The organism is Flagellimonas sp. ABD4_174 (genome assembly GCF_056160185.1).
In genome coordinates this window covers 2821897-2879567 of record NZ_JBSWWP010000001.1, presented here as the reverse complement: position 1 = coordinate 2879567, position 57671 = coordinate 2821897, and the positions used below count along the sequence as shown (strand labels likewise).

Sequence of the window (57671 nt, the reverse complement as noted above, 5' to 3'; positions counted from 1 at the left end):
CTTTACAAAGTCATCGGGAATATTGGCGGATAGTGTCTTACTGGTTTCCAAGCTCACCTCGAAAGTTTTTAGATTTCGGTTGTTCACTCCCAGCATATCCAAACTGGGCATAATGGCTTTGTTAAGCTCCTGTTCGTTATGTATTTCCAACAATACCTCCAGGCCCAAAGTTTTTGCCAACTCGGAAAACAATTTGATTTCTTCCCTGGACAAAATGGCGGCAATTAATAATATTACATCGGCACCATAGGCTTTGGCTTCCACAATCTGATATTCATCTATGATGAATTCTTTTCGTAAAATGGGAATGTTCGTAGCTGCTCGTGCAAGGATCAAGTCATCCAAGGAGCCGCCAAAATATTTGCCATCGGTGAGCACAGACATACCGCAGGCACCAGCATCGGCATAGCCCTTGGCGACATCCTGTACACTTAGCCCTTGGTTAATGACCGATTTTGAAGGGGAACGACGTTTATGTTCCGCAATAATGCCAGAATTGCTTTGGCGTAATGCTTCAGCCAACGAAATAGAGGTTCGCTCCATCAATATCGAAGTTTCCAATTGGGATATGGTAATCAGTGATTTTTTTAAATCGACTTCTTTACGCTTGTCGGCTACTATTTTGTCTAGTATGTTCATCCTATATTTTTGTCAATCCGCAAATGGGACGGTATTTTTTTTAAAATTCGTTTTGTTTGGATTCTTGCTTTCGCAGGAATGACAAGTAATCTATATTTATTTTTTACTCAATTCTTGTAATTTTTTTAAGGCAACCAATCCTTGGCCGCTCAATAAGGATTCTTTGGCTTCTTCAAAACCTTCTTTTGGCGCAATGCCCTTTACGGTGGCTATGGCGACGCCGGCATTGGCACAAACAACATTGTTCTGAGCATCTGTGCCCTTGCCTTGTAAAATATCCATGAATATTCGGGCGGAATCCGCAACGTCTTCACCGCCAACTATTTCTTTTTGAGAAACTTTGTTAACCCCAAAATCTGCAGGACTCAGCATACCCTCGGAATGGTTGGAAATGGTTTTTGTGTCTCCGGTCAACGATATTTCATCATAACCGTCCAAGGCATTCAAGACCGTAAATTTTTTATCGGTGTTCTGATATAGATACCCATACATTCTGGCCAATTCCAAATTAAATACTCCTACCATCTGATTTTTTGGGAATGCAGGATTCACCATCGGCCCCAACATATTGAAAAAGGTCTTCACGGCAAGTTCCCTGCGGATTGGGGCTACATTTTTCATGGCTGGGTGAAACAAGGGGGCGTGCAGTACACAAATTCCTGCCTCTTCGATAGTTCTCTTTAGAAAATCGGCATCATTGCTAAATTTGATTCCCAAAAATTCCATTACGTTACTACTCCCACATTTAGAGGAAACGCCATAATTACCATGTTTGGTTACATGGATTCCCGCACCAGCGGTAACAAATGATGCCAAGGTGGAAATGTTAAAGGTGTCCTTGCCATCGCCACCCGTTCCACATAGGTCGATGGGGTTGTATTCCGATAGATCTACGGCCAAACATAGCTCTAAAAGTGCATCACGGAATCCTTCGAGTTCTTCTATGGTGATGCTCCTCATCATGTAAACGGTTAAGAAGGCCGCAATTTGGGAGGTGTTGTAATCGCCTTTGGCAATATTTACCAATATCTGTTTGGCTTCCTCTTTGGGCAGTATTTCGTGATTGATAAGTTTATTTAAGGTCTCTTTCATTTTCTTTATTTGTGATTCCGAACGGATGCTGAGCGGAGTCGAAGCATGATGCGGAAAATTTATTCAATTGGGTTTATTTGGATTCCTGCTTTCCCTTCGACTTCGCTCAGGGTACTTCAGGAATTGCATATTATTTGCTTTCCAGCCAATTTTTCAACATTTGTTTGCCTTGGGGTGTCAGCACCGATTCGGGATGAAACTGTACCGCGGTCACGTCATATTTTTTATGCCGTAGGGACATTATCTGCCCATTTTCGTCCACTGCGGTGATTTCCAGATCATCTGGTACATTTGGATCCACAACCCAAGAATGGTATCGACCTACCTGAAGCGTTTTCGGCATATTATGGTATATGGGGTCGTCCTTGGTCACAGTTATGGTAGTGTCCACTCCGTGATATACCTGGTCTAAATTGATCAAGTGGCCCCCGAACACTTCACCAATGGCCTGTAGCCCCAGACACACTCCAAAAATGTGCTTGGTGGGTGCATACGTTTTGATGATTTCTTTTAAGAGTCCCGCCTCATCCGGTATTCCTGGTCCAGGGGAGAGAACAATATGGTCAAATGGCTCCACTTCCTCCAAAGTGAGTTGATCGTTCCGTTTTACGGTGACCTCACAATCCAAATCTTCCAGATAGTGTACCAAGTTGTAGGTAAAGCTATCGTAGTTGTCTATCATTAAAATATTTCTTCCCATGCTTAGATTGTTTCGGCAATTTCCAGTGCTTTGGTCAATGCACCCAATTTATTATAGGTCTCTTGGAGTTCGTCATCAGGATTGGAGGCTGCTACCAGACCTGCTCCCGCTTGGTAATACAATTCGTGGTTTTTGCTCAAAAATGTGCGGATCATAATGGCGTGGTTAAAGTTGCCTTCAAAATCCATAAAACCTATGGCACCTCCATAATAGGAACGGCTTGTTTTTTCATATTTCTCGATAAGTTGCATGGCCATGTGCTTGGGGGCACCGCTCAACGTTCCTGCCGGGAAAGTATCGGCCACCACTTTCATGGTTGTACTGTCTTTTTTCTTAAGGCCGGTTACTTTGGATACCAAATGAATGACATGGGAGAAGTACTGTACTTCTCGATAGGTTTCCACGTTTACGGTATTTCCGTTACGGCTCAAATCGTTTCGGGCAAGATCTACCAGCATTACGTGTTCGCTGTTTTCTTTTTCGTCCCGGGCCAATTTTTTTGCCAGTTCGGCATCTTTTTCATCGTTTCCGGTCCGTTTATAGGTTCCGGCAATGGGATGAATCTCTGCCTTGCCATCTTTTACGATCAGTTGGGCCTCTGGCGAGCTTCCGAATATTTTAAAGTTGCCATAATCAAAATAAAAAAGGTAGGGGGAGGGGTTAATAGATCTTAGTGCTCTATATACATTGAACTCATCTCCCTTAAATTTTTGTTGGAACCTTCGAGAGAGCACCAGTTGGAACACATCGCCACGTTGACAATGTTTTTTTGCCAATTCGACCTGCTCTTTATAATCTTCATCCTTTAGATTGGATTTTGGGTCGCCTTCCTTGTTAAAATTATACGATGAAAAAGTACGCACGTTAAAGAGTTGTTCTATTTCTTCAACATTGCTTTCGGTCTGATAGCAGTGGGCAAAAAGGTAGGCTTCGTTTTTAAAATGATTGATAGCGATTATGTTCTGGTACACGGCATAATAGATATCGGGTATATTTACCGAGCCATCTTTTTTATTCAATTGGATATCCTCAAAGTAACGAACGGCATCGTAGGCCATATAACCGAAGAGGCCATTGTAGATAAATTTAAACCCGTTCTGCGTGGTATCAAACTGCTTGCTAAAGTTGTGGATTACTTTAGTGATGTCGGTGTCGGAGGCAATTTTGGTTACCTCCTTTTTGCCATCGGGAAAGCTTTGTACAATGGTTTCGTCCTCTACCTTGATATATGCTATCGGGTTACAGCAGATGTACGAAAAACTGTTGTCGTTGGCATGGTAGTCACTACTTTCCAAAAGTATGCTGTTGGGGAATTTGTCCCTGATCTTTAGGTAAACACTCACGGGGGTAATGGTGTCCGCGAGGATTTTTTTGTAATGGGTTTTAAGCGTGTAACTCATTGGGTACTTATATAAATTAAAAAAGGCTTGTCGTGATGACAAGCCTCTTGTATGGTTATAATGGGGACTTAGCTCACGACGTTCGACGTAAGTTTATCCACCACCAGTTATTTGCTATTCTGTTAATCATTGAGTCAAAGATAGGAAGGAATTTTTTATGGTACAACAAAGTTGTGTTTAAATTAAAAAATCCCGCTCAAGGAATTCTTGAACGGGATTTTCACACACTAAACTGTAGTTGCTTACATCTGTAGGTCAACTACCAAATCAAATTCGTCGTAGATCAATTTGTCCTTGGCAGTGCCAATAATGCCAGAACCGTATTTTACGTCGTATTTTGTCCTGTCAACTTTCAATGTAGCAGTAGCTTTATCGCCATACACAGAGACTACAAAAGATACAGGTTCTGTATTGCCTTTTATGGTAAGGTCTCCGGTTACATCATAAGAGTTTTTCCCAGTAGATTTTACTTTGGTGAAAACCAATTTGGCCGTTGGGTGATTGGCAGTTCCAAAAAAGTCGTCGGACTTTAAGTGACCGTCCAATTTGTTTTTATAATCACCTTCTAGATCAGTGGCGTTTATGGTGCCCATGTCCACTACAAATTCTCCACCTACCAATTTTTCTCCGTCAAATTCCAATACCCCGGATTTTAGGTCGATGGTTCCTGTGTGCGATCCACCTACTTTGTAGCCTTTCCAAACTACGCTACTTTCGGAAGTATTTACTTTTTTGGTTTCTTTTTTAATGGGGTTGGCGATGGCCGAAGCTCCAAAAAGGGTAATCAATGCTAAACTTAAAATTGTCTTTTTCATGATTGTTTAATTTCTGTTGTTAATTGTTAAGGTGTTATATATGTGTAAATAATTCTTTGTTCGATTTTCTAACTTTGGCCAAGTGTTGGGTTTCGTCTTTTTCTGAACGGTAGCCCACTGCTAGAACAACGGCTGCATTCAGGTTTTTTTCCGAAAGGCCAAGGATTTCATTGTACTTGTCGGATTCAAAACCTTCGATGGGGCAAGTGTCTATTTTTAATTCGGCCGCGGCCTGCATCAAATTGCCAAAAGCGATATAAGCTTGTCTGGCGGTCCAATGGTTTTTTATTTCTTTCGGTAAACCGATCAGTTTCGATTTCATAAAATCGGAATACCCCTTTAAGCCTTCGGCAGGAATATCCCTTGTTTTGCTAACGTTTTCCAAATAGTCGTCCACCAACTCATCGCCAAAATCCGTAGCATTCGCAAAGACGAATATGTGCGAGGCATCGGTAATCTGTGTTTGGCCCCAGGAAACAGGTTTTAGTTGTTCTTTTAGTTTGGAATCGGTGATCACAAAAATGTGATAGGGTTGCAAACCGTAGGAGGAAGCGCTCAAACGGGTCGCTTCCAAAAGGGTTTCCAAATCCTTGTCCGATACTTTTTTTGCAGCATCAAATTTTTTAGTGGCGTAGCGCCATGTTCTATGTTCAATAACGGTGTTCATTAATTCTAAAATTTATCCAATAGATCGTTTAAATGTTCCAGGTCTTTTTTGGTAAAGTTTTCAAAGATTGTTTTGTGTGCTTTTCCGAGGGAGATATCGATTTTTTCCAAAGTATCAAGTCCGGAATCCGTAATTAATATCTCTATTTTTCGCCGGTTGGACGGACATACGCTCCTATGTACAAACCCTTTGGCTAAAAGTTTGTCCACCAAACGTGTGGTATTGCTCATTTTGGTTACCATTCGTTCGTTCAAAGTAGATAGGTTGGCCGGCTTGCCTTTCTGACCTCTTAAAATGCGCAATACATTAAATTGTTGAAGGGAGACCTCAAATGGTTTTAAAGCTGCGTTCATGGATTCATTGATTTTGTTGTGTACCAATTGCAAATGAATCAACGTCCTTGGTTCCAAAGGAATTTTTTTTGATGTTTTTATGGTTTCCTCAACATTCATGTACAAACAATATTTGTATATACAAATGTATATTGATCATATAGGTTAATCCAAATATTGGATAGATAAATTTTTGTTAAAGCTTATGTTTTGGACTGTACCTTACGTATTTTTAATGGTGTAAAAATCAGATAATGAAGAGGTTATTGTTTTTAGGCTCCATGTTTGTTGTTTTATGGGGATGTGCGGAAAAGAAAGATCAAAATAATGAGGATGTTGAATCCACTGAGAACGAAATGGTTGAATTGGAAGCTGAAAAAAACAAGGAGGTCAAGTTTCCTGTATACGACTTTGCAGCTTTTGAACCTTTGCTCAATAAAGATGATGGTAAAACGTACGTTGTAAACTTTTGGGCAACCTGGTGTCAGCCCTGCATCGAAGAAATGCCTCATTTCGAAAAAGTAAACTTAGAACGGTCGGACAACAATGTGGAGGTGATTTTGGTAAATCTGGACATGCCAAATATGTGGAAGACCAGATTGGAGCCCTTCGTGGAAAAAAAGAAGATAAAATCCCGGGTTGTTATCTTGGACGACCCTAAACAGAACGACTGGATACCAAAAGTTTCCCAGGATTGGGGCGGGGGAATTCCGGCAACCTTAATATATAACAAGGATAAGCGAGCATTTTACGAACGCGGTTTTACTTACGAAGAACTGAACGAGGAATTGAACAAATTTATAAATTAAGCAATCATGAAAAATTTAAGGATTTTACGTTGGGCTCTGCCCTTGCTGTTGTTTGTCGCAGCTTTTGCAGTTGGGTTTAAAGCGGCATCGGAACATAATTTGGATAATGGGTATCAAATTGGCGACATGGCCACCGATTTTTCCCTTAAAAATGTAAACGGGCAAATGGTGTCCTTGTCCGACTATGAAAATGCCAAAGGCTTTTTGGTGATATTTACCTGTAATACCTGCCCTTATGCTCAAGCTTATGAAGATAGGATTATTGCGTTGGATGCCAAATACAAAACACAAGGCGTTCCGGTAGTGGCCATTATGCCCAATGATCCAAATGCCAAGCCAGGGGATAGCTTTGCAAAAATGAAAGAGCGTGCTGAGGAAAAAGGATTTACGTTTCCTTATTTATTGGATGAAGGGCAAAAAGTTTATCCAGCCTACGGAGCAACAAGAACACCTCATGTTTTTTTGCTGGAGAAAAAACCTTCGGGGAATGAGGTCGTGTATATCGGAGCCATAGACGATAATTATCAAGATGCGACCCAGGTAGAAGAACGATTTGTGGAAAATGCAATCGACGCCATGCTTTCCGGCAATGAAATAAATCCGAAAACAACCAAGGCCATTGGGTGCGGAATAAAGTAAGCTATTTGAAAATAAAACGATTGGAAATCCGGAGTAATGCTCCGGATTTTTATTTTTGCAGAACCTAAATTATTAAAAATGGCAGATTTATCACAAGAAGAATGGGCGGAGCAACTACAAAACGATGACAACGCCTTTGTTTTGGATGTACGAACCCCCGAAGAGTTCGAAGAGGGGTATATTCCGGGCGCGACCAATATCGATATATATCTAGGGCAGGAATTTTTGGACAAAGTGGAGGAATTGGACAAGTCCAAAAACTTTTACGTTTATTGCCGATCCGGTAACCGAAGTGCGCAAGCCTGTGCTATTATGAACAGTGTTGGAATTGAAAATGCATATAACCTGGAAGGTGGCTTTATGGAGTGGGATGGCGACGTAGCAGAGTAGACCTTCCCTAGTCCCAAATCTATGCGAGAAGACCTACTGTATTTTATTTGGAAGCACAACAAGCTTTCGGCAAAACCATTGTATACCGGCAACAACGAAACGGTTTCGATCAAGTCCACAGGGTTCCAGAATATGTTGGCAGGGCCCGATTTTTTCAATGCTCAAGTGGAAATTGACGGACAGTTGTGGGCCGGTAATGTGGAGATGCACTCCAAATCATCGGATTGGTACGTGCACCATCACGAAACAGATGAAAATTACAACAATGTCATCCTTCATGTAGTATGGGAGGATGACATTGTTGTTTTTAGAAAGGACGGTTCCAGAATCCCAACGTTAGAAGTAAAGCGGTATGTGCCCACCGAGCTATTGGGCCGATATCGGAACTTGATCGAGAATTCCCGTTCCACCTTTGTTAATTGTGAAAAGGACCTAAAGGATGTAGATGCCTTTATTCTGGAAAATTGGCTGCAACGATTGTTTATTGAACGACTGGAGAATAAGTCCAAATTGATCTTGCAGTTGTTGGAAACATCCAAAAACGATTGGGAGGCTGTTCTTTTTATGGTATTGGCGAAAAGTTTTGGCTCCAAGGTAAATGGAACATATTTCCTGGATCGGGCAAAGCAATTGGATTTTTCTGTCGTTCGAAAAACCACCAATGAACCATTGCAGTTGGAAGCTTTGCTTTTTGGCCATTTTGGACTTTTACATGCGGATGATTGCACGGATTCGTACTATAGAGAACTCAACAAAGAGTATGGGTATCTTAAGCAAAAATTTGATTTGGAAGATACGTTTACAAAGCCGGAGTTTTATGGATTACGACCATTAAATTTTCCCACAATACGTGTTTCGCAGTTGACCAGTTTGTATAGTGGAAACCACAACCTTTTTTCAAACCTGATAAATTTCACAACCCTGGAGGATATTTATCAAACTTTGGAGGTTTCTACAGGACGGTATTGGGAAGAGCACTACACCTTTGGAAAACCATCCAAAAAAAGAGATAAAAAGCTATCTAGGAATTTCATAGATTTGATCATCATAAATGCATTGGTGCCGCTTAAATTTTGCTATTCAAAATATGTGGGAAGACAATGGGACGAGGAGCTGATCGGATTGATGTCCCATGTAGCTGCCGAGAAAAATTCCGTTATTCAAAACTTTGGCAAAATTGGGTCAAAGGCGACCAATGCCATGGAAACGCAAGCACAATTGGAGCTGTACAATAATTATTGTACCAAAAATAAATGTATGCAATGCGCCATTGGCGCACAATTATTGAATAGAAATCTCTAATTTTAACCATGTCTTTGTTTTATAATACCCTTTACTACTTTCAAAAGCGAGGCTTCGAGGTCTGTAGGCGAATTGCGGAAAGACTTGGTATCCGTGCCCGAGTGGTGCGTACCAGTTTTATCTATCTAACATTTGTTACCTTGGGCTTTGGGTTCGCCCTTTATCTTTTTATTGCCTTTTGGTTAAGGATCAAAGACCTTATTTATACAAAAAGAACTTCTGTATTTGACCTTTAAGAATGATTAGACTGCTCCGCTCTAAAATACTTGTGGCCCTCACCTTAATGGTGGTGGTGCTTGTTTTTGGGGTGATAGGGTATAAAATGCTGTCCGATTTTACGTGGATAGAGGCCATTTATATGACGATTATTACCGTGACCACGGTAGGTTTTTCGGAAGTAAGGCCTTTGGATGCCAATGCTAAGATTTTTACCGTATTTTTAATTGTAACCAGTGTTTTTATATTTGGATTTGCCATTTCAGTGGTGTCCGAATATATTTTGGGCAGAAATTCGTTGGAACTACTAAAAAAGAAGAGAGTGAAAAAGCAAATAGATAGTCTTTCCGGTCATGTTGTGATCTGTGGATTTGGTAGGAATGGTATGCAGGCCGCAGAAAAATTGACCGCTTATAGAAAACCATTTGTGGTGATCGAAAGGGATAGGGAGATCATAGAACGGCATGAAGAAGATATTTTGTTTGTGGAAGGCGATGCCAATGAGGACGAAGTTTTGCTCGAAGCCGGAATAGATCGGGCCCAATATCTTATAACTGCCGTGCCGGATGACTCGGCAAACCTGTTCATTGTGCTTTCGGCCAGGCAATTAAACTCAGATTTATTCATAATAAGTAGGGCGTCACAGATAACTTCGGTTAAAAAATTGGAGTTTGGTGGAGCAAATAAAGTAATAATGCCCGACAAAATCGGAGGGGATCACATGGCCTCTTTGGTGGTAATGCCCAACTTGATCACTTTTTTAGATCAACTATCCATTGAGGGTGAGCATACCACAAATTTAGAAGAAGTCAGTATAGAGGATTTTACCGACCAAATGGAATGTAACTCCTTGCGCGATCTTGATCTTCGCAGAAAAACAGGATGTACCATAATCGGGTACGTGGATCCACAAGGAAAGTACGTTATAAACCCGGAAGCCGATATGGTTTTACAGCCCAAGAGCAAGGTAATTGTTTTGGGCAGACCTGAACAGATAAGGAAATTAAATCAAATGTTTCAGATCGGATAGTTAAAAAAACATAAAATTTGATAGCGTTGATTTTTTTTTGGATATTGCTGACTTTACCATACCAAAAACTAACTAATCTCAATATATGAAGTATTTTCTTTTTCTATTGTCTTTTTTTGCGCTAACCACTGGTTTTTCACAGGAATTGACCGTAGTTGGCAAAACCTACAATGTCTCCGACAACATTAATGATGGTGTTATAGAGCTAACAGTGGATGGGGGAGTGGAGCCCTACACCTACAAATGGAGCAATCAGGAAACGCCGCTCAAGTCCAAATCGGCACAACGTCTGGTAGAAGGTATACCGTATAGTGTTACAGTGACCGACGCGGCAGGTAATTCGATTACCAAAGAATTTAAAGTAGAGACAGAATCGATCACAGAAGTATTCAATGGAACCATGACCCCGGCAGTAAGTGCATTGGGGTCTGTTCTTTTCTGGGACCCCTTCGCAGCGATCGGAATATACGATCCAGTGGCCTATGCCGACGTAAAATTGATCGGTATTCCCGATTGGAGCAACGAGACCCAGGATAAATTCGTTTTAAAACAGTGGCTGAAAGATGATAAGGCCAGTGTGGCCAAAGGTGAAGATATTGCCGTGATCACCAGTGATAAAAGAGGAGATATCGTTATAAAATCCGAAGCTAAAGGAAAGCTTTTGCAGAGAGTAAAGCAGGGCAACGTAATCTACAATTCGGACAACCAAGAACATGTTATTGAACAAGGAGCACATTTCTTTGCCGAAATCAAGTACGATGAGCCCATTGCCATGACCCATCCTAACGGAGATCCGATCATAAAAGGTATTCCCTTTATCGTAATTTGGTTGGTCCTCGGAGCGTTGTTCTTTACAATTCGAATGGGCTTCATTAACATTCGTGGGTTCAGACATTCCATTGATCTTGCCAAAGGAAAATACGATGACCCGGATGCTCCGGGGCAAGTGACCCACTTCCAGGCATTGGCCACAGCAGTTTCCGGTACCGTTGGTCTTGGTAATATAGCTGGTGTTGCCGTAGCGGTATCCTTGGGTGGTGCAGGAGCTACTTTTTGGATGATTGTTTGTGGACTTTTGGGTATGTCCTCCAAATTTGTGGAGTGTACCCTTGGTGTAAAATACAGGGATATATTACCTGATGGCCGTGTATTCGGCGGTCCAATGAACTACTTGCGCTATGGTCTGGAAAAGCGCAATATGAAAGGTTTTGGTAAAGTATTGGCGGGAGTGTTCGCCATGCTTGCAGTGGGAGCTTCCTTTGGTGGGGGCAATATGTTCCAGGCGAACCAATCTTTTGAGCAATTGGCCGGGCAGTTTCCTGCCTTGGCCGGTAATGGCTTTTGGTTCGGAGTGGTCACGGCTATTCTGGTAGGTGTAGTTATCATTGGTGGAATTAGCAGTATTGCCAAAGTAACAGGTAAAGTAGTGCCGATCATGGCAACCATATATATAGTTGCGGCATTGGCGGTAATTATAATGAATATCCAAAATATTGGACCGGCATTCTCTGCAATTGTGGATGGAGCGTTTAACCCTTCGGCCCTAAAAGGAGGAATTTTGGGAGTATTGGTCATTGGGTTTCAAAGAGCGGCCTTCTCCAATGAGGCAGGTGTAGGTTCTGCGGCCATTGCCCACAGTGCGGCAAAGACCAACCATCCACCGTCAGAAGGTTTTGTTGCCTTACTAGAGCCATTTATCGATACCGTTGTGGTTTGTACTCTAACAGCTTTGGTGTTGATTTTTACAGGAATGCACGAAGTAGAAGGAATGGCAGGTGCACAGTTGACATCCGATGCTTTTGGTAGCCAAATTTCTTGGTTCCCTTATGTATTGGCATTGGCGGTATTCCTTTTTGCATTCTCAACCATGATTTCTTGGTCTTACTACGGAATGAGGGCCTGGACTTATCTTTTCGGGAAGAGCAAGCGTTCCGAGATGATCTACAAGATGTTGTTCTTGGTGTTTGTTGTGGTAGGTGCTTCGGTAAGTTTAGGGGCTGTATTGGATTTTTCGGATATGATGATACTTGCCATGTCCTTCCCGAATATCATTGGACTCTACATAATGTCCGGCGAAGTGCGCAAGGACCTGGATGGTTATTTACAGAAATTAAAAGCTGGACAGCTTTTCAAAAAATTGAAGAGTCAATAATATACCTTAAAATATGAGAAAGCAATCCCACTTCAGGTTCAATAAGCAAGAACGGAGTGGGATTTTCTTTTTTTTGTTGGTGGTTCTTGTACTGCAACTGGTTTCTTTCTGGTTAAGAGCAAATCCCTCTCGTCCAAAAAGTAGTTTGGCCCTCAATCTTGAGGAACAAAAAACCATGGATAGTCTTATTGTAGAAAAACAGCGTAGAGGCGCCACTAAAATGTATCCTTTTAACCCCAATTACATTTCGGACCATAAAGGCTACATTTTGGGCCTGTCAATTGAAGAGTTGGATAGGTTGTCAGCTTTTAGGAAGAAAGGAAAGTTTGTGAATTCTTCAGAAGAATTTCAGGTCGTTACCCAAGTTTCGGATTCTTTATTGGGGATTTTGTCGCCATATTTTCAATTCCCCGATTGGAAGAAACATAATCAATTTCAAAAGAAAGCCTTGTCCAAACCTAAAAACAGGGTTCAAGTCAAAGATTTGAATGCTGCTTCGGCAATGGACTTGATGTCGGTTTACGGAATCGGGGAAACATTGTCCAATCGAATTATAAAGTTCAGGGATAGGCTTGGTGGTTTTTTGGTGAACGAACAATTGTATGATGTTTATGGATTAAAACCAGAAGTTGTGGAAGAAACATTGCGGGCTTTTCAAGTGCTAGAGGTTCCTGAGGTCAAAAAAATCAATCTAAATACTGCTTCGGCAAAAGAATTGTCCCAACTTATATATATAAGGAGTGGACTGGCAGCACAAATTGTTGCGTATAGGGAGAAAAACGGCTTGTTCAAAACATTTGAAGAATTGACTTATGTTGATGGATTTCCAACAGAAAAACTAGATAGAATAGCCTTATATTTGTTTTTATAAATTAGGTGGTATGATTGATATGTACTTCACGGAAGAACATAATTTATTCCGGGAGAGTCTAAAGGATTTTTTGCAAAAAGAGGTTGTTCCCCATATAGAAAAATGGGAGGAATCGGGGAGAATAGATGGGGATATCTGGAACAAGTTCGGGGAAATGGGATATTTTGGTTTGATGACCCCAGAAGATTACTCCGGTCTCAACTTGGACCTTTTCTACACGGTTATCTTTCTTGAAGAGCTGCAAAAGATAAATTCAGGTGGTTTTGCCGCTGCTATGTGGGCGCACCAATATTTGGCAATGACATACTTGAACAAGTTGGCCACCCATGAGCAGAAAAAAGCGTATTTAGAACCCAGTGTACTTGGGAATAAAATTGGCTGTTTGGGAGTATCCGAACCTTTTGGGGGCAGTGATGTTGCCGCTATGCGCACCACTGCCGAGAAAAAAGGTGATGTGTACATAGTGAACGGTTCCAAAACTTTTATAACCAACGGTGTTTATGGCGACTACATTATCCTTGCTGCAAAGACCGATATACATGCTGCCCACAAGGGCATAAGTATGTTTGTTGTGGACAGGAATGCCAAAGGGGTGTCCGCAAATAAGTTGAATAAATTAGGATGGAGGGCTTCGGATACCGCAGAACTGGCCTTTGATAATGTTGAAGTGCCGGCTTCCAATTTGCTCGGAAATTTAAATGAAGGTTTTTCGTATATTATGGAGGCCTTTGCATTGGAACGTTTGGTAATGGGGGTGAATGCCCATGCAAGGGCGGAGTATGCTCTCGATTATGCGTTGCAGTATATGTCCGAGCGTGAGGCTTTTGGTAAAAGCATAAATCAATTTCAGGCGTTAAGACATCGATTGGTTGATTTATATTCCGATATGTTGCTGTGCAAGCAATTCAATTATGCGACGATCGGGCAAATGGAAAAAGGAACCTATGTGGTAAAAGAAGCTACAATTTCCAAACTTAAATCTACCAAAATGGCCGATGAGGTTATTTATCATTGTCTTCAGTTCTTAGGTGGATACGGTTATATTGAAGATTATCCAATGGCAAGGTTGAGCCGGGACAGTAGGCTTGGGCCAATTGGCGGGGGTACCTCCGAAATCTTACGCGAAATTTTGGCCAAAATTATCGTGGATAAAAAAGAGTACAAGAAACCAAAGGTGTAGAAAATATCAAAAAAGTAAAATATTTCTTTAACCGTTAAATATCATTCGTATATTTGCACTCCAAAAATCTAAAAGAAAGGAGGTTGTAGCCCATGTTAATTATACCAGTAAAAGAAGGAGAAAACATCGATAGAGCTTTAAAACGTTTCAAACGTAAGTTCGACAGAACAGGTACCATGCGTCAGTTAAGAACAAGACAGCAGTTTACTAAACCTTCTGTAAAACGTAGAGCGCAGATACAAAAAGCACAATACATTCAGGGTCTTAGAGATCAAGAAGAAGTATAGTCTTTAAAAGTTCTTATAAAATATAGTGATCCCGTTCCTTAATTGGAGCGGGATTTTCTTTTTATAGGTTTCGGGATTCTATTGTTACCTTTGGAATATGTCCTTGTCAGCTTTTATTTCTTATTTGGAGTTGGAGAAGAATTACTCCAAAAATACCATTTTGGCGTATCAAAAGGATATTGAGTCCTTTGCTGGTTTTTGTAAAGAGCATCATGATGCGGTGAATTTGGAGAATGTATCCTATCCGTTGATCAGGAGCTGGATCGTTGATCTCTCCGATCAAGGTGTGTCCAACAGGACCATTAACCGGAAAATATCTTCTTTGCAGGCTTACTATAAGTTTTTATTGAAAATAGGGGAGATAACCGTCTCACCTTTGGTGAAACATAGGGCGCTCAAAACCGAAAAGAAGATAGAGGTCCCATTTTCTGAAAAGGAAATGGAATCTGTTTTGTCCGAAATTCCTTTTGAGGATGATTTTGAAGGAGAAAGGGATAAGTTGATCATTGAGCTATTGTATGCCACGGGTATGCGAAGAACGGAGTTGGTGAACTTAAAAATACAGGATTTGGATTTGGCCGGACACCAATTAAAAGTATTGGGCAAAAGAAACAAAGAGCGCATTATACCTTTGCTTCACACCACGGTACGGCAGATCAATACATATTTGGACAAACGTTCTGAGCTGCAATCCAGGTCGGATTCATCCTATCTGCTATTAACAAAAGGTGGTCTTAAAATTTACGAAACACTTGTTTATCGAACCATAAATAAGTATTTTAGTTTGGTGTCCCCCAAGGTAAAAAAGAGTCCTCATATACTTAGGCACACTTTTGCAACACATTTGCTCAATAGGGGGGCTGATCTAAATTCCGTGAAGGAATTGTTGGGGCATTCAAGTTTGGCATCTACACAAGTTTATACACATAATAGTATAGCCGAACTTAAAAAAGTACATCGGAAGGCCCACCCAAGAAACAAGAAATAGTGAATTCTTGTAATGTTTAACTTCACTGTCTAGGACAGTACTAAAACTACATCTTATGAAAGTAAATGCACAATCGGTAAATTTTTCGGCTGATGGTAAATTGATAGACTTTATCCAAAAGCGAATGGACAAATTGGAATTATTTTACGACAAGGTCATAGAATCGGATGTATATTTGAAAGTGGAAAACACCAGTGCAAAAGAGAATAAGATAGTGGAAATCATGGTGTTCGTGCCCGGGGATAAATTTATGGTCAAAAAACAATGTAAGTCTTTTGAGGAAGCAGTTGATTCGGCCTGTAGTTCCTTGGAAAGACAGTTGGTTAAAAAGAAAGAAAAGCAGCGGGCGAAAGCTTGATGAAAATTTTTCAAAATTTGTTTTGATTAAAAAAATAAATATATACATTTGCAGTCCGTTAGAAATAGCGGGCTTTTTTAATGATGAAAAAGCGGTGAAATGCCGATATAGCTCAGCTGGCTAGAGCAGCTGATTTGTAATCAGCAGGTCGTGGGTTCGAGTCCCTCTATCGGCTCGTAAGTTATTGAAAATTAAGGCGGGGGGATACTCAAGCGGCCAACGAGGACAGACTGTAAATCTGTTGGTTTTTACCTTCGCAGGTTCGAATCCTGCTCCCCCCACAAAAGTTGTTCGTCGGAACAACCGGGAAAAAGGTTTTATTGAAATTTTGGATTGCTTGGACGGTTGTCCAAGAAAAAATGCGGGAGTAGCTCAGTTGGTAGAGCGTCAGCCTTCCAAGCTGAATGTCGCCGGTTCGAACCCGGTCTCCCGCTCTAAACTTGAAATATTGGATTTCGAGTAAAAGGTTGAAGTTTTGGCGAGCTTGACTTGTAACTTTAAACTCTAAACCTGATAACCCATAGGCCGGTGTAGCTCAGGGGTAGAGCGTTTCCTTGGTAAGGAAGAGGTCACGGGTTCAAATCCCGTCATTGGCTCAAAACGATTTGTACACTAATATAAACTAAGATTAAAATTATTTTAAAATGGCAAAGGAAACTTTTGATCGTTCCAAACCACACTTAAATATTGGTACCATTGGACACGTGGATCACGGTAAAACAACATTGACTGCTGCTATTACCACTGTATTGGCGAACGCTGGTTTGTCTGAGCTAAGAAGCTTTGACTCCATCGATAACGCGCCAGAAGAAAAAGAAAGAGGTATTACTATCAACACTTCGCACGTTGAGTACCAAACAGCTAACCGTCACTACGCTCACGTTGACTGTCCTGGTCACGCGGATTACGTAAAGAACATGGTTACTGGTGCTGCCCAAATGGACGGTGCTATTTTGGTTGTGGCTGCTACCGATGGTCCTATGCCGCAAACTCGTGAGCACATCCTTCTAGGTCGTCAGGTTGGTATTCCTCGTATCGTTGTTTTCTTGAACAAAGTTGATATGGTGGATGATGAGGAGCTTTTGGAGCTTGTTGAGATGGAAGTAAGAGAATTGCTTTCTTTCTATGAGTACGATGGTGATAATGGGCCTGTTGTTGCTGGTTCTGCACTTGGTGCTTTAAACGGTGAGCAAAAATGGGTTGATACCGTAATGGAGTTGATGGAAGCTGTTGATAGCTGGATCGAAGAGCCAGAGCGTGAGGTTGACAAAGACTTCTTGATGCCTATCGAAGATGTATTTACAATTACAGGTCGTGGTACTGTTGCTACTGGTCGTATCGAAACTGGTGTGGCCAACACAGGTGACCCTGTAGATATTATCGGTATGGGTGCTGAGAAATTGTCTTCTACCATTACTGGTGTTGAGATGTTCCGTAAGATTTTGGATAGAGGTGAGGCCGGTGATAACGTAGGTCTTCTTTTGAGAGGTATCGAAAAATCAGATATCAAAAGAGGTATGGTAATCTGTAAGCCAGGTTCTGTTAAGCCACACGCCAAATTCAAAGCTGAGGTTTATATCCTTAAAAAAGAAGAAGGTGGTCGTCACACGCCATTCCACAACAACTACCGTCCACAGTTCTACGTTCGTACAACTGACGTAACCGGTAACATCAACCTTCCTGATGGAGTTGAAATGGTAATGCCAGGTGATAACTTGACGATTACTGTTGATTTGATTCAGCCGATCGCATTGAGCGTTGGTCTACGTTTTGCAATCCGTGAAGGAGGTAGAACAGTAGGTGCTGGTCAGGTTACTGAGATTTTAGATTAATCATTTTACAATAATAGTGCACTAAAGGGTGTCCCGGTTTTCTCGGGATACCTTTCAGTGTAATTAAACGGGTGTAGCTCAGTTGGTAGAGCACTGGTCTCCAAAACCAGGTGTCGGGAGTTCGAGTCTCTCCTCCCGTGCAAGCAAAATACTCAAAAATTATGATCACTTACATAAAGGAATCATTAGAAGAACTTAAAAACAATGTTACTTGGTTGGAGCGTAGTAAGGCATCCAATTTAATGGTTGTTGTGGCTGTTTTCTCCATATTGTTCGCTTTGGCGACTTGGGGTGTGGATTCTTTGTTCAGTAACTTGATCACATTGTATTTTGAAAAATTAATAGGATAAAGGTCGATCGATATGTCTGAGGTTCTGGAGAAAAAATGGTATGTGGTAAGAGCGGTCAGTGGTCAAGAAAACAAGATCAAAGGCTATATTGAAAGCGAGGTTGAAAGAGCCGGTTTTGGTGATTACCTCGAGGAAGTTCTTGTGCCTACCGAGAAAGTAGTTCAGATAAGAAACGGAAAGAAAATCAACAAAGAAAGAGTTTACTTTCCTGGGTATATCATGATCAAGGCCAATCTTGGCGGAGAAATGGTTCACATCATTCGCTCCATAACCAATGTAATCGGTTTCTTGGGCGAAGTAAAAGGTGGGGATCCTGTTCCTTTGAGGAAATCCGAAGTAAACCGTATGCTTGGTAAAGTGGATGAGTTGGCCGTAAATACGGACAACGTTTCGATTCCATTTGTGTTGGGTGAAACGGTTAAGGTGATTGATGGACCTTTTAATGGTTTTAACGGAACTGTTGAAAAAATCAATGAAGAAAAGCGTAAGCTAGAGGTAATGGTAAAGATTTTCGGAAGAAAAACGCCATTGGAGCTCAGCTATATGCAAGTTGAAAAAGTTGGATAGAAGAAGAATGGTAGATGTTGGATTTTGGGTTGCTTAAATGTGTTGCTCGAAATTAACCTCTAAAATTCAAACGCTATAATAAAGAGCTGTTACATATATAAAGCTGTGTTGCTTCCAATTGACACACTTTAAATTTAATTAGAAACAATGGCAAAAGAAGTAGATAAGGTAGTTAAATTACAAGTTAGGGGAGGTGCTGCGAACCCATCGCCACCGGTTGGACCCGCCTTAGGTGCTGCTGGTGTTAACATCATGGAGTTCTGTAAGCAGTTTAATGCTCGTACACAGGACAAACAAGGTAAGGTTTTACCTGTTGTTATCACCGTTTACAAAGACAAATCTTTCGAGTTTGTTGTAAAAACACCACCTGCGGCAGTTCAATTGATGGAAGCAGCGAAGATTAAAAAAGGATCAGGTGAACCTAACAGGGTTAAAAACGGGTCAGTTACTTGGGATCAAGTAAAGGCGATCGCCGAAGATAAAATGGTCGATCTTAACGCTTTTACCGTGGAATCTGCAATGAGTATGGTTGCGGGTACCGCTAGATCTATGGGTCTGAAAATAGCCGGACAAAGACCTTTTTAAAATCTTAAAAGCATTATTAAATGGCAAAGTTGACTAAAAAGCAAAAAGAAGCCCAATCCAAAATTGACAAGAATAAATTGTATTCTTTGGAAGAGGCATCCGCTTTAGTAAAAGAAATAACCAATGTAAAATTTGATGCTTCCATAGATTTGGCGGTTCGTTTGGGCGTGGACCCAAGAAAAGCCAATCAAATGGTACGTGGCGTTGTTACCCTTCCTCATGGAACTGGTAAGGATGTGAAAGTTTTGGCATTGGTGACACCAGACAAAGAAGCAGAAGCAACAGAAGCAGGAGCTGATTTTGTTGGGTTGGACGAATATTTGGATAAAATAAAAGGCGGTTGGACAGACGTTGATGTTATCATCACCATGCCAAGCGTTATGGGTAAATTGGGACCATTAGGTAGAATTTTAGGACCTAGAGGTTTAATGCCCAATCCAAAAACCGGAACAGTTACCATGGATGTAGCGAAAGCCGTATCCGATGTTAAGGCCGGTAAAATAGACTTTAAAGTGGACAAAACCGGTATTGTGCACGCAGCAATCGGAAAAGCTTCATTCTCCGCGGACAAAATCGCAGGAAACGCTAAGGAATTGATAGATACCTTGGTAAAATTGAAGCCTTCGGCAGCTAAAGGTGTGTACATGAAGAGTATATACATGTCCAGTACAATGAGCCCTAGTGTTCAACTAGATCCAAAAGCAGTTCAATAACTGGTAGTTCAATTTTTATAACTATGACAAGAGAAGAAAAAGCAACAGTAATAAAAGACTTGACTGCACAGTTGGCCGATAACGCCAATATTTACTTGGCCGATATTTCGGGATTGAACGCTGTGGACACCTCTAACTTGAGAAGAGCGTGTTTTAAGGCAAACATTAAGCTTGCGGTCGTAAAGAACACCTTGCTTGCAAAAGCAATGGAAGCTTCTGATAAGGAATTTGGTGAACTTCCCGAGGTCTTGAAAGGTAACACATCTTTGATGTTTTCCGAAACCGGGAACGCACCTGCGAAACTTATCAAGAACTTTAGAAAAAAATCAGAAAAGCCCGTATTAAAAGGAGCCTTTATCGAAGAGGCGGTATATATTGGGGATAACAATCTTGATGCACTTGTGAACATCAAGTCCAAAGAGGAAGTTATCGGGGATATCATCGGATTGTTGCAATCACCGGCCAAGAATGTTATTTCTGGACTTAAGTCCGGAGGCGGTAAATTGGCAGGTATCCTTAAAACCCTTTCTGAGAAAGAATAATTCGCGCACAATAAACTAAGTATATTTTTAAAAATTTTTATTAAACGATAGAAAAATGGCAGATTTAAAAGATTTTGCAGAACAGTTGGTAAACCTTACAGTAAAAGAGGTAAATGAGTTGGCCGACATTTTAAAAGAAGAATATGGTATTGAGCCTGCTGCTGCTGCAGTAGCTGTTGCTGGTGGTGCTGCCGGTGGCGGTGAAGCCGAAGCTGCTGAGGAAAAATCAGAATTTGATGTAATCCTTACAGCTGCTGGTGGTTCTAAATTGGCGGTCGTAAAATTGGTTAAGGAATTGACCGGTCTTGGACTAAAAGATGCTAAAGAAATCGTTGACAGCGCACCAAAAGCTGTTAAGGAAGGTGTTGCCAAAGATGAGGCAGAAGGTATCAAAAAATCATTGGAAGAAGCAGGAGCAGAAGTTGAGCTTAAATAATCGCTTTTCCCATTAGAACTTGGTTAAGGTCTTTCCATTTTTTGGTTAGACCTTAGCCTATTTATATAAGGAGTGTATAAAGCCGTACACCAACCCACTTAGTAATCACGATCAAAATTTGTCCATAGATGTTCACAAACACTATTGAAAGAGTTAATTTCGCATCCGCTAAGAACATACCGGAATACCCGGATTTCTTGGACATTCAGATAAAATCGTTCCAAGACTTTTTCCAGCTTGAGACTAAATCTGACGAAAGAGGAAACGAAGGTCTCTACAACACCTTCATGGAGAATTTTCCAATCACAGATACCAGAAACCAGTTCGTACTTGAGTTTTTGGATTACTTCATAGATCCACCAAGATATTCCATCCAAGAATGTATCGAGCGTGGACTTACCTATAGCGTACCCCTAAAGGCGCGTTTAAAATTGTACTGTACCGATCCAGAGCACGAAGATTTCGAAACTATCGTTCAGGATGTGTATTTGGGTACTATCCCTTACATGACTCCCAGTGGAACCTTTGTGATCAACGGCGCAGAAAGAGTTGTAGTTTCCCAGTTGCACAGATCTCCAGGGGTTTTCTTTGGACAATCTTTCCACGCAAATGGAACAAAATTGTATTCCGCCAGGGTAATTCCTTTCAAAGGATCTTGGATTGAATTCGCCACTGATATCAACTCGGTGATGTATGCCTACATCGATAGGAAGAAAAAATTACCGGTAACCACTCTGTTCCGTGCCATCGGCTTTGAAAGGGACAAGGACATTTTGGAAATCTTCGACCTTTCGGAAGAAGTAAAGGTTTCCAAATCCGGGCTTAAAAAAGTATTGGGCCGTAAATTGGCCGCTAGGGTGCTGAACACATGGCATGAGGATTTCGTGGACGAGGATACTGGAGAAGTGGTATCTATCGAAAGAAACGAAATCGTACTAGATCGTGATACCATTTTGGAAAAAGAGCATATCGATGAGATCATTGATGCCGACGTGAAGACCATTTTGCTTCACAAGGAGAACAATGCACAGTCTGATTATGCCATTATCCACAACACTTTGCAAAAAGACCCTACCAACTCTGAAAAAGAAGCGGTAGAGCATATTTATAGACAATTGCGTAATGCCGAACCGCCAGATGAAGAAACGGCTCGTGGTATTATCGATAAATTGTTCTTCTCCGACCAACGTTACAATCTTGGAGAAGTAGGTCGTTACAGAATGAACAAGAAGTTGGGCTTGGATATCGGAATGGATAAACAAGTGTTGACCAAGGAAGATATCATCACCATCATCAAATATTTGATCGAGTTGATCAACTCCAAAGCGGAGATCGATGATATTGATCACTTGTCCAACCGTCGTGTAAGAACCGTTGGGGAACAATTGTCCCAGCAGTTCGGTGTAGGTTTGGCACGTATGGCGCGTACCATCCGTGAACGTATGAACGTTCGTGACAATGAGGTGTTTACCCCTATTGATTTGATCAATGCGAAGACATTGTCATCCGTAATCAACTCATTCTTTGGAACCAACCAGTTGTCCCAGTTCATGGACCAGACCAACCCGTTGGCAGAGATTACGCACAAAAGAAGATTATCCGCACTAGGGCCAGGTGGTCTTTCCAGAGAAAGAGCAGGTTTCGAGGTGCGAGACGTTCACTACACGCACTACGGAAGATTATGTCCGATCGAGACACCTGAAGGACCGAACATTGGTTTGATCTCTTCATTGTCCGTATTTGCCAAGGTGAACAATATGGGCTTCTTGGAAACTCCTTACCGTAAAGTAGAGGATGGTAAAGTGGATACTGAAAACCACATTTACCTAAGTGCAGAGGAAGAGGAAGGAATGAAGATTGCCCAAGCCAACATTCCATTGGCAGAAGATGGTACTATTGAAAGAGAAAAGGTAATTGCCCGTGAAGAAGGTGATTTCCCGGTAGTGGACCCAACAGAGGTAAAATATACCGACGTTGCACCGAACCAGATCGCATCCATTTCCGCATCCTTGATTCCTTTCTTGGAGCACGATGATGCGAACCGTGCCTTGATGGGATCTAACATGATGCGCCAGGCAGTTCCATTGTTGAGACCGGATTCTCCGATCGTAGGTACAGGTTTGGAAAGACAAGTAGCTACCGATTCCCGGGTATTGATCAATGCAGAAGGAGATGGGGTTGTTGAGTATGTGGATGCACAGAAAATTACCATTAAGTACGATAGGACCGATGAAGAGCGATTGGTAAGCTTTGACGAAGATTCTAAAACGTACCAATTGGTGAAGTTTAGAAAAACAAACCAAGGAACCAGTATTAACTTGAAGCCAATCGTAAGAAAAGGCGACAAGGTAAAAAAAGGTCAGGTACTTTGTGAAGGCTACGCTACCGAAAAAGGGGAATTGGCCTTGGGTAGAAACATGAAGGTTGCCTTTATGCCTTGGAAAGGATACAACTTTGAGGATGCGATCGTGATTTCCGAAAAAGTGGTTCGTGAGGATATATTTACCTCTATCCATGTTGATGAGTATTCCTTGGAGGTAAGAGATACCAAATTGGGTGCGGAGGAATTGACCAACGATATTCCAAACGTATCAGAAGAAGCAACAAAGGATTTGGACGAGTACGGTATGATCCGTATCGGTGCCGAAGTGAAGCCAGGAGATATTTTGATCGGTAAGATTACTCCAAAGGGAGAATCCGATCCAACTCCGGAAGAAAAACTGTTGCGTGCCATATTTGGTGACAAAGCAGGTGATGTAAAGGATGCTTCATTAAAAGCTTCTCCATCATTAAGAGGTGTGGTAATCGATAAGAAATTGTTCTCCCGTTCTATCAAGGATAAGAGAAAACGTTCCGAAGATAAAGAAGCCATCGCTAGATTGGAATTGGATTATGAGGTGAAGTTCCAACAGCTGAAAGATGAATTGATCGAGAAATTGTTCAGTTTGATCAGTGGAAAAACATCACAAGGTGTAATCAACGATTTGGGTGAAGAAGTACTTCCAAAAGGAAAGAAATACACCATTAAAATGTTGAACGCCGTTGACGATTTCGCTCACTTGGTTGGAGGAAGCTGGACAACAGATGATGCTACCAATGCTTTGGTTGCCGACTTGTTGCACAACTACAAAATCAAATTGAACGATATTCAAGGTAACCTTAGAAGGGACAAGTTTACCATCTCCGTAGGGGATGAGCTTCCTGCAGGTATCATGAAATTGGCCAAAGTCTACATCGCCAAAAAGCGTAAGCTTAAAGTTGGTGATAAAATGGCAGGTCGTCACGGTAACAAAGGTATTGTGGCCCGTATCGTTCGTCAAGAGGATATGCCGTTCTTGGAAGACGGAACCCCAGTGGACATTGTATTGAACCCACTTGGTGTACCATCGAGGATGAACATTGGTCAGATCTACGAAACCGTATTAGGTTGGGCCGGATTAAAGTTGGGTCAAAAATATGCCACTCCAATTTTTGATGGTGCCTCGTTGGATGAGATCAATAAGATTACCGATGAAGCAGGAGTGCCAAGATTTGGACATACTTATCTATACGATGGTGGAACCGGTCAGCGTTTTGATCAACGAGCTACCGTTGGAGTTATCTACATGTTGAAACTAGGTCACATGGTAGACGACAAAATGCACGCAAGATCTATTGGACCGTACTCATTGATCACACAGCAACCATTGGGTGGTAAAGCTCAGTTTGGTGGTCAGCGTTTTGGTGAGATGGAGGTGTGGGCATTGGAAGCCTACGGAGCATCATCTACCCTTAGGGAAATATTGACCGTTAAGTCGGATGATGTTATCGGAAGGGCCAAGACCTATGAGACCATTGTAAAGGGTGAGACCATGCCAGAGCCTGGGTTGCCAGAATCTTTCAATGTATTGATGCACGAACTTAAAGGTTTGGGCTTGGATATTAGATTGGAGGAATAGAACACTATATTACATTAACTATATCATCACCATATTGTTATGGCTAGAATAAAAGATAATAACGCACAAAAAAGGTTCAACAAAATTTCCATCGGATTGGCCTCTCCAGAGTCAATCTTGGCAGAGTCCCGTGGAGAGGTGTTGAAGCCCGAAACCATTAACTATAGAACGCACAAACCAGAGCGTGATGGATTGTTCTGCGAGCGTATTTTTGGTCCCGTTAAGGATTATGAATGTGCTTGTGGTAAGTACAAAAGAATCCGTTACCGTGGAATCGTTTGTGACCGTTGTGGTGTTGAAGTAACGGAGAAAAAAGTACGTAGAGATCGCGTGGGGCACATTAATCTTGTGGTTCCCGTAGCGCATATCTGGTACTTCCGTTCACTGCCAAACAAAATAGGATACCTTTTGGGATTGCCTTCCAAAAAGTTGGATATGATCATATACTACGAAAGGTATGTGGTTATCCAGCCTGGTATTGCCAAAGGTCCAGAAGGTGAGGAAATCCACAAAATGGATTTCTTGACCGAAGAGGAATACTTGAACATTTTGGAATCCATTCCTACCGAGAACCAATACTTGGAGGATACCGATCCCAATAAGTTCATTGCCAAAATGGGTGCCGAATGTTTGATTGACATTTTGTCCAGAATAGATTTGGAACAATTATCGTACGAACTACGTCACAAGGCGAACACCGAAACATCAAAACAACGTAAGACCGAAGCATTGAAACGTCTTCAGGTAGTCGAGGCATTACGTGAATCACAGAACAACAGGGAGAACAACCCTGAATGGATGATCATGAAAGTGATTCCTGTGATTCCGCCAGAATTGCGTCCGTTGGTACCGTTGGATGGTGGTCGTTTTGCCACATCAGATTTGAACGATTTGTACCGTAGGGTAATTATCCGAAACAACCGATTGAAGCGTTTGATGGAGATCAAGGCGCCAGAAGTGATCTTGAGGAACGAAAAGCGTATGCTTCAAGAAGCGGTGGATTCCCTTTTCGATAACACAAGAAAAGCATCTGCGGTAAAAACGGAATCAAATAGACCATTGAAATCCCTTTCCGATTCATTGAAAGGTAAGCAAGGTCGTTTCCGTCAAAACCTTTTGGGTAAACGTGTGGATTACTCTGCTCGTTCCGTAATCGTTGTTGGACCGGAATTGAAATTGTACGAGTGTGGTCTTCCTAAAGATATGGCGGCCGAACTTTACAAGCCGTTCATCATCCGTAAGTTGATAGAAAGAGGTATCGTAAAGACGGTTAAATCAGCTAAAAAGATTATAGACAAGAAAGAGCCCGTAGTTTGGGACATTCTTGAAAACGTCCTTAAAGGGCACCCTGTATTGTTGAACCGTGCCCCCACATTGCACCGTTTGGGTATCCAAGCGTTCCAGCCTAAACTTATCGAAGGTAAGGCGATTCGTTTGCACCCATTGGCATGTACCGCATTCAACGCGGATTTTGATGGGGATCAAATGGCAGTTCACTTGCCATTGGGGCCAGAGGCCATTTTGGAAGCTCAATTATTGATGTTGGCTTCACAGAACATCCTTAACCCAGCAAACGGTTCCCCGATTACCGTACCATCTCAGGATATGGTCTTGGGATTGTATTATATGACCAAGCATAAAAAATCCACACCAGAAGAGCCTGTGTTGGGTGAAGGTTTGACCTTCTACTCTTCTGAAGAAGTGGAGATTGCCTTCAACGAGAAAAAAGTATCGCTTAACGCCGGAATCAAGGTTAGGGCAAAGGACTTTAACGAAGAAGGTGAGTTGGTCTATCAAATTATAGAAACCACGGTAGGTCGTGTATTGTTCAACACAGAAGTGCCGGAACAAGCAGGATTCATCAACCAGGTATTGAACAAGAAAGCCCTTAGAAACATTATTGGGGACATACTTGCAGTGACCGATGTGCCTACTACTGCGGATTTCTTGGATAAAATTAAGGCCATGGGATACGATTTCGCCTTTAAAGGTGGTCTATCCTTCAGTTTGGGAGATATTATCATCCCGGCCGAGAAATTGGATATGATCGAAGAGGCCAATGGACAAGTTGATGGTATTATGATGAACTATAACATGGGTCTTATTACCAACAACGAACGTTACAACCAGGTAATTGATGTTTGGACCTCTACCAACGCCATGTTGACCGAGTTGGCCATGAAGCGAATTCGTGAGGACAAACAAGGATTCAACTCTGTGTATATGATGTTGGATTCTGGTGCGAGGGGTTCCAAAGAACAGATTCGTCAGTTGACCGGTATGCGTGGATTGATGGCCAAGCCTAAAAAATCTACAGCAGGAGGTGGAGAGATTATCGAAAACCCGATTCTTTCCAACTTTAAGGAAGGATTATCGATTTTGGAATACTTTATCTCTACCCACGGTGCACGTAAAGGTCTTGCGGATACCGCTTTGAAAACTGCGGATGCTGGATACTTGACCCGTCGTTTGGTGGATGTTTCACAGGATGTTATCGTTAATAGCGAAGATTGTGGAACCTTGAGAGGTATCGAAGTGGAAGCTTTGAAGAAAAATGAGGAAGTTGTTGAAACTTTGGGTGAGAGAATCCTAGGTAGGGTATCCTTACACGATGTTTACAACCCATTGACCGAAGAGCTTGTCCTAAGAGCAGGTCAAGAGATCAATGAAGCCGATGTTAAAAGGGTAGAAGCAGCTCCGATCGAGAAGATAGAAGTAAGATCACCATTAACGTGCGAGGCGCCACAAGGTATATGTGCCAAATGTTATGGACGTAACCTTGCTACCAATAAAATGGTACAAAGAGGTGAGGCCGTAGGTGTTGTTGCCGCTCAGTCCATCGGTGAGCCTGGTACACAGTTAACGTTGCGTACCTTCCACGTGGGTGGTATTGCAGGTAACATCTCCGAGGACAACAAATTGGAGTCTAAATTTGATGGTGTTGCCGAAATTGAGGACCTAAGGTTGGTAGAAGGAGAAAATAGTGAAGGTGGAAAAACCAATATTGTTATCTCCAGAACATCCGAAGTTAAGATTGTTGATCCAAAAACAGGAATTACCTTAAGTACAAACAACATCCCTTATGGTTCTCAGCTGTACATTAAAAATGGCGAGAAAATAGCAAAGGGAACTGTTATTTGTGAGTGGGATCCATATAACGGTGTTATTGTTTCCGAATTCTCTGGAGAGATAGCCTACGAAAACATTGAGCAAGGGGTTACTTACCAAGTAGAAATCGATGAACAGACCGGTTTCCAAGAAAAAGTAATCTCCGAAAGTAGGAACAAAAAACTTATTCCAACCTTGTTGATCAAGGATGGTAAAGGAGAAACATTGCGTTCGTACAACTTGCCGGTTGGTTCACACCTTATGATCGATGATGGCGAAAAGGTGAAGGAAGGTAAGATTTTGGTGAAAATCCCACGTAAATCTGCTAAGGCAGGGGATATTACCGGAGGTCTTCCGAGGGTGACCGAGCTTTTCGAGGCCCGTAACCCATCCAATCCAGCAGTTGTTTCGGAAATTGATGGTGTAGTATCTTTTGGTAAGATCAAGCGAGGTAACCGCGAAATCATTATAGAATCCAAAACAGGTGATATCAAAAAGTACTTGGTTAAATTGTCCAACCAGATTTTGGTTCAGGAGAACGACTACGTACGAGCCGGTATGCCATTGTCCGACGGTTCCATTACACCGGAAGATATCTTGGCCATCAAAGGACCATCCGCAGTACAGCAATACTTGGTGAACGAGGTACAAGAGGTATATCGTTTACAGGGTGTGAAAATCAATGATAAGCACTTTGAGGTTGTTGTAAGACAAATGATGCGTAAAGTTAAGATCCAAGATCCAGGTGATACTATCTTCTTGGAGAATCAATTGGTGCACAAAGACGACTTTATCAACGAAAATGATGAGATTTTCGGTAAGAAGGTTGTGGAAGATGCCGGGGATTCCGAAAGATTGAAGCCAGGGCAGATCTTAACCATACGTGAGCTAAGGGACGAGAACTCTATTCTTAGAAGAGAGGACAAGAACTTAGTGGTTGCAAGAGATGCAGTTGCTGCAACAGCAACGCCGATCCTGCAAGGTATAACAAGAGCATCGTTGCAGACCAAATCCTTTATATCTGCGGCATCGTTCCAGGAAACTACAAAAGTATTGAACGAAGCTGCGGTTAGCGGTAAAGTGGATACCTTGGAAGGATTGAAGGAAAATGTAATTGTAGGACATAAGATTCCTGCCGGTACCGGTATGAGGGATTATGACAGTATCATTGTAGGTTCCAAAGAGGAGTACGATGAGATCATGGCCCGAAAAGAGGAATTTAAATTCTAAATAAAAATAAACCCTGGCCTTTAGGTCGGGGTTTTCTTTTTAAGATAAGAACAGATATGGCTGAAGAAAAGAAGAATCAGAAACAGATCAATATAGAGTTGGACGAGAAAACAGCGGAAGGAACATATTCCAATCTGGCTATAATCAACCACTCAGTATCAGAGTTTGTGGTGGACTTTATTAGTTTGATGCCGGGCGCTCCCAAGGCAAAGGTGAAAAGCAGAATAATCCTAACGCCACAACATGCCAAAAAACTGCTCAAGGCATTAAATGAAAATGTAAATAGGTTCGAAAGTGCCCATGGAACAATTCAGGACTACGAGCAACCTCCGATCCCATTGAATTTTGGCCCTACCGGAGAAGCATAAAAAAAAGCCCCTTTTTTAAAAGGGGCTTTTTTTATTGATTTTATGTTAACCAACCTTTCTCAATTCCCTTTTTAGAGAATAAGATTAGGTAAATCCCAATTATTATCACAATTACGGGCATGGCATATGTAGAAGGTCCAAAAGCTTCCACGGCATTGGAGATAAACAACCAATGGATGAATTGAACCACTGCGGCCAATAGCGAAAGAATAAATAGTGGCCGGGCCCATTTTTTACGCATCAGCAGTCCAATACAGGCCAAAGTTCCGGAGAATACAGCAAGGGCAAATGCTGCCGTGGCCCATGCCGGTATGCCTTCGAAAGCTTCACGTTGTGCTTGGTCTAAAGTTTCTAAGATAGCCTGTTGGTTAAAAGCTTGATTGAGATAGTTGAAAACACCCATTAAATTCCATAAAAGTGCGATAATGCTTACCACCCAGAACCAAGTAGGCGGTTTTACTGTAGTTGTCATAGTTTGCTTAATTAATTGGTTATACCAATCAATGTACAAAAAAAAGAAATATGAATTTGTATAATCAATTCGTTTTCAACCTTGTATGCGTTGGTTAAAAAAAGGATTATTCAAACTCTGAAGTATAGTGCAGTTTTACAGAAGGGTACTTTTGTTGGGTCATCTGTAACGAAAATGGGGAATCTGCCAAAAACACCAATTGTCCTCTTTTGTCTGTAGCCAAAAACTTTTGCTTTACCCTTTTGAACTCTTGGAACTCCTCATTGTTTTCATCTTCTGCCTCTACCCAGCATGCTTTATGGACCGGAAAATTTTCATAGGTACACTTGGCCCCGTACTCGTGCTCCAATCGATATTGGATAACTTCATATTGCAGAGCACCAACGGTTCCAATAACTTTCCTTCCGTTCATTTCCAGGGTGAACAACTGGGCGACACCTTCATCCATTAATTGATCAATGCCCTTGTACAGTTGCTTGGCCTTCATTGGGTCTGCATTGTTGATATATCTAAAATGCTCGGGAGAAAAGCTCGGAATGCCTTTGTAGTGCAGTTCTTCACCGCTGGTTAAAGTGTCCCCTATCTTAAAGTTGCCCGTATCATGAAGTCCCACAATATCCCCTGGATAGGAGATGTCCACAATCTCTTTTTTCTCTGCAAAGAATGCGTTTGGGCTGGAGAACTTTAGCTTTTTTCCTTGTCTTACGTGTAGATAGGGAGTGTTGCGTTCAAAAGTACCTGAAACAATCTTAACAAAAGCCAATCTGTCCCGGTGCTTGGGGTCCATGTTGGCATGTATTTTAAATACAAATCCGGAGAAATCCTTTTCGTCTGCCTTGACCAAACGTTCCTCGGCCTTTTTTGGTCTGGGAGAGGGAGCGATATCCACAAAACAATCCAACAGTTCGCGTACACCAAAATTATTCAGTGCAGAACCAAAAAAAACAGGTTGCAACTCACCTTTAAGATAGGCTTCTTTGTCAAAATCCGGGTAAACACCATCTACCAGTTCCAAGTTGCCGCGTAACTCTTCGGCTGCGTTGGCCCCGATAATTTCTTCAAGCTCTGGATTGTCGAGGTTATCAAAAGCAATTGTCTCCTCGATGTTTTTTTTGCTATTGCCGCTAAACAGATTAATGTTTTTTTCGTAGATGTTGTAGATTCCCTTGAAATCGTATCCCATGCCTATCGGAAAGCTTAAAGGGGTAACGGACAAACCTAATTTTTGTTCTACTTCATCCAAGAGATCAAAAGCGTCTTTTCCCTCACGATCCAATTTGTTGATGAAAACGATCATTGGAATATTTCGCATACGACAGACCTCGACGAGTTTTTCCGTCTGCTCCTCCACACCTTTTGCCACATCAATAACAACAATAACGCTGTCCACCGCGGTGAGGGTCCGGAATGTGTCCTCGGCGAAATCTTTGTGCCCTGGGGTATCCAGGATATTTATCTTTTTGTCCTTATAAATAAACGCTAAAACCGAAGTAGCGACCGAAATACCCCTTTGTCTTTCGATTTCCATAAAGTCACTCGTAGCGGACTTTTTTATTTTGTTGCTTTTTACGGCTCCCGCTTCTTGGATCGCACCACCGAACAAAAGTAATTTTTCGGTCAAAGTAGTTTTACCGGCATCCGGGTGGGAAATGATACCAAAGGTTCTTCGTTTCGCTATTTCCTTTTGAAATTCCATCAACAAAAATTTCGGCAAAAATAGTGGATTTATCTGTTATGCCCCGAATTTTGGCAACGAATCACGATTGTTAATATTATTGGAAAAAAATTACCGAAATAAACCGGTCAAAACGAAAAAGTGAAGTATTTTTCGGCCGTTTTAATAGCACTGACCATTAAAGTGTGGGTTATATACCATTGGTGAATCGACAATCCAGTCAATAATGTTGATGAACATGCCTTTTATCGATTAAAATAGGAGGTGATAGTCAAATAGTTTAACTATGTGACGTAATTGTGTCGAGATGTGTCAAATGGACCAGTGACATTAAAACAAACAAGAAAACCCCAATTTTCTTACAATTACGAGAACCACTTTTTGCCATGGTGATAGTTGACCAAAACTTATCATTTATGGACAAAATTACTTTTGTGAGACTAAATAACCCGCTACACAAGCAGTTCGTGTTTACGATGTTCTTTGTGGTATGTGGCTTTGCATCACATTTTAGTGCAGCCAATACTTATGATTTTATAACTCCCTTAGGTCTCGATCTAGAAAATAGCTATAGCTCTCAATCCCTTACATTTGATTTTCAGCGAACTTCGTTATGGAATCCTTTGTCGTTTTGTTACGGAAGCGACGATTGTGATGGCGATGGGGTTACCACAGATCAAGAAAATATAGATGGTACAGACCCAAATGACCCATGCGATTTTGTTTTGGCTCACCAGAACTGTGCACCGTCCGATAAATGGAAAAAAATGGACTGTGATGGCGATGGGGTTACCAATGGCAGGGAAAAGCATGACGGTACTGATCCCTTGGATCCTTGTGATTTTGTTTTGGCACACCAGAACTGTTCGCCGTCTTACAAATGGAAAAAAATGGATTGTGATGGCGATGGGGTTACTAATGGCAGGGAAAAGCATGACGGTACAGATCCACTAGATCCTTGCGATTTTGTTTTGGAGCACCAGGATTGTGCACCGTCCCAGGAATGGAAGAACTTGGATTGTGATGGCGATGGGGTAAGTAATGGTCAGGAAAAAGAAGACGGTACAAATCCACTAGATCCTTGCGATTTTGTTTTGGAGCACCAGGATTGTGCACCGTCCCAGGAATGGAAGAACTTGGATTGTGATGGAGATGGGGTCACTAACGGCGATGAGAAGGAAGATGGCACAGACCCATTGGATTCATGCGAATATAACCCGGATAGTGTAACCCTACCACAAAGTGGGGACTATCTGGATGCTGATTGTGATGGCGACGGGGTTACCAACGGCGACGAGATAGAAGATGGAACCAATCCTTTGGATTCCTGTGATTTTAAACTGGAAAGTCAAACCGTCACCCCCGATTCTACTTGGATAGACGCCGATTGTGATGGAGATGGGGTCACCAACGGCGATGAGAAGGAAGATGGTACGGATCCTTTAGATCCGTGCGATTATAATCCAGAAAGTGTTACCCTGCCGCAATCTGCAAATTGGGAATCCCTTGATTGTGATGGCGACGGAAACCCCAATGATATGGACCCTGACCCTTTGACGGTAAATGCCAATGACGATTTTGGTTCGACACCCGCAACTATTGAGGTTGCAATAAACATTTTGGAGAATGATGATTTTCTTCCCAACAATGCACCTAACAATGTCGGTGTTACCAATATTGAAAGAATTGGAGGTAGCGCTGTTGGAGTAGTTGTTTTTAATAATGATACTGGTTTTGTTAACTATATACCAGAAACGTCTGAATCAAATTCCACGGTTTCCATAGTGTATCAGGTGTGCAACATACTGCCCGACCCAAGTGTGTGCGCAACTGCCACGATTTATATAGAAATCGGAGCTAATGTACTGGATGCCGTAGATGATACCTTTACGGCGGAAACGGGAGATGGGGGGACCATTCCGAACAGCAATGTGCTATCCAACGATACGTACAATGGAGAACCTGTTTCCTTGGAAGATGTTGTGCTGACCTCCACGCCAACGGACCAGTTGACCATCAATGCGGACGGTACGATCAACGTAGTCCCCGGAACCGAGGCGGGAACCTATACCATTGAATACACGATATGCGATGTAGCCGATTCCGGCAATTGCGATACCGCTACGGTTACCGTTGAGGTGCTTCAAGGACCGGGCAATGTACTGGATGCCGTAGATGATATGTTTACGGCGGAAACGGGAGATGGGGGAACCATTCCGAACAGCAATGTGCTATCCAACGATACGTACAATGGAGAACCTGTTTCCTTGGAAGATGTTGTGTTGACCTCCACGCCAACGGACCAGTTGACCATCAATGCGGACGGGACCATCAGCGTAGTCCCCGGAACCGAGGCGGGAACCTATACCATTGAATACACGATATGCGATGTAGCCGATTCCGGCAATTGCGATACCGCTACGGTGACCGTTGAGGTGCTCCAAGGACCGAGCAATGTGCTGGATGCCGTAGATGATGCCTTTACGGCGGAAACGGGAGATGGGGGGACCATTCCGAACAGCAATGTGCTATCCAACGATACATATAATGGAGAACCTGTTTCCTTGGAAGATGTTGTGTTGACCTCCACGCCAACGGACCAGTTGACCATCAATGTGGATGGGACCATCAGCGTAGTCCCCGGAACCGAGGCGGGAACCTATACCATTGAATACACGATATGCGATGTAGCCGATTCCGGCAATTGCGATACCGCTACGGTGACCGTTGAGGTGCTCCAAGGACCGAGCAATGTGCTGGATGCCGTAGATGATGCCTTTACGGCGGAAACGGGAGATGGGGGGACCATTCCGAACAGCAATGTGCTATCCAACGATACATATAATGGAGAACCTGTTTCCTTGGAAGATGTTGTGTTGACCTCCACGCCAACGGACCAGTTGACCATCAATGTGGACGGTACGATCAACGTAGTCCCCGGAACCGAGGCGGGAACCTATACCATTGAATACACGATTTGCGATGTGATGGATGTCAATAATTGTGATACAGCAACGGTAACCGTTGAAGTTTCAGAAGGTATGGGTAACACTATTGATGCCGTAGATGATGCCTTTACGGCGGAAACGGGAGATGGGGGGACCATTCCGAACAGCAATGTGCTATTCAACGATACATATAATGGAGAACCTGTTTCCTTGGAAGATGTTGTGTTGACCTCCACGCCAACGGACCAGCTGACCATCAATGCGGACGGTACGATCAACGTAGTCCCCGGAACCGAGGCGGGAACCTATACCATTGAATACACGATATGCGATGTGATGGATGTCAATAATTGTGATACAGCAACGGTAACCGTTGAAGTTTCAGAAGGTATGGGTAACACTATTGATGCCGTAGATGATGCCTTTACGGCGGAAACGGGAGATGGGGGGACCATTCCGAACAGCAATGTACTATCCAACGATACATATAATGGAGAACCTGTTTCCTTGGCAGATGTTGTGTTGACCTCCACACCAACGGACCAGTTGACCATCAATGCGGACGGGACCATCAGCGTAGTCCCCGGAACCGAGGCGGGAACCTATATCATTGAATACACGATTTGCGATGTGATGGATGTCAATAATTGTGATACAGCAACAGTGGCCGTTGAGATTATAGAAGGGATGGAAAATGTAATTGATGCAGTGGACGATACCTATAATGCTGGAATCGGCGGGGGACCAATAGAAAATAGTAATGTTCTGGACAACGATACCCTCAATGACAATCCCGTTTCAATTACTGATGTTATACTCACATCGACACCTACAAACGAATTGTCTGTCGAAGAAGATGGCAGTATAAGGGTGTTCCCTGGTACACCGGTAGGAATATATACCATAGAATATACCATTTGCGAAGCTGCAAACGGAAATAATTGTGACACTGCTATAGTTACGGTGATTGTAGAAGAAATCGAAGTAAATCAAATGTTGACCCCTAATGGAGACCTTAAGAACGATTTCCTATTTATTCGAGGGGTCGAGTACATAAAGTCGAGCACATTGAAAATATTCAACCGTTGGGGAACCCAAGTTTTCGAAAGTGCCAATTACGATAACGTGAACAATGTTTTTGATGGACGGGTTCGAGGTAAATCGGCTATTAGCGTTAATGATTATCTACCGGCCGGGGTTTATTTTTATATTTTTAACTATGAAACGGCCCAAGGAAGTTTCACGGATTCCGAATACATTTATATAAGCAGGTAACTATTTTGATAGAATGATAAAGAAGCATTTTTTTATAGCATTGTTGTTTGTTGGCGCGATCATTACAGGCGCAAAGGCCCAACAAGATGCACAGTACACCCAATACATGTACAATACTTTGAGTGTTAACCCTGCCTACGCCGGTTCCAGAGGACAATTAAGTTTTGCCGGTTTGTACCGCTCGCAATGGGTTGGTCTGGATGGAGCACCGGAAACCTTTACCTTGAACTTGCATTCTCCCATACGAAACAGTAGGTTGGGATATGGGATTTCCATTGTGAACGACAATATTGGCGACGGGGTGGTCCAAGAAACCTATTTGGATGCTGTGGTCTCCTATACGATCGATGTCTCCATGGATGCAAAATTATCCTTTGGGTTAAAGGCAGGGGGAAACATGTTGAGCCTCGACTTTAATGGGTTGCGGAATTTTGACCAAGAAGTGGTCAATCAGAACAATATAGATAATAGGTTTACTCCAAACTTTGGATTGGGGATCTACTATCATACCGATAAGTTTTATGCAGGTGTCTCTGCCCCTAACGTGTTGGAATCCGAATATTTTGATAACGATAATTCGGACGATGGTATCAACTTTCTCTCAGCAGAACGAATGAATATTTATTTGATAACCGGATATGTGTTCGATTTGGGTGCCGACCTGCAGTTTAAGCCTGCTTTGCTTACCAAAGCTGTTGGCGGTGCGCCTTTGCAAGTAGATCTTTCCGCCAGTTTCCTATTTGCCAATAAGTTCAGTTTTGGAGCGGCCTATCGATGGGATGCTGCAGTAAGTGGCCTGGTAGGATTTCAGGTTACCGACCAGATTATGCTAGGGTTGGCTTATGATCGCGAGACCACGGAATTGGGCGGAACGCAGTTTAACGATGGTTCATTTGAAGTTTTCTTAAGGTTGGAATTGTTAAAGTCGTTCCAAAGGACCATATCACCAAGATTCTTTTAATTTAGACCGGAATGCTGAAAAGATTACTCACATTATTGATTATCGTTTGCGGAGGTATTGTTAAAGTGTCGGCCCAGCAAGATAGTATCCCCGACAAACAACTGGTTCGGATAATGGAAAAGGCGGACGAACGCTACAATCAATATTCCTTTAGTCCCGCCATAGATATCTATAAAAAAGTGCTGGATAAAGGCTATACCTCTGCAGATTTGTTAAAAAAACTGGGAAATTCTTATTACTTCAACGCTAAATACCAAGAAGCGGCCGAAATCTACAAAAAATTGGAGGCAACATACCCTGATCAGATGTCGGTGGAAGATGTATTCCGATATGCACAAAGCTTAAAGTCGGTAGGCGAATATGACGATGCAGCAAAAATTATGGCCAGTTTCAAGGAAATGACATCGTCCATGGTAGACTATGACGAAGATTACATGGCCAAAATTGAAAAGAATTCAGGAAGGTATTCTGTCAAACAGTTTCCTTATAACAGTAAGTATTCCGATTTCGCAGCAGCGTATTACGAAGAAGGACTCATATTTGCCTCTGACCGCGACACAGGTAATTTTGCGCGATACCGCCATACTTGGAACGCCAGGGACTTTTTGGATCTCTACAAAGTGAATGCCGACAGTATATCCAACAATAAAGTGGTAAAGTTGGGGGGAGAGGTAAATACCAGACTGCACGAATCCACTTCGGTAGTTTCCAAAGATGGGTCTACGATGTATTTTACACGAAATAATTTTTTCGATGGAAGAAAGAAAAAGGATGAAGAAGGAATTATAAGGCTAAAGATCTATAGTGCCGAGAATATTGATGGTATATGGACGAATATTGTAGAACTTCCATTTAATAGTGATACATATTCCGTGGCCCATCCGATGTTAAGCCCCGACGGTAAGAAACTTTATTTTGTTTCCGATATGCCGGGAAGTCTGGGAGAATCGGATATTTTCGTTACCGAGATTATTGGTGATGGCACCTATGGCCCGATCAAGAACCTGGGGAGTAACATCAATACCATGGCAAGGGAAACATTTCCTTTTATTTCTACTGATGGCGTGCTCTATTTTTCTTCGGATGGACATCAGGGATTAGGTGGGTTGGATGTGTTCGCGACCAAGATCGCATACAACGATTACACACAACCGGTGGTCAATGTGGGAAGACCCATTAACACCCCCAAGGACGATTTTTCATACATATACGATCCGGGAGACCAAACTGGTTATTTCTCTTCCAACCGTGATGGGGGAATGGGAGACGATGATATTTATGAGTTTGTGGAGAACAAACCTCTAATGTTGGATTGTATTCAGGAAATTACCGGGACCGTTCGAGATAGAATTTCCAACGAAGTGTTGGCAGGGGCAACGGTAAAAATAATTGATGAGGAAAATAATGAGGTTTCCTCTACTATAACGGATTCCAACGGAAATTATATTTTGGAATTGGATTGTTCCAAAGGCAATTTTGTGCGGGCTTCTCGGGACGGATATGTTCCGGCCGAAGAGTATTTGCCCATATCCGATGGAAAACCGAAAATTGTCGATTTTTATCTGGAACGCGATTTGGTTACCGGAGGTTTTGGGGACGATTTGGCAAAGCTACTTCAATTGAGCACGATTTACTTTGATCTAAACAAATACAATATCAGGCCGGACGCAGAAATAGAAATACAAAAGGTAATCGTGGCTATGGAAAAATACCCGAGCTTAAAAATAAAGGTCAACTCGCATACCGATAGTAGAGGAGTGGACGCATATAACCTTTGGTTGTCGCAAAAAAGAGCACAATCAACAGTTGATTATATGGTATCCAAAGGAATATCTTCAGAAAGATTGAAAGGAGAAGGATTCGGGGAAACCCGATTGGTGAACAATTGTGCCAACGGCGTACAATGTTCAGAGGAACAACATCAGCTCAATAGAAGGTCGGAGTTCATAATTTATGAGTAGACGTTGATTCAAAACAAATTAAAACGGCCCTTTTTAATTATAAAGGGCCGTTTTTTTATAGGGTATTATGCTCGGTTTCTATAAATGTCTCATTTTTCCCGCCAAAGCACATTCGTAACAGAATCTCATTGGAATTCACTTTTGGTATTGGTCGATATTATTGGGCTTATCGGCGAACTGTCTTAAAAAAATGATAAAAAAGAAAAGAGGTTAACCTCAATTATTAGGGCTTAGACCGTAGGATTTAATGCGTTCACAACAATTATTTTCTACCCCTATATGTCTGGGTAATTTTGTTGGGTGATTAAAATTAGGTGTGTTCCATTTATAGGTAAATCACCCCTTTTTTAATGTTTTCGAACAACAAAAACACAGCATATTAAATTCTCAACTAATAGTAGCCTCATGAAAAAGAGCATTCTAGCCCTAACGTTCCTCCTTTTTACAGGAATTGCCTTTTCTCAAACTACCGTTACCCTTCAGGACCAATGTAATTGTGAGGTTCTCAAGGGTACTGATGTTTCCACATCGGGAGCGGTTACCCCGACAGGAGCGGATTTGGGAGATATTTATGTGAACACCAATACAGGGACCATTTATTTTTGGGATGGGGATTCATGGGAACTTACCGCTACAGATGACCAACAATTGACCGGATTCAATTTTGATGGTGTAACAAATACGTTATCATTAACATTGGAAAATGGGGGCACCGTAAACGTTGATTTGAGCAGTTTGAGCGATGTTTTTACGGATACAAATACAACCATAGCATCATTTGGTATAGATGGTACAAACACAAACCTTGTAATCACTGATTCCGAAGCAAATACCTTTGCTGTGGCGTTGGTGGACTTGGCAGCGTTGATCAATACGGATAATCAAACGCTTACCGAGGTTTTATCGCAAGGTAATGACGCTGGCGGAGCTACAATAACTAACTTGGCTGTTCCGGTTAATCCGCAAGATGCCGCTACAAAGGCCTATGTGGACAGCGTGGCCGACGACGATATTACGGGGGTGAGCTTCGATGGTGGGACCAACGAGGTAACGGTAAGCGAGGGCGGTACAAGTTTTTCCGCGGACCTGTCCTCTTTGGACGATAGCGCCGGAGTAGCAGCCAATGCCGCGGACATCGCCAACAACACTACAGCGATCGGTAACAACACTACAAACATTTCGAACAATGCGAGTGCAATAGCGACGAACGCTTCGGACATCGCCAACAACACAACGGCGATCGGGAACAATGCCACGGATATTTCGAACAACGCTACCAATATCTCCAACAATACTACGGCTATTGGTAACAATGCTACTAACATCACAGCGAACGCTTCGGACATCGCCAATAACACTACAGCGATCGGTAACAATGCTTCGAACATCACAACGAACGCTTCGGACATTGCTAACAACACTACGAACATTTTGAACAATGCGAGTGCGATAGCGACGAACACTTCGGACATCTCCAACAATACCACGGCTATTGGTAACAATGCAACGAATATCACAACGAACGCTTCGGACATTGCCAACAACACAACGAACATTTCGAACAATGCGAGTGCGATAGCAACGAACACTACCGATATAGCTACTAATGCCACGAACCTGGCCAACCATATCTCGGCCGACGGAGATCTATCGGATACGAACGAGATCCAGAACATCGAGGAAGTGCTGACTGACGGGAACGATGCGAACGGTCTAGTGCTGACGGGCCTTGGAGCCCCGACCGCTGCGAGCGATGCCGCTACAAAGGCCTATGTGGACAGCGTGGCCGATGACGATATTACGGGAGTGAGCTTCGATGGCGGGACCAACGAGGTAACGGTAAGCGAGGGCGGCACAAGTTTTTCTGCGGACCTATCCTCCTTGGACGATAGCGCTGGAGTAGCGGCCAATGCCGCTGACATCGCCAACAACACTACTGCGATCGGTAACAACGCCTCTGATATTTCGAACAACGCTACTAATATCTCCAACAATACCACGGCTATTGGTAACAATGCCACGGATATTTCGAACAATGCAACGAATATCACAACGAACGCTACCAATATCTCCAACAATACTACGGCTATTGGTAACAATGCTTCGAACATCACAACGAACGCTTCGGACATTGCCAACAACACAACGAACATTTCGAACAATGCGAGTGCGATAGCAACGAACACTTCGGACATTGCCAACAATGCCACGAACCTGGCCAACCATATCTCGGCCGACGGAGATCTATCGGATACGAACGAGATCCAGAACATCGAGGAAGTGCTGACTGACGGGAACGATGCGAATGGTCTAGTGCTGACGGGCCTTGGTGCCCCGACCGCTGCGAGCGATGCCGCCACAAAGGCCTATGTGGACAGTGTAGCCGACGACGATATTACGGGAGTGAACTTCGATGGCGGGACCAACGAGGTAACGGTAAGCGAGGGCGGTACAAGTTTTTCTGCGGACCTATCCTCTTTGGACGATAGCGCCGGAGTAGCGGCCAATGCCGCGGACATCGCCAACAACACTACGGCGATAGGTAACAATGCCACGGATATTGCGAATCATATAGCGGCCGATGCCGATACGAACATTGGTAACGAGTATAACACTGGAAGTTCCATAACGGACGGAGTTATCGGAATTACCGATGGGGGCGGGACTGAATCTATCGATTTGATCAGTTCGGACCTGAACAACAATATAACCTTTGGTTCAGATGGGGCGCTATATTTGAATGTTGCCTCGGTATCCATTGCAGAGACCAATACCTCCTTGTCCTATAATGATGCAACTGGAGAATTGACATACTCCAATGAATTGGGCAATAATCCGGTTGTTGACATTTCAGGTTTGGACGATAGCGCAGGAGTAGCGGCCAATGCCGCTGACATCGCCAACAACACTACAGCGATCGGTAACAACGCCTCTGATATATCGAACAACACTACGAACATTTCGAACAATGCTTCGAACATCACAACGAACGCTACCAATATCTCCAACAATACCACGGCTATTGGTAACAACGCCTCTGATATATCGAACAATACTACGAACATTTCGAACAATGCGAGTGCGATAGCAACGAACACTACCGATATAGCTACTAATGCCACGAACCTGGCCAACCATATCTCGGCCGACGGAGATCTATCGGATACGAACGAGATCCAGAACATCGAGGAAGTGCTGACTGACGGGAACGATGCGAACGGTCTAGTGCTGACGGGCCTTGGAGCCCCGACCGCTGCGAGCGATGCCGCTACAAAGGCCTATGTGGACAGCGTGGCCGATGACGATATTACGGGAGTGAGCTTCGATGGCGGGACCAACGAGGTAACGGTAAGCGAGGGCGGTACAAGTTTTTCCGCGGACCTGTCCTCTTTGGACGATAGCGCCGGAGTAGCGGCCAATGCCGCGGACATCGCCAACAATACTACAGCGATCGGTAACAATGCCACGGATATTTCGAACAACACTACGAACATTTCGAACAATGCGAGTGCGATAGCTACGAACACTTCGGACATCGCCAACAATACCACGGCTATTGGTAACAACGCCTCTGATATATCGAACAACACAACGAACATTTCGAACAATGCGAGTGCAATAGCGACGAACGCTTCGGACATTGCCAACAACACTACGAACATTTCGAACAATGCGAGTGCGATAGCGACGAACACTTCGGACATCGCCAATAACACTACGAACATTTCGAACAATGCGAGTGCGATAGCAACGAACACTACCGATATAGCCACCAATGCCACGAACCTGGCCAACCATATCTCGGCCGACGGAGATCTATCGGATACGAACGAGATCCAGAACATCGAGGAGGTGCTGACTGACGGGAACGATGCGAACGGTCTAGTGCTGACGGGCCTTGGAGCCCCGACCGCTGGTAGCGATGCCGCCACAAAGGCCTATGTGGACAGTGTGGCCGATGACGATATTACTGGGGTGAGCTTCGATGGCGGGACCAACGAGGTAACGGTAAGCGAGGGCGGCACAAGTTTTTCTGCGGACCTGTCCTCTTTGGACGATAGCGCTGGAGTAGCAGCCAATGCCGCGGACATCGCCAATAACACTACTGCGATCGGTAACAATGCCACGGATATTTCGAACAACGCTACTAATATTTCCAACAATACTACGGCGATCGGGAATAATGCTTCGAACATCACAACGAACACTACGAACATTTCGAACAACGCTACCAATATCTCCAACAATACTACGGCTATTGGGAACAATGCTTCGGACATCTCCAACAATACTACGGCGATCGGGAATAATGCTTCGAACATCACAACGAACACTACGAACATTTCGAACAATGCGAGTGCGATAGCGACGAATACTTCGGACATCGCCAACAACACTACGGCGATAGGTAACAATGCCACGGATATTGCGAATCATATAGCGGCCGATGCCGATACGAACATTGGTAACGAGTATAACACGGGAAGTTCCATAACGGACGGAGTTATCGGAATTACCGATGGGGGCGGGACTGAATCTATCGATTTGATCAGTTCGGACCTGAACAACAATATAACCTTTGGTTCAGATGGGGCGCTATATTTGAATGTTGCCTCGGTATCCATTGCAGAGACCAATACCTCCTTGTCCTATAATGATGCAACTGGAGAATTGACATACTCCAATGAATTGGGCAATAATCCGGTTGTTGACATTTCAGGTTTGGACGATAGCGCCGGAGTAGCGGCCAATGCCGCTGACATTGCCAACAACACTACGGCGATCGGGAACAATACTGCGAACATCACAACGAACGCTTCGGACATCGCCAACAACACAACGAACATTTCGAACAATGCGAGTGCGATAGCAACGAACACTACCGATATAGCCACCAATGCCACGAACCTGGCCAACCATATTTCGGCCGACGGAGATCTATCGGATACGAACGAGATCCAGAACATCGAGGAAGTGCTGACTGACGGGAACGATGCGAACGGTCTAGTGCTGACGGGCCTTGGAGCCCCGACCGCTGGTAGCGATGCCGCCACAAAGGCCTATGTGGACAGCGTGGCCGACGACGATATTACGGGAGTGAGCTTCGATGGCGGGACCAACGAGGTAACGGTAAGCGAGGGCGGCACGAGCTTTTCCGCGGACCTATCCTCTTTGGACGATAGCGCCGGAGTAGCGGCCAATGCTGCGGACATTGCCAACAACACTACGGCTATTGGTAACAATGCCACGGATATTTCGAACAACGCTACTAATATCTCCAACAATACTACGGCTATTGGTAACAACGCCTCTGATATATCGAACAACACAACGAACATTTCGAACAATGCGAGTGCAATAGCGACGAACGCTTCGGACATTGCCAACAACACTACGAACATTTCGAACAATGCGAGTGCGATAGCGACGAACACTTCGGACATCGCCAATAACACTACGAACATTTCGAACAATGCGAGTGCGATAGCAACGAACACTACCGATATAGCCACCAATGCCACGAACCTGGCCAACCATATCTCGGCCGACGGAGATCTATCGGATACGAACGAGATCCAGAACATCGAGGAGGTGCTGACTGACGGGAACGATGCGAACGGTCTAGTGCTGACGGGCCTTGGAGCCCCGACCGCTGGTAGCGATGCCGCCACAAAGGCCTATGTGGACAGTGTGGCCGATGACGATATTACTGGGGTGAGCTTCGATGGCGGGACCAACGAGGTAACGGTAAGCGAGGGCGGCACAAGTTTTTCTGCGGACCTGTCCTCTTTGGACGATAGCGCTGGAGTAGCAGCCAATGCCGCGGACATCGCCAACAACACTACTGCGATCGGTAACAATGCCACGGATATTTCGAACAACGCTACTAATATTTCCAACAACACTACGAACATTTCGAACAATGCGAGTGCGATAGCGACGAACACTTCGGACATCGCCAATAACACTACGAACATTTCGAACAATGCGAGTGCGATAGCAACGAACACTACCGATATAGCCACCAATGCCACGAACCTGGCCAACCATATCTCGGCCGACGGAGATCTATCGGATACGAACGAGATCCAGAACATCGAGGAGGTGCTGACTAACGGGAACGATGCGAACGGTCTAGTGCTGACGGGCCTTGGTGCCCCGATCGCTGCGAGCGATGCCGCTACAAAGGCCTATGTGGATAGTGTGGCCGACGACGATATTACGGGAGTGAGCTTCGATGGCGGGACCAACGAGGTAACGGTAAGCGAGGGCGGCACGAGCTTTTCCGCGGACCTGTCCTCTTTGGACGATAGCGCAGGAGTAGCGGCCAATGCCGCTGACATCGCCAACAATACTACAGCGATCGGTAACAATGCCACGGATATTTCGAACAACGCTACTAATATCTCCAACAACACTACGGCAATCGGTAACAATGCTGCGAACATCACAACGAACGCTACCAATATCTCCAACAATACTACAGCGATCGGGAATAATGCTTCGAACATCACAACGAACACAACGAACATTTCGAACAATGCGAGTGCGATAGCAACGAACACTTCGGACATTGCCAACAATGCCACGAACCTGGCCAACCATATCTCGGCCGACGGAGATCTATCGGATACGAACGAGATCCAGAACATCGAGGAAGTGCTGACTGACGGGAACGATGCGAACGGTCTTGTGCTGACGGGCCTTGGAGCCCCGACCGCTGGTAGCGATGCCGCCACAAAGGCCTATGTGGACAGCGTGGCCGACGACGATATTACGGGAGTGAGCTTCGATGGCGGGACCAACGAGGTAACGGTAAGCGAGGGCGGCACGAGCTTTTCCGCGGACCTATCCTCTTTGGACGATAGCGCCGGAGTAGCGGCCAATGCTGCGGACATTGCCAACAACACTACGGCTATTGGTAACAATGTCACGGATATTTCGAACAACGCTACCAATATCTCCAACAATACTACGGCTATTGGTAACAATGCTTCGAACATCACAACGAACGCAACCGATATAGCTGCCAATGCCACGAACCTGGCCAACCATATCTCGGCCGACGGAGATCTATCGGATACGAACGAGATCCAGAACATCGAGGAAGTGCTGACTGACGGGAACGATGCGAACGGTCTTGTGCTGACGGGCCTTGGAGCCCCGACCGCTGCGAGCGATGCCGCTACAAAGGCCTATGTGGACAGCGTGGCCGACGACGATATTACGGGAGTGAGCTTCGATGGCGGGACCAACGAGGTAACGGTAAGCGAGGGCGGTACAAGTTTTTCCGCGGACCTATCCTCTTTGGACGATAGCGCCGGAGTAGCAGCCAATGCTGCGGACATTGCCAACAATACTACGGCGATTGGGAACAATGTCGCAGACATTGCCAACAACACTACGAACATTTCGAACAATACGAGTGCGATAGCAACGAACGCTTCGGACATTGCCACCAATGCCACGAACCTGGCCAACCATATTTCGGCCGATGGAGATCTATCGGATACGAACGAAATAAACACTCGCTTCGAGGTTAACGGTGCTAACCTTGAAATTGAGGATAGTAACGGTACATTACAAGTTCCTCTAGCAGATATAAATAATCAAGATGCATCAGAAGTGAACTCTGATTCTCCAGTAGATGTAGATGGTGATGGCAATACCGAATCAACTGTTGAAGATGTTATACAGGATATTGCACGAATCACATCCAAAGCAGCAAGAATATTTTATCCTCCGTCCATAGCAATAGATGCATCGACCAATGGTACGGGGAGAACAATCAATTTATATTCTCAATATTTGGCACAGTATGGGTCTCCGACTGTGAGAAGTGCGGGTGCTCCAGCAGCAATTCCAACCTATGGTGCAACCGAATTATATTACTATGTGACCTATGCGGACCCAACAGTGTTTGCTAATATGACTATAGATGCCAACGGTGTTCTAACTTATGATATCATAGGACAGCCAGCAGATTATAATGCATTGATCAATGTGGTATTTGTGGTAAAATAATAATGTATAAAGACGGATAGATTTTGAAATCAAACACCTCATATAAGTCTTTATTCATAGGGCTGATCTTTCTCTTTGTAGGAGTGAACTTTACAAATGCACAGTTCTTACTACAAGCACCAAATACCGGAGATGAAAACAATTATCGGTGGTACGAAGCATCAGATACATCAACTGTTTTGGGAACCAATTCATTTTATGAGGCGACCCAGCCAGGTGTTTATTTTGCCACTTATGATGGCACCTTATGTGGTTCCAACGCAACGGGATATTTTATTTTGACCGATTGTGAAGCACCGAACAATGAGGTGGTTCTTGATATTTCGGCCAGTGTTCCATCGGGAGCCACCGTCAGTTGGAATCCAGCTCTTCCGGGAGATCAATCCAGACCCATGGTAACCAGTACACAAACCGTAATGCGGTATGTGGCAACGATTACCAAGGTGGGACATAGCACCGAATTACCGCGATTTACTGTGGTTTGTATAAGTCAAGCAGCCAATTTAATGGATGATTTGATTGTCCTGGATGAGGATACATCGATAGCGGTTCCAATATTTGACAACGATTCCGATTTGCCATCAGCAGGAGTATTAACGATTACAGACCCTGCAAACGGGGTGGTGAATGTTAACGACAATGGTACGGCTAACGACCCAACGGACGATATAGTTACTTATACGCCCAATCCAGATTATAACGGAAACGATAGTTTTGATTATACCCTATGTAACAACTTTGGGGATTGCAGTACGGCAACCGTTACGGTAGATGTGCTGCCAATTGTGGACACTAACGATGATTCGGTATCTACCGATATAGGTGTCGATGCCATAGTTTCGTGGAGGGCCAACGATAATGATATTCCCACTATAGGCTCTATTTCAGCAACCGATCCATCAAATGGAACAGTTGTATTGAACGATAATGGAACCGCAAACAATCCATCTGATGATGATATTACCTATATCCCAGATTCAGGATTCTCTGGAACGGATACTTTCGATTACACCGTTTGTGATACCAATGGCAATTGCGATACAGCAACGATAACGGTAATCGTAAGTCCTTCAGGAATTGATTTGGATAGCGACAATGATGGTATTGCCGATAGTTTTGAAGACCTAAATGCCGACAATGACAATGACCCATCTACGAACCCAACTGATACAGATGGTGATGGTATCCCGGATTATTTGGATATAGATAGCGATAATGACGGTATTCCCGACAATGTTGAGGCGCAATTTGCCTTGGATTACATTGCACCGAGTATGGTGGATAATAATGGCAATGGAATCGATGATGCCTACGAAAATGACGGAAATCTAGGCTTAATACCTGTTGATTCTGATAATGACGGTATACCTGATTATGTAGATGAAGACAGCGACGACGACAATGTGCCCGATGCCATAGAAGGCCATGATCATGATCAAGACGGAATTGCCGATGTAGTACTTATTGGTTCCGATAAGGACAACGATGGTCTGGATGATGCTTTCGAAGGTGAGACCGTCATAGATACCGATGTAAATGATGAAATAAACAGCCCAAGTTCAGATCTACCTGATACCGATGGTGATGGAATACCGGACTTTAGGGACTCTGATGATGACGATGACGGTATCGAAACCATAGACGAAGACTTTAATGGAGACGGGAATTACGCCAACGATGATTCCAATGAAAACGGGATTCCGAATTATTTGGATCCAGATTTAGGTGAATCGACCGTTGGTGAAGAGGAAGTAGATGTGGTGAACGTAATTACACCAAACGGAGATGGTGTACACGATACGCTGGAAATCCGAGGACTGGAAAATTATCCCAACAATACCGTTAGAATATACAATAGGTGGGGAGTAATGGTCTACCAGACCAAAGCATACGACACCAGTGGAAATGTATTCGATGGTACTTCTCAAGGTAGGGTAACCGTAGATCAGGACAATAAATTACCGGTAGGTACGTATTTCTATGTGATAGACTACCAAGATAATGGCGGTAACATGAAACAGCTGACAGGTTATATATATATAAATAGATAAAATGGTAACTGTGGAGAATAAGATGTATAAGGTGAAAATCCAATGGATACTGGCCCTCTTTGTAATGGGGTTGGCAAACATACATGCACAACAAGATGCACAGTATACCCAGTATATGTACAATACGGTCAGTGTAAACCCGGCATACGCAGGATCTAGAGGTCATTTAAGTATAGCCGCACTTTATAGGAACCAATGGTTGGGGCTCGATGGAGCACCCGAAACACAGACCCTCAATGTGCACACACCGGTAGGCTATCGTGGTGTGGGTCTTGGGCTGTCCATTGTCAATGACAAGATCGGGCCAACATCCGAAACCTATTTTGATGTTGATTTCTCCTATACCATACAAACCTCTTGGGAGGGTCGTCTAAGTTTTGGATTAAAGGCAAGTGCCCATATGTTGGACATACGTTATTCCGAATTGGACGAATTCGAGATAGACCCCCAATTACAATCACAGCAGGATATCCAGAATAAGTTTTCGCCAAACATAGGTGCCGGAGTGTACTACCATACGGATAGATTTTACGCAGGTCTTTCTGCACCAAGGATCCTGGAGACCACACATTTTGATACCTCTTCCATATCAACCGCAAAAGAACAGATCAACCTGTACCTGATTACGGGATATGTCTGGGACCTTAACCCTTTTTTAAAATTTAAACCCACGCTGTTGACAAAAGCAGTTCAAGGAGCACCTTTACAAGTGGACCTCTCTGCCAACTTTATGTTCAACGAAAAGTTTATTGGAGGAGTAGCTTACCGTTGGGATGCTGCCTTTAGTGGACTGTTCGGTTTTATGCTGTCCGATCAGTTAATGTTGGGATTGGCCTATGATCGCGAAACTACAGAACTCGGTGCCGCCACTTTTAACGATGGTTCCTTTGAGATAATTCTAAGGTATGACTTCATCAGAAATATTGGAAACTTAAAATCCCCACGTTTCTTTTAGCAAGAAATTAAATATTGATATCCCCATAAATTACACCAAAGGTCATATTTTTACCATATGAGAGAGGAAAATGTGATACTGGTAAACGAAAAGGACGAACCAATTGGACTAATGCCAAAAATGGAAGCCCACGAAAAAGCCCTTTTGCACAGGGCATTCTCTGTTTTTGTGATGAACAATAAAGGGCAAACCATGCTCCAACAACGGGCCAAGGACAAATACCACTCCCCATTGTTATGGACCAATACGTGCTGTAGCCACCAAAGGGAGGGCGAAAGCAATATCGATGCGGGTAAACGAAGACTCATGGAAGAGATGGGCTTTACCACCGAACTGAAAGAGCTTTTTAGCTTTGTATACAAAGCCCCTTTCGATAATGGACTTACCGAGCATGAGTTTGATCACGTAATGGTGGGTTATTTTGAAGATGAACCCAAGATCAATCCTGTAGAAGTGGCCGATTGGAAATGGATGTATCCAGAGGATATCAAAAAAGATATATCGCTTAATCCAGATGATTACACCGCATGGTTCAAGATAATATTTGAACGCTTTTACGATCATCTCATGGAAAATCCAGCCGAAAGATGAAAGTAAAAGTAAGCAGAAAGGCAAGTTTTAATGCCGCACACAGATTATATAGACCAGATTGGGACAACCAAAAGAACAACGAGGTTTTTGGCAAATGCAATAATCCAAGATACCATGGTCACAATTACGACCTTATTGTTAGCGTAACAGGCGAAATAGACCGGGAAACAGGATTTGTAATGGACCTTAAGGTGCTTAAGGATCTGATCAAAAAGCATGTGGAGGATCAACTGGACCACAAAAACCTAAATCTCGATGTTCCAGAGTTTAGGGAGTTGAACCCTACGGCCGAGAATATTGCCGTAGTAATCTGGAACAAGCTAAGACCCCATATAAATAAATCTAAAGAGTTGGAGGTCGTGCTCTACGAAACACCAAGGAACTTTGTAACCTATACAGGATAAAAATGAATCTTTACCCATTAAAATTCAAACCGATACTAAAAGAACGACTTTGGGGCGGTACCAAACTAAAAGAAGTCTTGAACAAACCTATAGATAGCGATATTACCGGCGAAAGTTGGGAACTTTCGGGAGTGGCCGGCGATATATCCGAGATTTCCAACGGAAACTTGGAAGGTACATCGCTTCAGGAATTGATGGATTCCCAAGGGGAAGCACTTTTGGGCAAAAGTGTGGTAGAGCGATTCGGCAAGGAGTTTCCCATACTCATCAAATTTATAGATGCTAAACAAGACCTATCCATACAGCTCCATCCAAATGATGAATTGGCCAAAAAACGCCATAATTCCTTTGGAAAAACCGAAATGTGGTACATTATGGATGCCGACCCGGGAGCAAAACTCATTGTAGGGTTCAATAAAGATGTGGAAAAGCAGGAATATGTAAAAAGTATAGAGGATGGCACCTTAACGGATTTAATGAACTATGAAGAAGTAAGCGAAGGTGATACATTTTTTATAAATACCGGAAAAATCCATGCCATTGGGGCAGGCGTACTTTTGGCAGAAATTCAACAGACATCCGACATAACTTATCGTGTTTTCGATTTTAACCGAAAGGATAAGGACGGAAACCTGCGAGAGCTGCACACAGGTTTGGCTGTAGACGCCATCGATTACAAAAAGAAGGATGACTTTAAAGTGGATTACCCTAAGAACAAGGGCGAAACGAACCCAATGGTAGATTGCCCCTATTTTAAAACAAATTTTTTGGAATTGATACAGCCTTTAAAGCAGAATCTATCCGAACGTGACTCGTTTACCATTTATATGTGTGTGGGCGGAGGAGCCACTATCACCAACGATTGGGGAAGCACGGAGATAAGAAAAGGAGAAACGGTTCTAGTGCCTGCATCGAGCACTTATGTGGACATCAGTGCCCAAAAAGCTAAACTTTTAGAAGTTACCATTTAATGGTATCTTTAATCAAAACATTATGTTATGCCAAGTATTCGCGATTTAAAGAAGGATGTCAATTTTGTCCTCGGAGATATAATTGAAGCTGTCTACATTTGGGAAGCAGGTTCTGGCAACAAGGAATCTGAAGAAGGTACGGTCATTATCGACGAAGCCATTGAGGTGTATGACGGACTTATGGATAAAATTCATCAAAAAAACGTAGAGGACGCTAAATCCCACTTTAATTCCATAAGAAAGGAACTGGAAGAAAAGGCTACCAAACTTATAGAAAAGCTCAATAGCCTGGAGTCTTAGTTATTGTCCAAAAAATCTTTGAATTTTTCACCGTATTTGGATGCCGCTACCTCGGGGCTCAGCCCTTTGTAGATAGAATCCAAGTATTTTGGATTGGCTTCGCGCGCCTCGGTCAACATAATATATGGTGTGGCATAAGAATCTCCATTGTTGAGCCCAAAATTAAGGGCATATCGATATCTGCTAACCGTGTTTTTATTGATCAAGCTTTGAATGGAATCCAAGGCCACGCTATCTTCTTGATATTCGGGTAGAACGGCTTGTTGTGCCAGGGCAAGTTCCCGAATATTGAATTTGGATACCATATCATAAAATTCCAATAACTTTTCGTGAGATTTGGAACCCGATATCTTTACATCCGTATCAAATGTGTTCCAAGCTGTATTGATCACAATAGTACCAGATTCGCCAAAAAAGTTGATGCGATCGTTAATGTCGTTATTGTCTTCCTTTTTTAGGTAGAGATAAAACACTTCCGGGTCGCCGACCTCTGTGCTAAAACTGAATTTTCCGTCACCCTTGATCTCCAACGAATCTACATTGGCAATGGTGGAATCTTGAAGTTTTTGTAAATAAAGGGTTCCTTTTTTTAATCCTTTAATGTTCCCATTAACGATCATGGTGTTCTCCGTGCTTTTTTCGCAGGCAACCAGGGTAATTCCAAATAGCAATACAAACAATATCCGCTTCATCATATAATTTTAGATGGGCAAATATGCATAATCTTCTGAAAATATTTAAACATTCGACGCGACTTCCATCAACAAAGCGCATAAATATGCTCCGGCTGTACCCACTACGTAACCAAAAACAGCCAAAAGAATGCCTACAGAGGTCAACGATGGATGAAATTCTGCAGCAACAATCGGGGCAGAAGCCGCACCTCCGACATTGGCCTGGCTGCCCACGGCTAGAAAAAAGAAAGGGGCTTTTATAATTTTTGCCATTAGGATAAGTAAACCCGCATGGATACTGATCCATACCAATCCGATAGCGATAAGGCCCGGGTTTTCCATTACTTTGCCCAAATCCATTTTCATACCAATGGTTGCTACCAAAATGTATATAAAGAGACCTCCAATTTTGCTGGCTCCTGCGCCTTCATAATTTTTTGCTTTGGTAAAAGAAAGACCAATTCCAATGGCCGTGGCAAAAACTACCATCCAAAGAAACTGTGAACCCAGAGAGGATAAAATTTTCTCCGGATTTCTTACAATTTCAAAATTGTTCTGTAAAAAAGCCGAAAAGTGATGTCCTGCAAAATGTGCAATACCAACACCGGCAAAGGCAAAGAAGGTTAGCATTATATAATCGTTCAAGGTCGTTACCCTTGTTATTTTTTCGGTATAGGTGGAAACTTTTTCCTTGAGTTTCTCAATGGAAGAAGTGTCCGCTTTGAGCCAACGGTCTATTTTTTCTGTTTTGCCAACGCCCAACAGGATTATGGCCATCCAAAGATTGGCCACCACAATATCAATGAGGACCATACCACCATAACTTTCCTGATTGTACTGGAAAACCTCGAGCATGGCAGCTTGATTGGCACCACCGCCGATCCAACTTCCGGCAATTGTGGCAAGGCCTCTCCAAACTGCGTCGGGGCCGATACCTCCAACAGTTTCCGGTGAAAAAATGGATACGATCAATATAGCGATGGGGCCTCCGATAACAATGCCCACGGTGCCGGTCAAGAACATGACCAAAGCTTTGGAGCCTAAATTTAGGATAGCTTTAAGGTCTATGCTCAGCGTCATTAAAATTAGAGCAGCAGGCAAAAGATATCTGCTTGCCACATAATAGGTGTTGGACGATGCTTCGTCAATGATGCCAAAACTGGCCAAAATGGCCGGTAACAAATAGCACATTAACAGGGTAGGGACCAAGCGATAAAACTTTGCCCAAAATCCAGTTTTTATGGATGATGTATAAAAAACAAAACCTAAACAAAGGCAAAGCAAGCCAAATATCACGGTGTCGTTGGTAAACGGTAATTGGTCCATAGATCTTTATAGCTAAAAATCCCAAATATAGGAAAATCGTTCAGGCCTTAGGTTATGGCCGACTATGTTTTCGTGCTGTTTACAGTTGGAAAAAAGGACGAGGTACTTGAATTAGTTTTCTGCCTTATGTTTATCAAACCATGCCAAAACACTTGCTATTTTGGCAATTAAGTTACTGGGTTTATTGGCTATACCATGAGATGCACCCGGAATTCGGACCATCGCGGTCTCCACATTTTCTAATTTTAGAGCGGCATAAAACTGTTCCGATTCGGCAATTGGCGTCCGATAATCTTCTTCGCCGGTCAATAACATGGTCGGAGTACTTACATTGGCCACATAATTTAACGGAGAACGTCTAAAATAGTTTTCTGGATCCTCCCATGGTTTTTTTCCAAACCAGTATTTGGAGAAAAACTGTACCCCATCGGCATATAGGACAAAGCTGGCCCAATTGATAACGGGCTTTGCAACAACTGCAGCTTTAAACCGGTCTGTTTTGCCCACGATCCAAGCGGTAAGCACTCCTCCACCGGATCCCCCGGTCACAAATAAATTATTGTCGTCCACATAGCCTTTTTTCAAAAGGGCATCCACGCCGGACATTAAATCGTCGTAATCGTGATTGGGATAGTCATGATGAATTAGGTTGCCAAACTCTTCTCCATAGCTGGTGCTGCCTCTTGGGTTCGTATATAAAACTACATAGCCTGCTGCAGCGTATGCCTGAATTTCTGCGGAATACACGGCGCCGTAACTCGTAAAGGGCCCTCCATGGATTTCCAGGATCATAGGGTATTTTTTGTCGGGGTCAAAATCGGGAGGTGTAACCACCCAACCTTGTATCTTTCGCTGATCATATGAGGACTCCCACCACATCTCTTCTACTTTGCCCAACTTTTTAAAGGAGAACAAGTCGTTGTTCAAAGCGGTTAATCGTTTATGGCTTCGGGTATCGACAACTCCAAGATCGGACGGATGGTCGGTGTTTCCTAAAGTGTAGGCAAACTTATTGTTGGCCGAAGCGGAGAAACTGGCAGCATTGTAGGGTCTGCCCAAGGAAAGACCGCCCAAGCCATCGGTGATATCCCCCACTTTGCCAGAAAGATCAATGGATGCCAATTTTCCCATACCTTGGTCAGTGTATGTAAAATAGAAGCCGTTGCCTTTGCTGTTCCACGCCATATCTTCGATATCTCTATCAAAATTTTGAGAAATTACTCTAGCATCTGAACCGTCCGAGTTCATCACATATAGTCGGGTTACATGGTATCCCTGTAAACGATCATCGTATCCGAGATAGGCGATTTTTGTACCATCGGGAGATAACACTGGATTGCCATCTGGTCCGTAACGATCGGTTAATGGGGTTAACTCACCATTATCGATTTTTATCGAATAGATCTCGCTATCCGCAGGTTCCATTTCTTCATCTTTATGGAAGTTGGCACTAAAATATAACTTGGAGTTGTCTTTGGACCAGATAGGGCCGCCATGGTCGAACTCGGAAAACGTAAGTTGTTTTGGCGTTCCACCGGAAATGGGCAAAGTAAATAGTTGGGAGTTGCCTCCTTTGTAATAGCCCGCACCATCTCCGCGATAGTTCATTTTATCAATATACTTAGGGGGAGCGTTCCATTTGGCTCCCTCTGGTTTTGCCGGCATTTTAATAATGGATTGGTTGGCTTCGGGAACAAACATGTTAAATGCCACATACGAATCATCATAGGACCACGATACCTGTCCAGGCGACTGGGGAGTATTGGTCAAAGCCAAGGTTTCTTTGGTATCCAACCACATCAGATATAGTTTCATTTTGTCATCTGCCATATTGGATTTGAAAACGACCTTTTTGCCATCGTGCGACCATTTTGGGGCAAAATCGTTATGGTTGCCCGTGGTGAGCGGGCGGTTATTGGAACCGTCAAAATTAATGATCCAAAGATTGGAGAGGTTCCGGTCTGTCATAATATCCTTAAAGTTTCTGACATAGATGATCTTGGAGCCATCGGGAGAAATTTGAGGGTCGGATACATATTCCATATTAAAGATATCCAACAATTCAAGGTTCGATTGTACTTGACCAAATCCTAATGGGTTTATGGCCACAAACAATAATAAGGTAGCGATGATTTTTTTCATGATTACGGGTTGATTAGTGTCTTAAAAATAAGGATTTTATCCCGGGTTGGGGCTGGTATGTGGCAATAGTTGTAGATGGTACTTAAAATGGACCGTGCCTTATCGGAAATGTATGGGGTCAATTAGAGAAATGTTGACTGTTCTCTGCTGCTCGGTAATGATTAATAGGTGGTCGTCATGTTACTGTCCACACAAATAATAAAGTCGGCTATTCCTATGTTTTCTTCATCCAGTTGATGCACATTCTCCTGCATAACGGTCGAGATGGTTCCGTAGATCAAGTCGGGTCTGTTCAATTGTAAATACCAAAGAATACCTTCATAATCGTTGGAATGGTAGGCTCCATTGTAATGTATAAAAAGAGAGCCCTCTTTATAGTTCTTAAGAATAAAATGTGCCATGGTAGCATCTTTGATCGCTTGTGCCATTACCAATGTGGGGCTACCGTGATCGCCCATCATGGTTAGAATATTCTGGTATCCTGGCAATTCGGGGTCGTATGGAATGGGCAAGGGGGCAATCCATTCCTTTTCTCTGGAGGGCAATGTGTCCAATGCTTCAAAACCACCTTTGTAAACCATGCTAGCATAGCGTCTAGGTATATTGGATGCTACAAAAACAAGATCATTATCCTTGGCAATATCGACCAACGGAGCATAGTCGGTCTTATGGTTGTTCCAAAGTCTTGCGGTGGAATCCAATGCTTTGTAATCTATTGTTCCGGACAAATAATCGTTAAGCTCCTTTTGGTTATCGGCTTCGATCATTTCTGCTCCAAGAATAAGTGGCCGTTTGGTATGGAGGTCGGTAGTGAGCTCGTATTGTAACCAATGCGCAATGGGATTGTTGTGGAGTTCACCGAACAATACCATATTCTTTTTCTCCATGGTCTTCAACATTTTTTTGTAAGAGACCTTTTTGCCTTTGGCGTTATAAATAACGAATGGTATCTTTTGAGCATTTATGGTGGAAAAGCAAAAGGAGCATACAACTAACAGGAATACCTTTTTCATAACCCACATTTTATTTTTCCCATTCTGTATGGAAAATACCCTCACGGTCCAGTCGCTCATAGGTATGCGAGCCAAAATAATCGCGCTGTGCCTGAATCAAATTTAATGGCAAACGGCTACTGGTATAGGCATCGAAATAGGTGAGTGCGTTGGATAATCCAGGTAACGGGATACCATTCTCGGCACCATAACTTACCAGTTCTCTTGCGGCATCTACAGTGCTTTTCACTTTTTCCACAAAAGAAGGGGAAAGTAATAGGTTCTGTAAATCCTTATCGGTTTGGTAGGCCTCGGTGATATCGGCCAATAGTGCGGCACGGATAATACACCCGGCGCGCCATATTTTGGCGATCTCCCCCAGTTCCAATTCGTAACCATATTCCTTGGAGGC

General features: G+C 43.2%; 46 protein-coding genes and 5 tRNA genes (2 of these 51 only partly in view). 37 read left to right on the top strand and 14 right to left on the bottom strand.

Annotation, left to right across the window (positions count from 1 at the left end; translation table 11 throughout):
- The 7 genes from trpC to ACXAFK_RS12805 all read right to left on the bottom strand — a co-directional run.
- Positions 1–639, bottom strand: the 5' portion of a protein-coding gene (trpC, locus tag ACXAFK_RS12835; RefSeq protein ID WP_474958008.1) for an indole-3-glycerol phosphate synthase TrpC. It extends 147 nt beyond the left edge of the window; the window shows 639 of its 786 coding nt (coding positions 1–639); it begins with the start codon at positions 637–639; its stop codon lies beyond the left edge, outside the window.
- 96 nt (positions 640–735) lie between these two features.
- Entirely contained in the window at positions 736–1731 is a 996-nt protein-coding gene (gene trpD / locus ACXAFK_RS12830) for an anthranilate phosphoribosyltransferase (protein ID WP_474958007.1), read from the bottom strand.
- A gap of 130 nt (positions 1732–1861) precedes the next feature.
- Positions 1862–2431 (bottom strand): anthranilate synthase component II, encoded by a 570-nt coding sequence (locus tag ACXAFK_RS12825; RefSeq protein WP_293296292.1) that lies wholly within the window; start codon positions 2429–2431, stop codon positions 1862–1864.
- A gap of 2 nt (positions 2432–2433) precedes the next feature.
- Positions 2434–3831: an anthranilate synthase component I family protein gene (locus ACXAFK_RS12820; protein ID WP_474958006.1), complete on the bottom strand. Its 1398-nt coding sequence runs from the start codon at positions 3829–3831 to the stop codon at positions 2434–2436.
- Positions 3832–4073: 242 nt separating this feature from the next.
- A complete protein-coding gene (locus tag ACXAFK_RS12815; RefSeq protein ID WP_224837675.1) occupies positions 4074–4646 on the bottom strand; it encodes a YceI family protein in 573 nt (190 codons plus the stop codon).
- 34 nt (positions 4647–4680) lie between these two features.
- Complete coding sequence (locus tag ACXAFK_RS12810) at positions 4681–5313, bottom strand: NAD(P)H-dependent oxidoreductase (RefSeq protein ID WP_252080275.1); 633 nt, start codon at positions 5311–5313, stop codon at positions 4681–4683.
- A 5-nt stretch (positions 5314–5318) separates the two neighbouring features.
- A complete protein-coding gene (locus ACXAFK_RS12805; protein WP_224837677.1) occupies positions 5319–5765 on the bottom strand; it encodes a MarR family winged helix-turn-helix transcriptional regulator in 447 nt (148 codons plus the stop codon).
- A gap of 134 nt (positions 5766–5899) precedes the next feature.
- Here ACXAFK_RS12805 and ACXAFK_RS12800 point away from each other — a divergent pair, with 134 nt between their 5' ends.
- The 27 genes from ACXAFK_RS12800 to ACXAFK_RS12670 all read left to right on the top strand — a co-directional run bounded on the left by ACXAFK_RS12800 (position 5900) and on the right by ACXAFK_RS12670 (position 29536).
- Positions 5900–6454 (top strand): TlpA family protein disulfide reductase, encoded by a 555-nt coding sequence (locus tag ACXAFK_RS12800; protein WP_224837678.1) that lies wholly within the window; start codon positions 5900–5902, stop codon positions 6452–6454.
- Between the two features lie 6 nt (positions 6455–6460).
- The gene (locus tag ACXAFK_RS12795) at positions 6461–7093 is read left to right on the top strand and encodes a thioredoxin family protein (RefSeq protein ID WP_474958005.1); all 633 of its coding nucleotides are present in this window, start codon (positions 6461–6463) and stop codon (positions 7091–7093) included.
- 78 nt (positions 7094–7171) lie between these two features.
- The gene (locus ACXAFK_RS12790) at positions 7172–7483 is read left to right on the top strand and encodes a rhodanese-like domain-containing protein (protein ID WP_224837680.1); all 312 of its coding nucleotides are present in this window, start codon (positions 7172–7174) and stop codon (positions 7481–7483) included.
- A 21-nt stretch (positions 7484–7504) separates the two neighbouring features.
- Positions 7505–8785 (top strand): DUF2851 family protein, encoded by a 1281-nt coding sequence (locus ACXAFK_RS12785; protein WP_474958004.1) that lies wholly within the window; start codon positions 7505–7507, stop codon positions 8783–8785.
- Between the two features lie 8 nt (positions 8786–8793).
- Positions 8794–9021, top strand: a complete 228-nt coding sequence (locus tag ACXAFK_RS12780) for a PspC domain-containing protein (protein ID WP_014033469.1) — start codon at positions 8794–8796, stop codon at positions 9019–9021.
- A 2-nt stretch (positions 9022–9023) separates the two neighbouring features.
- Positions 9024–10031 (top strand): potassium channel family protein, encoded by a 1008-nt coding sequence (locus ACXAFK_RS12775; RefSeq protein WP_224837682.1) that lies wholly within the window; start codon positions 9024–9026, stop codon positions 10029–10031.
- A gap of 85 nt (positions 10032–10116) precedes the next feature.
- The gene (locus ACXAFK_RS12770; RefSeq protein WP_474958003.1) at positions 10117–12183 is read left to right on the top strand and encodes an amino acid carrier protein; all 2067 of its coding nucleotides are present in this window, start codon (positions 10117–10119) and stop codon (positions 12181–12183) included.
- 13 nt (positions 12184–12196) lie between these two features.
- On the top strand, positions 12197–13054 hold the full coding sequence (locus ACXAFK_RS12765; RefSeq protein ID WP_474958002.1) for a ComEA family DNA-binding protein: 858 nt from the start codon (positions 12197–12199) through the stop codon (positions 13052–13054).
- 10 nt (positions 13055–13064) lie between these two features.
- Positions 13065–14234, top strand: coding sequence for an acyl-CoA dehydrogenase family protein (locus ACXAFK_RS12760; RefSeq protein ID WP_474958001.1), 1170 nt, complete (start codon positions 13065–13067; stop codon positions 14232–14234).
- Between the two features lie 92 nt (positions 14235–14326).
- On the top strand, positions 14327–14521 hold the full coding sequence (gene rpsU / locus ACXAFK_RS12755) for a 30S ribosomal protein S21 (protein WP_224837686.1): 195 nt from the start codon (positions 14327–14329) through the stop codon (positions 14519–14521).
- Between the two features lie 97 nt (positions 14522–14618).
- On the top strand, positions 14619–15509 hold the full coding sequence (locus ACXAFK_RS12750) for a tyrosine-type recombinase/integrase (RefSeq protein WP_474958000.1): 891 nt from the start codon (positions 14619–14621) through the stop codon (positions 15507–15509).
- 55 nt (positions 15510–15564) lie between these two features.
- Complete coding sequence (gene hpf / locus ACXAFK_RS12745; RefSeq protein ID WP_224837688.1) at positions 15565–15867, top strand: ribosome hibernation-promoting factor, HPF/YfiA family; 303 nt, start codon at positions 15565–15567, stop codon at positions 15865–15867.
- Between the two features lie 101 nt (positions 15868–15968).
- Positions 15969–16042, top strand: a tRNA-Thr gene (locus tag ACXAFK_RS12740).
- 23 nt (positions 16043–16065) lie between these two features.
- Positions 16066–16148: transfer RNA gene (locus ACXAFK_RS12735), tRNA-Tyr, on the top strand.
- Between the two features lie 80 nt (positions 16149–16228).
- A tRNA-Gly gene (locus tag ACXAFK_RS12730) sits at positions 16229–16301 on the top strand.
- Positions 16302–16391: 90 nt separating this feature from the next.
- Positions 16392–16463: transfer RNA gene (locus tag ACXAFK_RS12725), tRNA-Thr, on the top strand.
- 48 nt (positions 16464–16511) lie between these two features.
- Positions 16512–17699, top strand: coding sequence for an elongation factor Tu (tuf, locus tag ACXAFK_RS12720; RefSeq protein ID WP_224837689.1), 1188 nt, complete (start codon positions 16512–16514; stop codon positions 17697–17699).
- 67 nt (positions 17700–17766) lie between these two features.
- Positions 17767–17839: transfer RNA gene (locus tag ACXAFK_RS12715), tRNA-Trp, on the top strand.
- A gap of 21 nt (positions 17840–17860) precedes the next feature.
- Positions 17861–18049 (top strand): preprotein translocase subunit SecE, encoded by a 189-nt coding sequence (gene secE, locus ACXAFK_RS12710; protein ID WP_224837690.1) that lies wholly within the window; start codon positions 17861–17863, stop codon positions 18047–18049.
- A 12-nt stretch (positions 18050–18061) separates the two neighbouring features.
- Positions 18062–18616, top strand: a complete 555-nt coding sequence (nusG, locus tag ACXAFK_RS12705) for a transcription termination/antitermination protein NusG (protein ID WP_224837691.1) — start codon at positions 18062–18064, stop codon at positions 18614–18616.
- Positions 18617–18763: 147 nt separating this feature from the next.
- On the top strand, positions 18764–19201 hold the full coding sequence (gene rplK, locus ACXAFK_RS12700; RefSeq protein WP_224837692.1) for a 50S ribosomal protein L11: 438 nt from the start codon (positions 18764–18766) through the stop codon (positions 19199–19201).
- Between the two features lie 20 nt (positions 19202–19221).
- Positions 19222–19914, top strand: a complete 693-nt coding sequence (rplA, locus tag ACXAFK_RS12695; RefSeq protein ID WP_224837693.1) for a 50S ribosomal protein L1 — start codon at positions 19222–19224, stop codon at positions 19912–19914.
- Positions 19915–19937: 23 nt separating this feature from the next.
- Positions 19938–20456, top strand: coding sequence for a 50S ribosomal protein L10 (gene rplJ / locus ACXAFK_RS12690; RefSeq protein WP_252080265.1), 519 nt, complete (start codon positions 19938–19940; stop codon positions 20454–20456).
- A gap of 55 nt (positions 20457–20511) precedes the next feature.
- Positions 20512–20892, top strand: coding sequence for a 50S ribosomal protein L7/L12 (gene rplL / locus ACXAFK_RS12685; RefSeq protein ID WP_119606415.1), 381 nt, complete (start codon positions 20512–20514; stop codon positions 20890–20892).
- A gap of 128 nt (positions 20893–21020) precedes the next feature.
- Positions 21021–24830 (top strand): DNA-directed RNA polymerase subunit beta, encoded by a 3810-nt coding sequence (gene rpoB, locus ACXAFK_RS12680; protein WP_224837695.1) that lies wholly within the window; start codon positions 21021–21023, stop codon positions 24828–24830.
- Positions 24831–24869: 39 nt separating this feature from the next.
- Positions 24870–29168 carry a DNA-directed RNA polymerase subunit beta' gene (gene rpoC, locus ACXAFK_RS12675; RefSeq protein WP_224837696.1) on the top strand — a complete coding sequence of 1433 codons (4299 nt, stop codon included), beginning with the start codon at positions 24870–24872 and terminating at the stop codon, positions 29166–29168.
- Between the two features lie 56 nt (positions 29169–29224).
- Positions 29225–29536 carry a DUF3467 domain-containing protein gene (locus tag ACXAFK_RS12670; RefSeq protein WP_224837697.1) on the top strand — a complete coding sequence of 104 codons (312 nt, stop codon included), beginning with the start codon at positions 29225–29227 and terminating at the stop codon, positions 29534–29536.
- Between the two features lie 40 nt (positions 29537–29576).
- On the opposite strand, the gene ACXAFK_RS12665 is transcribed toward ACXAFK_RS12670, so the two are convergent.
- Entirely contained in the window at positions 29577–30008 is a 432-nt protein-coding gene (locus ACXAFK_RS12665; protein ID WP_474957999.1) for a hypothetical protein, read from the bottom strand.
- A 106-nt stretch (positions 30009–30114) separates the two neighbouring features.
- A complete protein-coding gene (locus tag ACXAFK_RS12660) occupies positions 30115–31704 on the bottom strand; it encodes a peptide chain release factor 3 (protein ID WP_224837699.1) in 1590 nt (529 codons plus the stop codon).
- Between the two features lie 395 nt (positions 31705–32099).
- Between ACXAFK_RS12660 and ACXAFK_RS12655 the strand changes: the two genes are divergently transcribed.
- The 10 genes from ACXAFK_RS12655 (at position 32100) to ACXAFK_RS12610 (ending at position 52125) form a co-directional block, all read left to right on the top strand.
- Positions 32100–35906 carry a T9SS type B sorting domain-containing protein gene (locus tag ACXAFK_RS12655; RefSeq protein WP_474957998.1) on the top strand — a complete coding sequence of 1269 codons (3807 nt, stop codon included), beginning with the start codon at positions 32100–32102 and terminating at the stop codon, positions 35904–35906.
- A gap of 13 nt (positions 35907–35919) precedes the next feature.
- Positions 35920–36867, top strand: coding sequence for a PorP/SprF family type IX secretion system membrane protein (locus ACXAFK_RS12650; RefSeq protein ID WP_224837701.1), 948 nt, complete (start codon positions 35920–35922; stop codon positions 36865–36867).
- 11 nt (positions 36868–36878) lie between these two features.
- On the top strand, positions 36879–38828 hold the full coding sequence (locus ACXAFK_RS12645; RefSeq protein ID WP_474957997.1) for an OmpA family protein: 1950 nt from the start codon (positions 36879–36881) through the stop codon (positions 38826–38828).
- Positions 38829–39233: 405 nt separating this feature from the next.
- Positions 39234–46853: a hypothetical protein gene (locus ACXAFK_RS12640; protein WP_474957996.1), complete on the top strand. Its 7620-nt coding sequence runs from the start codon at positions 39234–39236 to the stop codon at positions 46851–46853.
- 83 nt (positions 46854–46936) lie between these two features.
- Positions 46937–48904, top strand: coding sequence for a T9SS type B sorting domain-containing protein (locus ACXAFK_RS12635; protein WP_474957995.1), 1968 nt, complete (start codon positions 46937–46939; stop codon positions 48902–48904).
- A 22-nt stretch (positions 48905–48926) separates the two neighbouring features.
- Positions 48927–49859, top strand: a complete 933-nt coding sequence (locus ACXAFK_RS12630; RefSeq protein ID WP_445920587.1) for a PorP/SprF family type IX secretion system membrane protein — start codon at positions 48927–48929, stop codon at positions 49857–49859.
- Between the two features lie 57 nt (positions 49860–49916).
- The gene (gene idi / locus ACXAFK_RS12625) at positions 49917–50450 is read left to right on the top strand and encodes an isopentenyl-diphosphate Delta-isomerase (RefSeq protein WP_474957994.1); all 534 of its coding nucleotides are present in this window, start codon (positions 49917–49919) and stop codon (positions 50448–50450) included.
- Positions 50447–50854 carry a 6-pyruvoyl trahydropterin synthase family protein gene (locus ACXAFK_RS12620; RefSeq protein ID WP_474957993.1) on the top strand — a complete coding sequence of 136 codons (408 nt, stop codon included), beginning with the start codon at positions 50447–50449 and terminating at the stop codon, positions 50852–50854. The genes idi and ACXAFK_RS12620 overlap by 4 nt, the downstream gene beginning before the upstream one ends.
- A gap of 2 nt (positions 50855–50856) precedes the next feature.
- Positions 50857–51825: a type I phosphomannose isomerase catalytic subunit gene (locus ACXAFK_RS12615; RefSeq protein ID WP_252080250.1), complete on the top strand. Its 969-nt coding sequence runs from the start codon at positions 50857–50859 to the stop codon at positions 51823–51825.
- Between the two features lie 27 nt (positions 51826–51852).
- The gene (locus ACXAFK_RS12610; RefSeq protein WP_474957992.1) at positions 51853–52125 is read left to right on the top strand and encodes a hypothetical protein; all 273 of its coding nucleotides are present in this window, start codon (positions 51853–51855) and stop codon (positions 52123–52125) included.
- On the opposite strand, the gene ACXAFK_RS12605 is transcribed toward ACXAFK_RS12610, so the two are convergent.
- The 5 genes from ACXAFK_RS12605 to gndA form a co-directional block, all read right to left on the bottom strand.
- Positions 52122–52820 (bottom strand): DUF4369 domain-containing protein, encoded by a 699-nt coding sequence (locus ACXAFK_RS12605; RefSeq protein WP_474957991.1) that lies wholly within the window; start codon positions 52818–52820, stop codon positions 52122–52124. The genes ACXAFK_RS12610 and ACXAFK_RS12605 overlap by 4 nt on opposite strands.
- 42 nt (positions 52821–52862) lie before the next feature.
- On the bottom strand, positions 52863–54125 hold the full coding sequence (locus ACXAFK_RS12600) for a DUF819 family protein (protein WP_474957990.1): 1263 nt from the start codon (positions 54123–54125) through the stop codon (positions 52863–52865).
- 111 nt (positions 54126–54236) lie between these two features.
- Positions 54237–56267: a S9 family peptidase gene (locus ACXAFK_RS12595; protein WP_474957989.1), complete on the bottom strand. Its 2031-nt coding sequence runs from the start codon at positions 56265–56267 to the stop codon at positions 54237–54239.
- 161 nt (positions 56268–56428) lie between these two features.
- Positions 56429–57280 (bottom strand): ChaN family lipoprotein, encoded by an 852-nt coding sequence (locus ACXAFK_RS12590; protein WP_474957988.1) that lies wholly within the window; start codon positions 57278–57280, stop codon positions 56429–56431.
- A 10-nt stretch (positions 57281–57290) separates the two neighbouring features.
- Positions 57291–57671, bottom strand: partial view of an NADP-dependent phosphogluconate dehydrogenase gene (gndA, locus tag ACXAFK_RS12585; protein ID WP_474957987.1) — the 3' portion only. 1029 nt of this gene lie beyond the right edge of the window; the window shows 381 of its 1410 coding nt (coding positions 1030–1410); the start codon falls outside the window, past its right edge; it ends in the stop codon at positions 57291–57293.

What these genes read in the sequence shown, in the direction of transcription:
- trpD (WP_474958007.1), bottom strand. Translation starts at nt 1,731, where the DNA reads ATGAAAGAGACCTTAAATAAACTTATCAATCACGAAATACTGCCCAAA.
- ACXAFK_RS12825 (WP_293296292.1), bottom strand. Translation starts at nt 2,431, where the DNA reads ATGGGAAGAAATATTTTAATGATAGACAACTACGATAGCTTTACCTAC.
- ACXAFK_RS12820 (WP_474958006.1), bottom strand. Translation starts at nt 3,831, where the DNA reads ATGAGTTACACGCTTAAAACCCATTACAAAAAAATCCTCGCGGACACC.
- ACXAFK_RS12815 (WP_224837675.1), bottom strand. Translation starts at nt 4,646, where the DNA reads ATGAAAAAGACAATTTTAAGTTTAGCATTGATTACCCTTTTTGGAGCT.
- ACXAFK_RS12810 (WP_252080275.1), bottom strand. Translation starts at nt 5,313, where the DNA reads ATGAACACCGTTATTGAACATAGAACATGGCGCTACGCCACTAAAAAA.
- ACXAFK_RS12805 (WP_224837677.1), bottom strand. Translation starts at nt 5,765, where the DNA reads ATGAATGTTGAGGAAACCATAAAAACATCAAAAAAAATTCCTTTGGAA.
- ACXAFK_RS12800 (WP_224837678.1), top strand. Translation starts at nt 5,900, where the DNA reads ATGAAGAGGTTATTGTTTTTAGGCTCCATGTTTGTTGTTTTATGGGGA.
- ACXAFK_RS12795 (WP_474958005.1), top strand. Translation starts at nt 6,461, where the DNA reads ATGAAAAATTTAAGGATTTTACGTTGGGCTCTGCCCTTGCTGTTGTTT.
- ACXAFK_RS12790 (WP_224837680.1), top strand. Translation starts at nt 7,172, where the DNA reads ATGGCAGATTTATCACAAGAAGAATGGGCGGAGCAACTACAAAACGAT.
- ACXAFK_RS12785 (WP_474958004.1), top strand. Translation starts at nt 7,505, where the DNA reads ATGCGAGAAGACCTACTGTATTTTATTTGGAAGCACAACAAGCTTTCG.
- ACXAFK_RS12780 (WP_014033469.1), top strand. Translation starts at nt 8,794, where the DNA reads ATGTCTTTGTTTTATAATACCCTTTACTACTTTCAAAAGCGAGGCTTC.
- ACXAFK_RS12775 (WP_224837682.1), top strand. Translation starts at nt 9,024, where the DNA reads ATGATTAGACTGCTCCGCTCTAAAATACTTGTGGCCCTCACCTTAATG.
- ACXAFK_RS12770 (WP_474958003.1), top strand. Translation starts at nt 10,117, where the DNA reads ATGAAGTATTTTCTTTTTCTATTGTCTTTTTTTGCGCTAACCACTGGT.
- ACXAFK_RS12765 (WP_474958002.1), top strand. Translation starts at nt 12,197, where the DNA reads ATGAGAAAGCAATCCCACTTCAGGTTCAATAAGCAAGAACGGAGTGGG.
- ACXAFK_RS12760 (WP_474958001.1), top strand. Translation starts at nt 13,065, where the DNA reads ATGATTGATATGTACTTCACGGAAGAACATAATTTATTCCGGGAGAGT.
- rpsU (WP_224837686.1), top strand. Translation starts at nt 14,327, where the DNA reads ATGTTAATTATACCAGTAAAAGAAGGAGAAAACATCGATAGAGCTTTA.
- ACXAFK_RS12750 (WP_474958000.1), top strand. Translation starts at nt 14,619, where the DNA reads ATGTCCTTGTCAGCTTTTATTTCTTATTTGGAGTTGGAGAAGAATTAC.
- hpf (WP_224837688.1), top strand. Translation starts at nt 15,565, where the DNA reads ATGAAAGTAAATGCACAATCGGTAAATTTTTCGGCTGATGGTAAATTG.
- tuf (WP_224837689.1), top strand. Translation starts at nt 16,512, where the DNA reads ATGGCAAAGGAAACTTTTGATCGTTCCAAACCACACTTAAATATTGGT.
- secE (WP_224837690.1), top strand. Translation starts at nt 17,861, where the DNA reads ATGATCACTTACATAAAGGAATCATTAGAAGAACTTAAAAACAATGTT.
- nusG (WP_224837691.1), top strand. Translation starts at nt 18,062, where the DNA reads ATGTCTGAGGTTCTGGAGAAAAAATGGTATGTGGTAAGAGCGGTCAGT.
- rplK (WP_224837692.1), top strand. Translation starts at nt 18,764, where the DNA reads ATGGCAAAAGAAGTAGATAAGGTAGTTAAATTACAAGTTAGGGGAGGT.
- rplA (WP_224837693.1), top strand. Translation starts at nt 19,222, where the DNA reads ATGGCAAAGTTGACTAAAAAGCAAAAAGAAGCCCAATCCAAAATTGAC.
- rplJ (WP_252080265.1), top strand. Translation starts at nt 19,938, where the DNA reads ATGACAAGAGAAGAAAAAGCAACAGTAATAAAAGACTTGACTGCACAG.
- rplL (WP_119606415.1), top strand. Translation starts at nt 20,512, where the DNA reads ATGGCAGATTTAAAAGATTTTGCAGAACAGTTGGTAAACCTTACAGTA.
- rpoB (WP_224837695.1), top strand. Translation starts at nt 21,021, where the DNA reads ATGTTCACAAACACTATTGAAAGAGTTAATTTCGCATCCGCTAAGAAC.
- rpoC (WP_224837696.1), top strand. Translation starts at nt 24,870, where the DNA reads ATGGCTAGAATAAAAGATAATAACGCACAAAAAAGGTTCAACAAAATT.
- ACXAFK_RS12670 (WP_224837697.1), top strand. Translation starts at nt 29,225, where the DNA reads ATGGCTGAAGAAAAGAAGAATCAGAAACAGATCAATATAGAGTTGGAC.
- ACXAFK_RS12665 (WP_474957999.1), bottom strand. Translation starts at nt 30,008, where the DNA reads ATGACAACTACAGTAAAACCGCCTACTTGGTTCTGGGTGGTAAGCATT.
- ACXAFK_RS12660 (WP_224837699.1), bottom strand. Translation starts at nt 31,704, where the DNA reads ATGGAATTTCAAAAGGAAATAGCGAAACGAAGAACCTTTGGTATCATT.
- ACXAFK_RS12655 (WP_474957998.1), top strand. Translation starts at nt 32,100, where the DNA reads ATGGACAAAATTACTTTTGTGAGACTAAATAACCCGCTACACAAGCAG.
- ACXAFK_RS12650 (WP_224837701.1), top strand. Translation starts at nt 35,920, where the DNA reads ATGATAAAGAAGCATTTTTTTATAGCATTGTTGTTTGTTGGCGCGATC.
- ACXAFK_RS12645 (WP_474957997.1), top strand. Translation starts at nt 36,879, where the DNA reads ATGCTGAAAAGATTACTCACATTATTGATTATCGTTTGCGGAGGTATT.
- ACXAFK_RS12640 (WP_474957996.1), top strand. Translation starts at nt 39,234, where the DNA reads ATGAAAAAGAGCATTCTAGCCCTAACGTTCCTCCTTTTTACAGGAATT.
- ACXAFK_RS12630 (WP_445920587.1), top strand. Translation starts at nt 48,927, where the DNA reads ATGTATAAGGTGAAAATCCAATGGATACTGGCCCTCTTTGTAATGGGG.
- idi (WP_474957994.1), top strand. Translation starts at nt 49,917, where the DNA reads ATGAGAGAGGAAAATGTGATACTGGTAAACGAAAAGGACGAACCAATT.
- ACXAFK_RS12620 (WP_474957993.1), top strand. Translation starts at nt 50,447, where the DNA reads ATGAAAGTAAAAGTAAGCAGAAAGGCAAGTTTTAATGCCGCACACAGA.
- ACXAFK_RS12615 (WP_252080250.1), top strand. Translation starts at nt 50,857, where the DNA reads ATGAATCTTTACCCATTAAAATTCAAACCGATACTAAAAGAACGACTT.
- ACXAFK_RS12610 (WP_474957992.1), top strand. Translation starts at nt 51,853, where the DNA reads ATGCCAAGTATTCGCGATTTAAAGAAGGATGTCAATTTTGTCCTCGGA.
- ACXAFK_RS12605 (WP_474957991.1), bottom strand. Translation starts at nt 52,820, where the DNA reads ATGATGAAGCGGATATTGTTTGTATTGCTATTTGGAATTACCCTGGTT.
- ACXAFK_RS12600 (WP_474957990.1), bottom strand. Translation starts at nt 54,125, where the DNA reads ATGGACCAATTACCGTTTACCAACGACACCGTGATATTTGGCTTGCTT.
- ACXAFK_RS12595 (WP_474957989.1), bottom strand. Translation starts at nt 56,267, where the DNA reads ATGAAAAAAATCATCGCTACCTTATTATTGTTTGTGGCCATAAACCCA.
- ACXAFK_RS12590 (WP_474957988.1), bottom strand. Translation starts at nt 57,280, where the DNA reads ATGAAAAAGGTATTCCTGTTAGTTGTATGCTCCTTTTGCTTTTCCACC.